This is a genomic window from Aliarcobacter vitoriensis (assembly GCF_048320235.1).
GTDB lineage: Bacteria > Campylobacterota > Campylobacteria > Campylobacterales > Arcobacteraceae > Aliarcobacter > Aliarcobacter vitoriensis.
Genome location: NZ_CP182882.1, coordinates 2,074,155 through 2,131,825 on the forward strand (window position 1 = coordinate 2,074,155; position 57,671 = coordinate 2,131,825).

A 57,671-nucleotide genomic window follows, 5' to 3' on the forward strand; every position below is an offset into this window, starting at 1 on the left:
TTAAATTTAAACAATATAAAAACTGAATGAATAACTATTATTAATTTTATATTATTTTAAGTTTAATTGATTAATATTCCGTTTACTTTTTAATAATTAGTATACTAATTATCAAAAATAAAGATAAATTCTCCTAAAGATTTATCAAAATTTTAATCAAAAAATATTAAGAAAGAAAGGAAAAAGATGAAAATCAAAATGGCAATTTCTGTTGCAGCAATGTTAGTTGCGGGGGGGGGTACTCTATTAAGTGCTGACCAAGTAAAATTAGATGAAATCACAGTAAGCGAAACAAATCAAACTACTACATATACAATTAAAGAAACTAGTTCTTCTGCAAAACTAGATTTATCTTTAAAAGAGACTCCTCAATCAATTACAGTAATGACTCAAAAGCAAATACAAGAACAAAATCTACAAGATTTAAATGATGTTATGACTCAAACTCCAGGAGTAACTTTAACTCAATATGGACAATTTGGAGCAGGATATACTTCTTATTATGCAAGAGGGACTTCTATTACTAATTTCCAAAGAGATGGTATGCCATCATCAGAGATAAATATTGGTAGATTCAATGGTTTTGTAGGATTAGAAGATACTGCTATTTATGATAGAATTGAAATTATAAGAGGTTCAACAGGACTTACAAATGGAGCTGGAAATCCAAGTGCAAGCATAAACTATGTTAGAAAAAAACCTACAAAAGAGTTCCAAGGAGATGCTAAAGTATCTTATGGAAGTTGGGATACTTATAAAGGAACTATAGATATCTCTGGTGGGTTAAATTCAAGTGATAGTATAAGAGGACGATTGGTTGCTTCTTATGGTGAGGGTGGAAGCCAACAAGATAGATATAATAAAGAAAATAGTTTAATATATGGTGCTTTAGATTTTAATTTATCTGATAATACTCTTTTAACAACATCTTTAACATATCAAAAAACAAATGTAGATAATGCTTCTCCTCATGGATTTAGTTCTACAACAAATGAAGGACATTCTAAAGCAACTTATTATTCTAAAAAACAGACAACTTTTGGAAGACATGATAATGCAGCAGCAGATTTTACATATACTGATGTGGAAAGATTAAACCTATCTTTAGGATTAGAACACTATTTTAGTAATGATTGGAAAGCAGTTGCTGGATATTCATATTCAAAAACAAAAACTGATAGACTTTATGCTATTGCTGGTTCTTCTGCTTTTTCATATGATGGGTACACAGCTTACAAAAATAATGGGAGCATTGATTATATTTTAAATCCAGGACAAATGATGGGACAGATGGGATATGTTGAGAGAAATCCTGATACTCACTCTATAGATTTATATGCAAATGGAGATTTTAACCTATTTGGAAGAACGCATAAACTATCTTTTGGTGTAAATGGTCATCAATCTAAATCAGATGATCCAGCAGAGGTTAGAACACCATTTATAGTAGATATAAATGGATGGAATGGACATATAGCAAATAGACCAACGATGCCAACAACAAAAAATAGATATGTTTTTGATGAAAAGCAAATTGGTGCTTTTGCTGCTTTAAATTTAGAATTATCTGATCCTTTACATCTAATTTTAGGAGGAAGATTATCTAATTTTGAAAGAGTAATTAATAAAGGAACAGCAACAGAACAAACACAAAAATATAATGCAGAATTTACTCCTTATTTAGGTTTAGTTTATGATATAAATGAAAATTTTGCTACTTATGCTAGTTATACATCTATTTTTAATCCAACTTCTACAGCAAAAGATACAAGTGGAAATTATCTTGATCCAGAAGAGGGTAATACAACGGAATTTGGAATTAATTCAGAATTTTATGATGGAAAATTAAATGCTAGTATTGCTTATTTTATTACAAAACAAGATAATTTAGCTGTTTCTGATACTCCAAACCTAACACCAGAAGGTACTACTGCTTTTAAAAGTGAAGATGGAGTAGAGATAAAAGGTTGGGATTTGACTGTTTCAGGGGAACTATTACCAAATTGGAATCTATCAGGAGGATATACATATACTGATGCAAAAGATAAAAATAAAGATAGATTAAGAACAGGAGAAGTACCAAAACAAACTCTTAAATTCTTTACTACTTATAAATATAATCAATTAACTCTTGGTGGAGGAATTAATTGGCAAAGTGAAGTTCATAATGCAAATTCTACTGGAATTGCAAAAGATATTAATAAACAAAAAGCTTATACGCTTGTAAATGCAATGGCAAAATATGATATTAAAAAAGATTTTAGTGTTATTTTAAATGCAAATAATTTATTTGATGAAGATTATTTATTAAATACAGGAGGTTCTCAAGCTTGGGGAGCTGAAAGAAATTATACTTTATCTTTAAACTATAAATTCTAAAAATTAAAATCGAAAATTGTATAATCCCATTTCCAAATTTGGTAATGGGATTTTTTGATTTATATAAAAGGATAAAAATATAAATATGACAGAACAATTAACAAAACAAGAAGAGAAAAGAGTTTTTAATCAAAGGCTCCAAAGAGTACATGTGGCAATAGGTATAAGCTTCTCATTTTTGATGTATATTGCACTATTCTTTGGGTTATTTGCAATATTACTTCCATATATACAAAACTGGGAAAAACCAATAAATCATATAAAAATGACAAATATTTCAACTATTGATTATGATAAGATGCTAAATCAAGTTTTGAATGATAGCAATTTTCCTAAAAATAACCCAATTACAATATCCCTTCCAGGATATCTGAAAGATCCAACTTTAAAAGTATCTACACAATTTGTATCACCAAAAATATTTGACCCAAATACAACTTTAGAATTAAAAAAAGATGAAAATATATTTGAACTTGCAAACTTTCTAAACTATATGCATTATGGAAGATTGTTTGGAGAGTTTGGTTGGTATGTTTTTGGATTTATGGCAGTAGCTGGAGTATTTTTAATAGTTGGTGGATTGATTCAAATACTTATAATAAAATATAGAGATAGCACATCTAGTCAAACAGGGACATTTTCAAAATGGCATAGAAAAATACTTATATGGACGATAGCACCATTTTTACTTATTGCAATAAGTGGTGTCTTTATGAATATAGGTAAAAAATCTGCTCCATTGATGACAACTGTTGCTACACAAGGAGAGATAAAAGAGGTTGGAAAATTTATCTTCCCAGCTATTCATCCACAAGACCCAAAAATAGATAAATCAGGTGAAACTGTAGAGATGCTTTCAATAAATGAGTTACTTAAAATTGCTCAAAATATAGCACCTGAATTAAATTTTTATAGAATTAAACTTACAAATTGGCAAGATTCAACTGCTATTGTAAAATTTGAAGGATATAATCCATATATGCCATTTTTGAATGGACTTTCAAACATACCAAATTTAGTTTTAAGTGGAGTTGATGGAAGTTTAATAAGTGAACAAAAAGTAATGGATAAAAGATGGGGTTCAATATTTTATGATGTAATAAACTATATTCATTTACTTTTTAGTGTTGATGATATCACTAGAATGGTAGTATTTTTTATAATGCTTTTTACAACTTTAGCTATTGGTTTTGGAAATTTACTTTATTTAGAGAAAAAGGCTAGAAAATTTCCTATAAATCTTCCAGTTTATCAAGGTTTAGGAAAGCTATCGCTTGCAGTTATGGTAGGTGTTATTCCTGCAACAGCTTTATTATTTGTTTTTCAATGGTTACTTCCTTTAGATATGGAGAATAAATTTTTAATAACAAAAGGAATATTTGCTACTTTTTGGTGTTTTACTTTTACATACTCTTTTTATAGATTGAACTCTTATCAAACAGCTAAAGAATTTTTATATTTGGGTGGAATTTTATTTATACTTAGTTCAATAATTCATTTTATAAATAGTGGATTTAGCCCTATTAGACTTTTAAATGAAGAAGTTTATGCAGTTTTAGTTATGGATATAGGTTTAATTTTATTTGGACTAATCTTGTTGATTATTGCTTGTAAATTGCCAACAAACAGAGATAAAATTCAAGAGTTTTGGACTTCAAAGGGTGTTAAATGAGAAATTATATTCGTAATTTAAAAATACCAGAAAAAAGTGGTAAAAAAATAGGATTGTTTAGAATCTTATGTTCAATTATTGGTGGATTAATTGTAACTTTGTTGGCAATGGCCTTACTTGTGACAATAGTTCCTATTGGAAAAGAGGATATTACACTTGCAACTATTATAATAGATGGTTCAATTTGGGCTTTGATTGCTTTTTGGATAAGTTTGAGTTCAAGTAAATATATAGCACTTCTAAGATGTCTTATTCCAAGTTTAATATTAGCAATTGCATTAATAATACTTTTTAATATATAAGGATATGAAATGATAAAAAAGATAATTTTATTTTTTGTTTTTAGTGTGAGTTTATTTTCTCATGAATTGATACTTATAGTAGAAGATAATAAAAACAATACTATTACCGTTGCGGGAGAGTTTGATACAGGAGATAGTGTCTCTGGAGCATTGATAAAACTTGAGAGTTTATCAAGTGGAGATATTCTTTTTCAACAAAGACTTCCAGAATCACAAGAAATAATAGTTGAAATACCAAAAGAACCATACAGAGTTGTACTTGATGGTGGAAGTGGACATACTTTGATAAAAGCTGGAATTGCTCCAATAGAAGGTTTTAAAGAAGAAGTAAAGCAAAATGTATCAAATCAGAATAAAAAATCATCACAAAAACAAACTATTTTAACAAAATGGGATAGCTTGACTATTACATTTTTTACTTTATGTTTAATAGCATTTTTATTGGCAATTTATTTTAGTAATAAAAATACAAATAGGATTTTAGCTCACTTAAAAGAGAGTTAAAATTCTCTTTTAAAAAGATATAGCAGCTCCACTAGCACCCATAATTTCTTTTGCATCCTCACTCATCATATGTGGTTCCCAAATTGGTTCAAATACTAGATTTACTTTTGCTTCATCAACTTCATCAACAGCAATTGCTACATATCTTACTTGCTCTATTAAACTATCAGCAACTGGACAAGATGGACTTGTAAGAGTCATATCTATTTCGCAAAACAGATAGCTTTCTCTCTCTTCTAATTCTATTTTATAAATAAGTCCTAGATTGTAAATATCAACTGGGATTTCAGGATCATAAACTTTTTTTAAATTTTCTATGATTTTATCTTTTATTTCATCTTTATTAAAAATTGACATAAATTTCCTTTAAGCGTTTAACGCATACTCTTTTATTTTTTTAATCATCCCAATAACTCCACTTTGTCTATTTGGAGTTATAACTTCACTTAATTCAAGCTCTCTTATGATATCCATATCAATTTCTTTTAACTCTTGGATTGTAGAATTTGAAAAAATATCTAAAATAATATATACCAACCCTTTTACAATAATTGCATCACTTGTACCATAAAAAAATAGTTTATCATCTTTTTTCTCGCATATTAACCAAACTTGAGAAGTACATCCATGAACTATATTTTCTGGAGTTTTATTTACTTCATCAAACACAGGAAGTTTTTTACCTAAATCAATAATATATTCATATTTTGCTAACTCATCATCAAAAAAATCTAAATCATCTTTTATATTTTCTACTCTTTGTTTTATACTCATCCTAATCCTTTAACATAGAAAGTGCTCTTTTAAGTGCAATTATCAACTTATCAATATCTTCAAAATCATTATAAAAAGCTAAACTTACTCTTATAGTACCTTTTATATTCAATTTATTCATAATTGGCATTGCACAATGATGACCAACCCTTACTGCAACTTTCATTTTATCAAGTAAAATAGATATATCATCGTGTACTATTCCAGCAAAATTGAAACTTCTTGTTCCACTACAATCTTTTATATCATTGTAAAAAATTATATCAGGAAGTTTTTTTAGTTCATCATCAAGATATTTTAAAAGTTCATTTTTTCTTGTTTGTATAGTTTCATAACCAATATTTTCTATATATTTTAAAGATTCTTTAAAAGCTATAACTCCCGCAATATTTTGAGTTCCTGCTTCAAATTTATAAGGAGAGTTTAAAAAAGTAGTTCCTTTTTCAAAATCAACTGTATGTATAGTTGCTCCACCTGTTTGATAAGGTTCTACAATATCTAAAAATTTATCTTTTATATATATTGCTCCAACTCCTGTTGGACCAAAAGTTTTATGCCCTGAAATAACAAAAAAATCACAATCAAGTTCTTGAACATCTATTTTAAAACTGCTTAAACTTTGTGCTCCATCTACCATAACTACACAATCATAAGAGTGTGCTAAAGATATAATTCTTTTTATATCGTGAACTTTTCCAAAAGCATTTGTAACATGAGCAATACTCACAAATGAATTAGGATTTTGTTTTAAAATTTCTTCAAAATGTTTAAAATCAAAATCCAAATTAGAGTTACAATTTACAACTTCAAGTCCTGAACCTTTTAATCTACCTTGCATATGCCAAGGCACAATATTTGCATGGTGTTCTAAACTTGAGATAATAACAGTTTTAAAATTTATTGCAAAAGATGAAGCTATAAAATTTATACTTTCAGTAACACCTTTTGTAAAAATTATCTCTTCTTTTTTATTTGCATTTATAAATTTTTGTAAAGTAATTCTCGTATTTTCAAACTCTGTTGTAGCCGTTGCAGCATCTCCAAATCCACTTCTATGAGTATTTGAACAGTATTTTGTATAATAATCAACTGTTGCATCAACAACACTTTGTGGTTTTTGAGTTGTTGCTCCATTGTCTAAATATACAGTTTGTGAGTGTTGAAAATATGGAAAATCTTTTTTATACATATTTTTCTCTTTTATAATTATCAATAAACTCTTTTATTTTTTCATTTTTCAAATTATTTCTAATAGAACTTTCAAAGGCAACTAAAAGCATATCATAAGCTTTATCTTTTGGAATACCTCGAGCAGTTAGATATAAAAGTTGTTCTTTATTTAGTGTACCAGTTGTTGTACCGTGGCTAGCTTCTAGTTCATCAATATATATTTCTAAATGTGGTTGAGCAAAAATTGTAGCATCATCACTTAATAAAATAGAGTTACAATTTTGAAAAGCTTTTGAATAAAGTCCTTCTTGATTTACTATAGATTTTATTTTTACAACCGCTCTTGAGTTGTCTTTTAGGCTATTTTTATAGTTTATATTACTTCTTGAACTTTTGTTATTGTGTACAGTTTTTACCAAAGTTGAAGAGTTTGCTTTGTCTTTTAGTTTTAGTAAGCCGTTCAATTCATAGTTTATATCTTGTGAATTTATATTGTTTTCAAAATTATTTACGACAAAACCATCTCCAAATTCAAAATTTGTGATCTCTAAATTTGACTTATCATCTTGTGAAGTTTTTAAAGAGAATATTATAGAGTTTTCTAAAACTATATCTTGAACTTTTACATACTCTAAGTTTGCTTTTTTTCCTAAATCTAAAAATCTATTTACAAAAAATGCAGAGTTTGTAGAGTTTGAGTTAAAAACTTCTATAATTTGTGCTTTAACTCCATCTTTAACTTCAATTTTTAAAGAGTTTGTAAATGCTATTTCACTCTCATTTAAAGTATGAATTAGAATAATTGGCTCTTTTGTATCTTCACTTATTGTTAAAATTTTTTGATTACTGTCCAAATTTTTTGTTATATCAAATAAAATACTATCATAAGAATTTTCATCTTTTTGTGATTTTAAATCAAGGCTAAAATTCGAAGTTTTAACACTTTTAAAATCATAAGAAAAAAGAGAAGAGAAATCTATTCTTAAAAACTCTTCATCTTTTTTTTGTGGTAGTTTTAAATCTTGAAAATTAATTACTTGCATTATTTATTCCTAATGCCTCAAAACCTTTCTCATCTAGTTCTAAAGCCAAACTATAATCTCCAGTTTTAGCAATCTTTCCATCACTCAAAATATGTACAAAATCAGGTTTTATAAGCTCTAAAAGTCTATCATAGTGAGTAATCATTAAAATAGATTTTTTACCATCAAGCATAGAGTTTATTACATTTGCTACGATTTTTATTGCATCTACATCTAGTCCACTATCTATTTCATCAAGCATTATTAAATCAGGTTGTAGCATTAAAAGTTGTATAAGCTCATTTCTTTTTTTCTCTCCACCACTAAACCCATCATTTAAATCTCTTTGTAAAAGTTTTCTATCTATATCAAATTTTGAAGTCTCTTCTTTTACTAGTTTTAAAAACTGCATTGCATCTAGTTCTTCTTTTCCTTCATAGGCTCTTTTTGCATTTATTGCTGTTCTTAAAAAGTAGCTATTATTTACTCCAGAAACTTCAACAGGACTTTGAAAACTCATAAAAATACCTTCATTTGCTCTTGTTGAAACATCCATTTGCAATAAATCTTTATTTTTAAATGTTATTTTCCCACCTGTTACTTCACAGTCATAATGAGCTGCTAAAGTTTTAACTAAAGTAGATTTACCTGCACCATTTACTCCCATTAAAGCATGAACTTCTCCTGGTTTTATATCTAAGTTTAAACCTTTTAAAATATTATTATCATTTATACTAACTTTTAAATCTTCAATTTTTAATAAACTATTACTCATAATTAACCTACACTTCCTTCTAATGAAATATTTAATAACTCTTTTGCTTCAGCTGCAAACTCCATTGGTAACTCTTTTAAAACTTCTTTACAAAAACCATTTACAATCATAGCTATTGCATCTTCTTCATCAATTCCTCTTTGATTTAAGTAAAATAGTTGTTCATCTGAAATTTTTGAAGTTGTTGCTTCATGCTCTATATTTGCACTACTATTTCTTATCTCGTGATATGGATAAGTATGTGCTTGACATTTATGTCCTATTAAAAGTGAATCACATTCAGAAATATTTCTTGCATTATGAGCATTTTTACCAACTCTTACCAATCCTCTATATGCATTTACACCTTTCATAGCTGAAATACCTTTTGAAATAATTGTTGATTTTGTATTTTTACCTAGATGTATCATTTTTGTACCAGTATCAGCTTGTTGGGCTTTTGAAGTAATAGCAACAGAGTAAAATTCTCCTACACTATTATCTCCTTGAAGTACACAAGATGGATATTTCCAAGTTATACTTGAACCAGTTTCTACTTGTGTCCAAGATATTTTAGAGTTATCACCTTTACATAAACCTCTTTTTGTTACAAAGTTTAAAATTCCACCTTTACCATCTTCATCTCCTGGAAACCAGTTTTGAATAGTAGAGTATTTTATATGACCATCTTTTAATGCACACAATTCAACAACAGCTGCATGAAGTTGTCTTTCATCACGGCTTGGTGCAGAACAACCCTCATTATATGAAACGTAACTTCCTTCATCACAGATTATTAATGTTCTTTCAAATTGACCTGTATTTAAAGCGTTTATTCTAAAATAAGTTGAAAGTTCCATTGGACATCTAGTATGTGGTGGAATATATACAAAACTTCCATCTGTAAAAACAGCACTATTTAAACAGGTAAAATAGTTATCTGAAACTGGAACAACACTTGATAAATAAGTCTTTACTAAATCTGGAAATCTATGTGCAGCTTCACTTATAGAGCAAAATATAATTCCTAATTTTTCAAGCTCTTCTTGATAAGTTGTTTTTACTGAAACTGAATCAAATACTGCATCTACTGCAACACCAGCTAACATTTTTTGTTCTTCTAGCGGAATTCCTAATTTTTCATAAGTTTTTAATATTTCTGGATCAACTTCCTCTAAAGAGTTTAAAGCTTTTTTAGGTGCTGAAAAATATGCATAATCTTGGTAATCTATTTTAGGAAACTTAAGATTTGTCCAAGTCGGTTCTTCCATAGTTAGCCATTTCTTATATGCTTTTAATCTAAATTCTAAAAGCCATTGCGGTTCTTCTTTTTTTGCACTTATTGCTCTTATAACATCTTCATTTAAACCTTTTTCAAAAGTATCACTTTGAACTAAAGTTTCAAATCCAAGTTTGTAATCTTTGTTTAAAATGTCATGTATTTGCTGATTATCACTCATGACTTCTCCGTAAAATTTATTTGATTTTAAATAGGACAGAATTTATCCTGTTTGAATAATATCAAAATAAGTATATAATGTAAAGGCATAAATACAACTAAAGCGATTTTATTGCTATGCAAATATAGAAATAACTCCTATTTAAAGGGAGTTTGTAATTAAGATAAATTTTATCCTATATTGAATAAAATACAAAAAATATATATTATATAATGGAAGATTAATGAAAGAAAATGATAAAAAAGAGTATTCAAGTAAAATTTTAGAAAGAATTGATGAACCAAAAAATTTAGGTTTAATTACAAAAGAGAAAGCAAAAGAGTTTAATTTAAAATTATTAAGTTCAGATTATGAGTCAAATGCTGGAGATAGCATAAGGCTTTATTGGGCTGTTGATAAACAAAGTAATATTATTATGGATGCTAAATTTCAATCTTTTGGGAGTGGAATTATCATTGCTTTAAATGATATGATGACTGAATTGTGTATTGGAAAAACAGTTGAAAAAGCTTCAAAGATTACAAAAACAGATGTAGAGTTTGCTCTAAGAGATAGACCAGAAATTCCTGCAATGAATATTCAAGAGTTATATGATAAAACTTTAAATTTTGTAGTTATTAAAAAAGTTGCATTGTCTTATACAGAAGTTGATGTTAGTTCTTTTGATGATGATTATTTGGTTTGTGAGTGTGCTAGAGTTAATCTAGGAGATATTAAAAGTGCTATAAAACAATTTGATTTAAAAACTATTGAAGATATAGGACAAATAACAAAAGCAGGAATCTTTTGTAAATCCTGTCAAAAAGAGGGTGGATTAGAGGAGAAAGAGATATATTTAACTGATATATTGGAATATACTAGAAAAGAGATAGATGAACAAAGACAAAAAGAACAAGAGAGAAGCCAAATTGATTTTGAAAGCTTATCAAAAGAAGAAAAGTTAAAACTTATTGATGAAGTTTTAGATGAAGATGTACGACCTATGCTTGTTATGGATGGTGGAAATATGGAAATTTTAGATTTAGTTGAATCAAAACCACATTATGATCTGTATATTAGGTATTTAGGTGCATGTAGTGGCTGTAGTTCAGGAAGTATGGGAACACTTTATGCTATCGAGTCAATTTTACAGGATAAAGTATTTGTAGATTTAAGAGTTTTACCTATATAAAGAGGCTTTTTGAAATTATTTTGGTACAATAAATAAAAAGAGGTTATTTTTATGTTTGCTATTTATAATAATGGAACAGTAGGCTTTAGAAGTACAACAGATAATTTATATGAATTAAAGAATATTGATGAAGCTGAAAGTGTTAGATTTGAGCCCAAAGAGGGCTTAATACAAGATTTTTCTAGTGAATTAAATAAAGATCAAAAAAATGAATTTTTAAATTCTTACAAAAAAATAGCTTCTCTTGATAATTTAGAACCAGTTTATAAAATCAAAGATATTATGACAAAAGATGTTATTTATGCAACTACAAACTTTACTATTGAAGAGTTATATTATTTTATAAAAGATAAAGGTGTTTCTCAAATTCCAATTACAGCTTTTGGAAAAAAAATTATAGGTATTGTAAATAAAAAGATTATATTATCTCTAATTATGAATAATATTGATGAAATAGATGATATATTAAAAAGAAAAATAGAAGATGTTTATCTACCTGAAGTTTTAACAGCAGATCCAGAATCTGATGTAAGACATGTTGTGAAAATAATGCTGGATTTAAAAATAGATGCTATTCCAATTGTTGATGAAAATGATATTTTAGTTGGAATTGTGTCAAAAACAGATATTTTAAAAGCAGTTGCAAACTTACCAAAACTTCAACTTTGGAGTTAGATAGTTTTAAACTATCTCTCCTGAATCAAATATAGTTTTATCTCTACCAGCTTTTTTTGCTTGATAAAGTAATTCATCAGCCTTATTATGAGCTTCTTCTATTGAATTATAGTTATTTCTAAATGTAACACCTGCAGAAAAAGTAATATTTATTTTGTAGTCTTTATATATAAAGGTACTATTTAAAAAAGTATTTTTAACCCTTTTTATGTATCTTTTAACTTCTATTTTATCTCTAAAATTAATAAGTGCAACAAACTCTTCTCCTCCATATCGTGCAACAACATCTTCTTTTCTTGTAAGATCCTTTAAAATAATTGCAAAAGATTTTAGTATTTCATCTCCACAAATATGTCCAAAATTATCGTTTATTTTTTTAAAGTGATCTATATCAAAAAAGACAACTGCAAAGTTTGTATCAAAAATAAAATACTGTTTTTCCATTTTTTTTGCTTCATTATCGTATGCTCTTCTATTTAAAATCCCAGTTAAAAAATCAAAATGATACTCTTCTTTTGCAACTTTAAGTTCTTTTTCTAATTCCTCTATTTGTTTATGTAAAAGTTTAAATTTGTCTATATTTGTAGATAAAATTCTATTATTTTCTTGAAGAGAGTTTTCTAGTCTATAAATAGTGTCTATTAGTTTTTTTTGAACAATTATAAGTTCTCTTTTTGAGTAATCAGATATTTCTAATTTTACTAAATCATCTTTTATCTTTTGAATCTCTTCATTAGAACTATCACTATCTGAAAGTGTTTTATCATAGTATCTACTCATTAAAGATGTTAGTTTTATTATATCATTTGTTTTTTCTTTTAAAACTCTTCTATCAGCATCAATTCTTTTTTGTGCAAATTCTTTAATTTTATTTATAGACTCTCTAGTTGTAATATTTTTTGGGTTTTTTAATAAAACTAAAATAAAGTCTTCTATATCTTCTTTAAGTTCAAAATTGATAGATGGTGCTAATAACTCGCTAAAAGTACTAATCAAAGACTTTAATTCATCATTTGTAGCTCTTTTTGATAAGATTTTTATAATTTGAAAAATAGATTCATTATTTAATATTTTTTTCTCATCATTCGTTAAGCTTTTTAAAGCATCATTTAATATTTTAATATCATCAAATTGGTTATTTAAAAGTTTAGCTTGAGCTACAAACTCTAAAAAGTAGTTTTCAGGGGTAGCAGGAAGTCTTTTGTCTTTTAAACTAGATAGAGTATTTTTTGTAATTTCTTTTATATCTTTCATATTACTCTCAATAATTTATATAATAACGTAGTATTATAGCACTTATGATATAATAAGAACTTAATAATTTTATAGGAAAGAATAAATGTCAAAAGAAAATAATCAAATTTTAAAAAATACAAATGCTAAGATATTAGATGAGTTTAATGCTTCGATAATGTTTGATAAAGAGCTATATTCACAAGATATAAAAGGTTCTATTGCACACTCTAAAATGTTAGCTTTTCAAGGAATTATAAGTTTTGATGAACAACAACAAATAGAAGAAGGTCTTTTAAAAGTAAAATTAGAGATTGAAAATGGAGAGTTTAAATTCTCTTTAAAGTATGAAGACATTCATATGGCAGTTGAAAATAGGCTAACTGAAATTATAGGAGAAGCAGGTAAAAAATTGCATACTGCAAGAAGTAGAAATGACCAAGTTTGCACAGATTTTAGTCTTTATGTACAAGAAAAAACAAAATCTATTCAAAATCAAATAAAAAATTTAATATCAACTTTTTTAGATATTTCTTCAAAACATACAACAACTTTAATGCCAGGAATGACGCATTTACAACATGCTCAACCTATAAATTTTGGATATCATATGATGGCTTATGCAAATATGTTTAAAAGAGATTTTGAGAGATTTTCTTCTTCTTATGAAAGAAACAATTATTCTCCTTTGGGAAGTGCAGCTCTTGCAGGAACTCCACATAATATTGATAGATTTAAAACAGCTGAGTTGTTAGGTTTTACTGCTCCAACTCAAAATGCTATGGATAGTGTTTCAAATAGAGATTTTGCTTTGGAGTTATTGTTCAATATATCTACAACAATGATGCATATAAGTAGAATTTCAGAAGAGCTTATTTTATGGTCGTCTTATGAGTTTCAATTTGTAAGAATGAGTGATGAATATGCAACTACAAGTTCAATTATGCCACAAAAGAAAAATCCTGATGTTCCTGAACTTTTACGTGGAAAAACTGGAAGAGTTTATGGAAATTTAATATCACTTTTAACGGTTATGAAAGGCTTACCATTAGCTTATAATAAAGATACACAAGAAGATAAAGAAGGGGTTTTTGATTCAGTTAAAACTATTGAAATTTCAATTTCGATTTTAAATGAAGTTATAAAAACTATGATAGTTAATGTGGATAAAATGGAAAAAGCTTGTAAAATAGGGCATTTAACAGCAACTGATTTAGCTGATTATTTAGTACAAAAACAAAATATGCCATTTCGTACAGCTTATTATCTTACAAAAGATGTTGTATCAAAAGCAAATAGCTTAAATAAAGATATTAGTGAATTAAATATAGATGAAATTAGAAGTTCAAATGATGAATTAAAGAATATAAATGAAGAAATAGTTTCATATTTAAATTTAAAAAATTCTATGAATAGTAGAAACTCTTTTGGTGGAACATCAACATATCAAACACAAATACAAATTGAGAATATAAAAAATTGGTTAGGAACTATTTAATAAAAAGCTAATTTCTTAGCTTTTTATTATTTAAGAAGAAGTCTTCGTGTAATATCGTATAAAGAGTGAATATCAGTTTTCCCTACAAAACCATCTATTCCTATTTTATCCATTTTTCCTTTTACAGCATCAGTCGTCATTGATGAGTTTACAACTACAGGAATGTGAGAATATTTTGTACTATTTTTTATAAAAGAAGCAACTTGATATCCATCTGTTCCAGGCATTTCAATATCTGTTAAAACAAGTCCTACATCGCTTGGTTCTAACTCTTCTAATCTATTAAGAAGTAATCCACCATTTTGATATATTTCAAAATTTGCTCCAGCTTGTTGGAAAAATTTTGTTAAAACTTCTCTTGCAACTGCTGAATCTTCAGCTGCTAAAATTTTTTTAGAAGATGATATTTTTTCTTCAACATATTTTTTAACATCATCATCTCCATCATTTGTCCATTTAATATCTCTTAAAAGCTGTTCAGCATTGAATACTGTACATAATTCATCTTTATTATTAACTTTTACATAAGTTGTATAAGTTATTTTTGAATTTGTCTCTTCAGTGTTTCTTAATTCTTGAGTAGTTTTTTCAACAATATCAAGCATATCTTTTACTAAAAAGCCTATTTTTTTGTGGTTGAATTCACAAAATATTATTAGTTTATACTCATTCGTTTCAAGAGGTTTAAGACCAAGCCAAGCATCAAGATTTACTAATGTTACAGGTTCTCCTCTAATTGTTGCAATACCAGATATTATATTTGTATCTTTAGGAGTATCATTTATAGCAACCTCTTCTGTTATTATGAAAGCTTTAACTTTTGCAATATTTATTGCGTAAATATTATTATGACCAGTGTAAAATACTGCTAACTGCTGAACATTTCTTAAATGTCCTTGTGTCATTTGCTCAACACTACCACCAATACCGCTCATGTAAATCCTTTTTTTGTGTAAAGTAAATTATTATATATCGTTTTAACTTTGACTATCTTTAACTAAATTTAATTTTTTTATTATTTTTTGAATAGTAATTGAAGCCATCATTAGCCCAAAAGAAGCAGTTACACCTTCAAAACTCCCTTTTTCTACACACAAAGGAACTTCAGATGAAAAAATTACTTTAAATTTCTTTTTAAAACCTTGTTTTTTAAGTTCTTCTCTCACTTTTTTTATAAATTTATCGTTATATGTTTCCCAAATTGATTTATATTCTAATTTCGTAGCATCAATTCTTTTTGCTCCTCCACTTGTACTTATAATTTTTGTAAAATGCTTTTTTATTAAATGTACCTTTGGAGTTACATCATCTATTGCATCTAAAATATAATCATAAGATGAAAAATCAAAGTTATCAATCCATTCTGGAGTTACTTTTACACAAATAGGTGTTACATTTGGGTATTTTTCTTTTAGAACATCAACTTTGACTTTTCCTATATTTCCATGGCTTCCTAACTGTCTATTCATATTTGAAGGTTCATATTTATCGAAATCAACTATTGTGATATTTGTTATTCCAGTGTTATATAGTGCATCAAGTGCAAAACTTCCTATTCCACCTACACCAAAAAGTATTATCTTTGTGTTCTGAAATTTTTGAAATGCTTCTTCTCCAAAAAGCTTTAATGTTCTATCATATTGCATTTTAAATCTTCTTTTTTACTAAATTTTGGATATTATATCACAAAAATATTTATTGGAGAGGTTATGGATAAAGAGCCAATGACACTTAAGGGGTACAATAAAGTTACTCAAGATTTAGATTTTTTAAAAAGTACCGAAAGACCAGAAACTGTAATTGCTTTAGATGAAGCTAGACAGTTAGGTGATTTAAAAGAGAATGCAGAGTATCATTCAGCAAAAGAAAAATTAAAATTAATAGATGTTCAAATAGCTGAATTAAGTGATACTATTTCAAAAGCAGTTATTGTTGATCCATCTAATTTACCACATGATAGAGTAAGTTTTGGTTCAACTATAAATCTTGTTGATGTTGATAGTGATGAAGAATTTACATATACTATTGTTGGTGGAGTTGAATCGAATGTAGAAAAAGGTTTTATATCTTTTAATTCTCCTTTAGCAAAACAACTTATGGGAAAAGTTGAAGGAGATGAATTCAATGCAAATTTACCAGGTGGAACAAAAACTTTTGAAGTTTTAAAAGTATATTATAAAGAGTTAGAGCTATAGTTTGAACATAAGTTTAAAAGATGAGGCTATTTTTATAGCCGATTCACACTTCAATCAAAAAAATCAAGAACTTTTACATCTATTAAAAAGAGTTGAAAAGAAAGAGTTAAATATTTCTCAGCTTTTTTTAATGGGTGATATTTTTGATTTTTTATCTTTTGAATGTAAATATTTTATAAAACAAAATGAGGAAGTTATAAATCTTTTAAATAAACTATCAGATAATTTAGAAATAGTTTATTTAGAGGGAAATCATGATTTTAATTTACAAAAGCTTTTTCCAAATATAAAAGTAATAAATAGAGATAATCAACCTTATTTTATAAAAATGCAAGAAGAAAAGGTTGGATTATCTCATGGGGATAATTTTATAAATTGGCAATATGAACTTTTTTGTAAAATAATAAGAAACAGCATATTTTTAAAATTTATGAATTTTATTGATATAAACTTTTTTATTTCAAAACAGTTAGAAAAAGCTTTATTAAATAAAAATATTTGCCATAATATTTCAGATTTTGAGAAACTTGTAGAAAAACGAGTGAAAAATTATGATAGCGATGTTATTATAGAAGGACATTATCATCAAGGTAAAACTTTTGTTTTTGGAAATCAAAAATATATTAATGTTTCATCTTTATGTTGTCAAAAAGAGTATTTGAAATTTAAAGAAAATAAATTTTTTATTGAAAAATTAAAGGATTAGATTTTGTCAGAGTTTAAAGTAGTAAGTGATTATAGCCCAAGTGGAGATCAACCAAAAGCTATTGAAGCTTTGAGTAATTCAATAAAAGCTGGAAATCAATATAACACTCTATTAGGAGTTACAGGAAGCGGAAAAACTTATACTATTGCAAAAGTGATAGAAAAGGTACAAAAACCAACTCTTATTATGACACATAACAAAACCTTAGCAGCTCAACTTTACAGTGAGTTTAAGCAATTTTTTCCAAATAATCACGTTGAATATTTTATCTCTTATTATGACTATTATCAACCTGAAGCATATATTCCAAGAAGTGATTTATTTATTGAAAAAGATAGTTCAATAAATGATGAATTAGAGCGTCTTAGACTTAGTGCAACTGCTTCACTTTTATCTTTTGATGATGTTATTGTTATTGCCTCAGTTTCAGCAAACTATGGATTAGGAAATCCAAGCGAATATAAAGCAATGGTGCAAAGAGTTGAAATTGGATTTAACTACTCTCAAAAAACATTTTTACTAAAACTAATAGAAATGGGTTATAAAAGAAATGATAAATTCTTTGATAGAGCGGATTTTAGAGTAAATGGAGATGTTATAGATATTTTTCCAGCTTATTTTGAAGATGAGTTTATAAGAGTTGAGTTTTTTGGTGATGAGGTTGAAAGTATCACAAAACATGAATATCTTACAAATACAAAAACAAAAGATTTAAATGAGGTGATTATATATTCTGTAAATCCTTTCGTTGTAACGCAAGACAAATTAGCAACTGCTGTAAAACAAATAGAAGAAGAGCTTGAAGATAGACTTGAATTTTTCCAAAAAGAGCAAAAATTAGTCGAGCATCAAAGACTAAAACAAAGAGTTGAATTTGATTTGGAGATGATTGAAGGTACTGGAATGTGTAAAGGAATAGAAAACTATGCAAGACATTTGACAGGACAAAAACCTGGAGAAACTCCATATTCATTGCTTGATTATTTTGAACAAATGGGTGAAGATTTTTTACTTGTAGTTGATGAATCTCATGTTTCACTACCACAATTTAGAGGAATGCATGCCGCTGATAGAAGTAGAAAAGAGGTTTTAGTTGAGTATGGATTTAGGCTTCCGAGTGCCTTAGATAATAGACCTTTAATGTTTGATGAGTTTATAAAAAAAGCACCAAATTATGTATTTGTAAGTGCAACACCAAATGAGTTAGAACTAGAACTAAGTTCAGTTGTTGCAGAACAAATAATAAGACCAACAGGACTTCTTGACCCTGTTATAGAAATAATAGATAGCCAGTTTCAAGTTGAAAGACTTCATGATGAGATTAAAAAAACAATAGCAAAAAATGAAAGAGTTTTAGTTACAGTTTTGACAAAAAAAATGGCAGAAGAGTTAGCTAGTTATTATGCAGATTTAGGAATAAAAGTAAAATATATGCATTCTGAAATAGATGCAATTGAGCGAAATCAAATCATTCGAGAATTACGACTTGGAACTTTTGATGTACTAATAGGAATAAATCTTTTAAGAGAAGGTTTGGATATTCCTGAAACTTCGCTTGTCGCAATACTTGATGCAGATAAAGAAGGGTTTTTAAGAAGCAAAACTTCTCTTATTCAAACAATAGGAAGAGCTGCAAGAAATGAAAATGGAAGAGTTATCCTATTTGCCCAAAGAATAACAGCTTCTATGCAATTTGCTATTGATGAAACTTCTAGAAGAAGAGAACTTCAAGAAGAGTTTAATAAAGTTCATAATATTACTCCAAAATCAACAAAAAGAAAACTTGATGAAAATCTAAAACTTGAAGAATATGATACAGTTGCTTGGAAAAAACAAAAACTAGAAAAAATGCCTGCAAATGAGCGAAAAAAGATTTTAATAGAACTAAATAAACAGATGAAAAAAGCTGCATCAGATTTAAACTTTGAAGAAGCAATAAGATTAAGAGATGAGATAGCTAAGATTAAAGAGATATAAGATGAAAAAAGCAACAAAACAAGATATAGAAACAATCAAACAAGCATTTTTAGAAAATTATAGTGATGCTGTAACAGAGTTAAATTATAAAAATGATTATGAACTACTCATAGCCATTATTTTATCAGCGCAATGTACAGATAAAAGAGTAAATATAATAACTCCAGCATTATTTGAAAAATATCCAAGTGTAAAAGAGTTATCTGTTGCAAATTTGGATGATGTTAAAAAAATCATTAATTCTTGCTCTTTTTTCAATAATAAAGCACAAAATATTGTAAAAATGGCACAAAGTGTGATTATGAATTATGATGGAAATATTCCACATAATCAAAAAGAACTGATGAAACTTGCAGGTGTTGGAAACAAAACAGCAAATGTTTTTATGATAGAGTTTGAAGGTGCAAATGTTATGGCTGTTGATACTCATGTATTTAGAGTTTCTCATAGATTGGGATTAAGTGATGCTAAAAATGTAACTCTAACTGAAGCTGATTTGGTAAAAAAATTAAAAGGTGATTTACATATTTTTCATCAAGCGATGGTTTTATTTGGAAGATATATTTGTAAAGCAGTTAAACCTGAATGTGATAAGTGTTATTTTCCGCAAGTTTGCAAAACAAAAATCAGTTTTAAACCTGCGTAAAAACTCAAAAAAGAGTTATTTTTCAATACACTCTTCTTTTAAATTTGCAAAATCTTTAAATACAAAAAGATTTTGTACTTTATTTATTTCAACATTATCCATTGTGCATAAAAACTCTGTATTTTCTTTTTTTACAAGATATGTAAATTTATAAATAAATTTATCTTTTGAACTTACAACTTTATTGTTTAAAAGTTCGTAATTAAGACTTTCTATTTTAATATTTTTATCTTTCTCATATTTCTCTTTAAATATGTTTTGTAAATAATTATCTTTTGATTTCTCATACCAAATTGTTCCAATTGTTACTAAAAATATTATTATTAATAAAATTATAAACTCTCTTTTTTCAAATCTATCGTTTACTTTAAAAAGTATTACTGTAATTATGACTATAAAAATTGCAATACCGATGATAATTTGCATATATTATTCCTTTTTCTTATATTAGAACATATTATATCAAACTACTTATAAGTTTTTATTTAGTGGTTTTTTTGTAATATCTATCCGCTAAAATCTTTAAAATCGTTATCAGAAATATAAATTAAGATTAAGGTATTTATTATGAGTTACATAATAATTAAAATATAAAAGGACGCAAATTATGTTAAACAAATTGGACACAAGGAAAAAATTGTTTTTATTCCCTATATTATTTATAATAATAGTTGGAGTAATGGTAACTGTATATAGATACTATGTTAGCATATATGAAGCTAGAAATTCAGCTTCAATAGCCTCTGAAAAATTTATTTCAGATATGGTTAAGACTAGATTCTCTGTTCTACAATTTATGAGAACATCGACACAAGAAACAGAAAAAGTTGTGATTGGTGATATAAAATATCTTGAAAATAATATGAAACAAGCAGCTGCTAGTTACGCTGATACAAGTAATATAAAATTAGCAAATGAAATTTTATCATTATTGAGTGATTATGAAAAAGGATTTTTATCATATTCAAAAGAAAAAATTAGTGATTATAAAAATGGTATTTTAAAAGAAGAACCAGCTGTTGCACTTAAAATAACACAAATGGCAGAAATGGGTGTGTTAATACAAAATAAAGCATCACAAATATCTTTAAGGGCAATAGAATTAAGAGACGAAGCTGATGAAACTATGAATAGTATGTTAATAACTGTTATTGTACTTTCTGTTATATTATTTATAATAATCTCTGTGATTATTTCAAATGTTGTAGTGAACTCTATAGAAAAATTTAAAGATGGTTTATTAGGATTTTTTGCATATTTAAATAGAGAAAAATCAACAGCTGAATTACTTGATGATAGTGCAAAAGATGAATTTGGAGCTATGAGCAAAGTTGTAAATGAAAATATAGTTAAAACAAGAAAAGGTATAGAAGAAGATAGAAAATTAATAGATGAAACAATTTCTGTTTTAGGTGAATTTGAACAAGGAGATTTATGTCAAAGATTAAATACTGAAGTATCAAATCCTGCTTTAACTCAACTTAAAAATGTTATAAATAATATGGGTAATGTTTTAGAAACAAATATTGAAAATATTTTAGATGTTTTAGAGAAATATTCGAAGTATGATTATATGAAAAGAGTTCCAACAAATGGTATTAAAGAACAGCTTTTATCATTGGCAAATGGTATTAACTCTTTAGGAGATTCTGTAACTTCTATGCTTCAAGAAAGTAAGTCTAATGGTTTAACTTTAGATAAAAGTTCTATGATACTTTTGGCAAATGTAGATAAATTGAATTTAAGTTCAAATGAAGCAGCCGCTTCTTTGGAAGAAACAGCAGCCGCACTAGAAGAGATTACTTCAAATATTAGAAATAATACGGAAAGTATTGCAAAAATGTCAAATCTTTCAAGTGGAGTTACAAAATCAGCAAGTTTAGGTGAAGAGTTAGCAAATAAAACAACAATTGCAATGGATGAGATAAATACACAAGTAACGCTTGTTCACGAAGCAATTGGAGTAATAGATAATATAGCATTCCAAACAAATATTCTTTCATTAAATGCAGCTGTAGAAGCAGCAACAGCAGGTGAAGCTGGAAAAGGATTTGCAGTTGTAGCTCAAGAAGTAAGAAATCTAGCTTCAAGAAGTGCAGAAGCTGCAAAAGAGATAAAAGATATTGTTGAACTTGCGACTTCAAAAGCAAATGAAGGTAAAGGTATAGCTACAAATATGATAGAAGGATATAAACAATTAAATGAAAATATATCTCAAACTATGAATTTGATTTCTGATATTCAAAATGCTTCAAAAGAACAACTACTTGGAATTGAACAGATAAATGATGCAGTAAATCAGCTAGACCAACAAACACAACAAAATGCAATGGTAGCATCTCAAGCTCATGATATTGCTTTATCAAATGATAATATAGCAAAATTAATAGTAGAAGATGCAAATTCTAAAGAGTTTATAGGAAAAAATGAGGTTAAAGAAAAAGATATAGGAACTAAAAGAGAAGATACAAAAAATATTAAAATTGTAAATAATACAAAAAAAATATCAACTCCACAAGTTTCAAAAAAAGCAACACCTATAAAAGATAGTAGTAAAGATGATGAATGGGAGAGCTTTTAAAAGCTCTCTTTGATATATTAATCAAAATCTAAAGTAGTTTGAACTTGTCCATTGCTTCCAAATTCTTTATCTATTTCTGAAGCAATTTGCTTAAAATCAACTCCATTTATTTCTTTTAAACTTTTTAAAATCTCTTTTTTACCGTTGATTAACTCTTTTGATTTTATTCCATGAGAGATAGATAAACTAGCTTCCACAAAAGCAGATAGCTTATCGCATTGTTTTAAAGCAAGTCCATCAATAGCTTCATATTTATCTATATTATATTTTGAAATATCATCAACTATTTCAATTTTATTATCTATTTTTATTTTATTTGCAAATTCTTCTTTTATTCCGTCATATATACCTAAAATATAAGAAAATTCATCTCTTATATTCTCTGGAATATTTGGCAAAATATCATCTTTGATTTTTTCAACTTCATACTCTGCAATAATTTCAGAAAGTTCATCTACACTATATTTTACTGGACTTATAATATCTCTTGTTAAAGCTTCAGGTAAATCATGAAAAAGTGCTGTAAAAAAGTTATTTTGAAGTCTTTTATCACAAGCTTTTACTTCAATACTAAAAAAATATGAGAATATTGCAACTGTAAGCATATGTCCCAAAACTGATGTTTCAGGAATTCTTGGTGTTTGAGCCCATCGTTTTTGAAATCTTAATCTTCCACTTAAATCAACAATTTTTGCTAATTTTTTATTTAAAGCTATTTTCCTAACAGCAATTAATTCATAATAATCTTCAAGTTCTTCATCCACACTTTTTTTTACATTTTCAATATCACTTAAAAACTGACTTGTTTGATAAACAATTGAAAATTCCCATTTTGTAGCAAGATAAGAAGCTGCTTTAAGTATAAATCTCTCTTTTTTATAAATATCTGGATTATTTAAAAATTCTTCAAATTTTTGTAAAAATACGCCATTATCAATAGTTTCAAGAGATGGTTTTAGTTTTGAAATAACCCAAGAATTAATCTCTTGAGATTTTTTTTGTAAAGCTTTTCTAAATACATCTGGTCTTATATCCGTTACTACTACTCGTCTTAAAAATTCGAAAATACCAGCTTCTATTAAATGTGTAAAGTTTATATCATTTTCTAGTTTTGCTATAAAATAAGCAATTATAAATTTATGAGCTTGTTTATCAAGTTCAACTAAATCAACCATTCTTGGATAATCATTCCATCTTTGAATAGATGCACTTGAAAAAATATAGTCGATAATTTTTGGATTTATCACTTTTTATCCTTGTCTTTTTTATCAAAAAACATTAGTTTATGAGCAAAAAGCATAGCTCCTACAATCACAGCCATCATTAAATAAACTTGCCAATCACTCATAATAAATCCTTTTTTATACTCTACAACTTCCAATTTTACTTAAAGCATTTATTTTTTCAACTCTTTGAGTATGTCTTCCAGCTTCAAATTTTGCTTTATCCCAAGCATTTATAATAGCTTCTATCATGCCTTCACCACTAACTCGCTCACCAAGACAAATCACATTTGCATCATTGTGTTGTCTAGCCATTGTTGCACTATACTCATTGTGACAAAGTGCTGCACGAATACCATCAAATTTATTTGCAGCCATACTCATGCCAATTCCACTTCCACAAATCAAAATTCCAAATGAACCATCATTTTCTAAAACTTTTTTACAAACAAGAGCAGCAAAATCAGGATAATCAACTCTATCTTTTGAAAAAGGTCCTAAATCTTCAACTATATGACCTTTTTTTTCAAACAAATCTTTTACGAAAGCTTTTATCTCTATTCCTGCATGATCAGCAGCTATAAAATATTTCATTAGTAGATTCCTTTGCTATCTTCTTTAAAATTCATATCAAAAATTGTTTCATATTGAAGAGTTTGAATAGTTTTAAACATTCTATCCCATCTTATTTTGTAATCTTTGTCCCAAGAAAAATATATAAACCAAGGTTTTCCAACTACATTTTTATATGGAACTGTTCCCCAAAATCTTGAATCATTTGAATAGTCACGATTATCTCCCATCATAAAAAATTCATCATCAGGAATAGTAGTGATTTGCATATCAAATAACTCTTGATGAAAAAATCCTTTTATAATATCGGGATTTTTTCTTATACCTTGAAACTCTTTTTCATATGGATTTACTACAAAAAGTTTTTCACCTATTTGTATTGTTTCATAGTTGCTAAAATGCTCTTTTACAAAGTCATTTCCTTCATTTGGATGAAGGTATAAATTTTTATCTTTTAAAAATATTGTATCTCCACCAACAGCAACAGCTCTTTTTACAAAGTGAGTTCCTTCTGGTAATCTTCCATCGTTTAAGGCTTTTTGAGGAGCAAAAAATACTACAATATCACCTCTTTGTGGTCTATCTCCTTCTATTAAGTGACCATTATCATTGAAATCTGGAAGAATTTTTACATTTACCCAAGGGATAGTAGGAGTTGGTACTCCATAAGAAAATTTTTTAACAAAAAGCATATCACCCACTAAAAGTGTAGTTCTCATACTTCCACTTGGAATTACAAATGCTTGAGCAATAAAAAATATAATTGCTAAAACAATTATGATAGTTCCAGTCCAAGAAGATGACCAGTTATAAATTTTTTTTAACATCTATTTTGCTTCTCTTTTTTCTCTTAAGTTTGCAGCTTTTATTGTATTTTTAAGCAACATAGCAATAGTCATAGGTCCAACTCCTCCTGGAACTGGTGTAAGATGAGAGCATTTTTCTTTTAATCCTTCAAAATCAGCATCACCAACAAGTTTTCCATTATCAAGTCTATTTATACCAACATCAATAACAACGGCTCCATCTTTAACCATATCAGCTTTCAATAAATATGGAACTCCAACAGCAATAATTACAATATCAGCATTTTTTGTGTGAGATTTTAAATCTTTCGTTCGGCTATTACAAACTGTTACTGTTGCTTTTGCATTAATTAAAAGAGAAGCCATAGGTTTTCCAACTATATCACTACTTCCAATTACAACAATGTTTTTACCACTTAAATCAATTTTATGTTCTTCAAACATTCTCATAACACCAAATGGAGTTGCACTTAAAAAAGAATCTAAATTTGATACCATTCTTCCAACATTATAAGGATGAAAACCATCAACATCTTTTAGTGGATTAATACTTTCTAAAACAGTTGTTGTATCTATATGTTTTGGAAGAGGAAGTTGTACTAAAATACCATCAAGTTTTGGATTGTTGTTCATCATATTTATAGTTTCAAGTAACTCTTGTTCTGTTATAGATGAAGGCATTTTATGGACAACAGAGTAAATACCAGCATCTTTACAAGCCTTCTCTTTACTCGCAACATAAGTTGCACTTGCAGCATCATCTCCAACTAAAATAACAGCAAGTCCTGGAGTTATTTTTTTATCTTTAACAATTTGTTCAACTTCAAATTTTACTTCTTCTTTTATTTTTGCAGATAGGGCTTTTCCATCAAGTAATACCATAATTTTTCACCTTATTGATTTTAAAATTTAGTAAATATTCTATCTAAAAGAGTATTAATAAACTATAAATAAACCTTTTAATCAAAGATTTAGTAAAGCTTTTATATAATCCCGACTCAATTTAAAATCAAAATAAAGGATGACTATGTTAGAGGGTATCGTAAGAGATAGTATAACAAAACCAGCTGTTAAGGCTTTAAGAAAAGATGGATATTTAATCGCAAATATCTATGGTAAAGGTTTAGAGAATATTTCTGCTGCATTTAAAAGAAATGAGTTTATTAAATATTTGAAAAACAAAACTACTGTTGCTTTTGATGTAAAAGTAGGTGGAAACACTTTAAAAGTAGTTGTTCAAGAGTACCAAAAATGTCCTATTACTTCAGATTTATTACATGTTGATTTAATGGTTGCTCAAGCTGGTGTTAGAACTTCGTATAAAATTCCAGTTTTTACAACAGGAAGTGCAAAAGGACTTAAAAATAAAGGTCTTTTAATGCTTCATACAAGAAGAATTCCAGTTAAATGTAAAATTGAAGATCTTCCAAATGGTATAACATTAGATGTAACAAACTTAGATACAGGTGATAATATTTTAATTAGAGATATTACTTTACCAGAAACAGTAGATTGTTATTTAGATCCTAGAGTACCAGTTGTTGGTGTTATCAAAGCTAAATAATTAAATATGTATTTAATTGTTGGTCTTGGAAATATTGGTGATAAATATCAGTTAACAAGACACAATATTGGGTTTTTAGTTATTGATGAAATAACTAAAAATCTGAATACTTCAAATATAAACAATCAAAATTTTCAATCAAACTTACAAAAATCAGCTTATAATCTATTTTCTAAACCAATTACATATATGAATAACTCTGGCGTTGCAGTCCATAGTATAAAAGAGTATTATAAAATTGATTTAGAAAATATTATTATTATCCATGATGACTTAGATTTACCATTTGGGGCCGTTAAATTTAAAATTGGTGGCGGACATGGTGGACATAATGGACTTAAATCACTTGATAGCCATATAGGTAAAGATTATATAAGAGTTAGAGTTGGGATTGGAAAACCACAAGAGAAAGAAGATGTTGCAAATTATGTTTTGAGTAATTTTTCTAAAGAAGAGTTAGAAGAACTTTATAGTAAAATTATTCCACATATTATTACATCAATTGAAGCTTTAAAAGAGTTTGATATTGATGAAGTAAAATCTAAGTATACATTGAAGTAAAATATGAGTACATTAACAAAATATCTTCTTACAAAATATATAAGAAATTTTCTTATAGTTCTAATATCATTAGAAGTCTTTTTTGTAGGAATTGATTTTTTACAAAATTTTAAATCTGTACCAACTTCTGCAAATTTACAACTTTTATATATATTTTATAATGGTTTTTTTACCCTCACTTTAGCCTTGCCATTATCAATTATTTTTGCTTGGATTGTAACTTTAATAACATTTATAAAAAATAATGAGTTTGTAGCTTTTTATGCATTGGGAGCTAAAAGAAAAGATATTTTCTCTCCTATTGTAACTTTATCTTTTATATTACTTATTTTATTGATTATTTTACAAATGACTCCTTTAGCATACTCTTATGAACAAAAAAGAAAAATTTTGGATAATGAGTATTTTTCTAGTACTAAAAGTGATATTTTTCTAAAATATAATGAACATTTTGTATATTTCCAAAAACTATTTCCTTTGGAAAAAAAAGCTGAAAATATACATATTTATAAAATTGAAGATGAAGATATTATAGAAACTATAATTGCTCAAAAAGCTTATTTTCAGAATAATAGATGGTATGTAATAGATGCAAAAATTATATCTAAACCTAAAAATATAGATGAAAACTCTCAGCTAACAGTTAGAAATGAGAAGTTTTTACATACATTAGAAGGCTTTCAACCAAAAATTTTAAATAATGTTTATGAAACAAAAAGTGATTACTCTTTACTTGATGCTTTAAGTGCTTGGATACTCCTTGAACAACAAGGTGTAAATACCCAAAAGATAAGAACAAATATTTATAATCAAATATTTATTCCATTTTTTGTTATTCCATTACTATTTTTAATATTTGCTTATGCTTCTTTAAATAGTAGATTTTTTAATTTAGGAAAATTTGTGTCATTTGGAGTATTTGGAACTTTAGTAATTTGGGGAGTATTCTTTTTTCTATTTAAAATTACAAGTTCAGGAGTTTTGATTCCTGAGTTCTCAATAATAGTTCCTTTGATAGTTTGGTTTATTATTTCGTCTTATTTATATGTAAAAAAAATTCAAGATATTTAGGTTTTTTAAAAATGAGTAATGTTAAAACTTATGGTATTGTTCCATATTTAGTGGATAAAAAGGATATAAAGATTCTTTTGTGTTTGGGTGTTGCAAGTCAAGCAAGATGGGGTTGTTTAAAAGGTAGTAAAAATAGAAATGAAAGTGCTTTTGAATGTGCAAAAAGAGAAGTCTTTGAAGAGAGTTCTATAAGTGTTGATATTGCACTTTTTGAAGAGTACTTTGAACAAATAAATGAAGACAAAGATATTGGTATTTGGCTAGTAAATAGTTCTAATATAGAAGGAATTAATAAATATTTTGAGAAAGATATTCTTAAAAAAGAGTATCTTTCTTGGGAAAATTCTAAAGTAAAATTTTTCTCTTTAAAAAAACTCCCAAAAATAAAGAAAAAACAAGAAAACCTAATAAAAAATATTAAGGGTTTTTTAGAAAGTAAGAGTCTATACCATTAGCAATACCATTAGCTAGTAGTTGTTGATACTCTTTTTCATATAATCTTCTACTTTCCTCAGGATGTGAAATATAACCAAGTTCCACTAGAATTGATGGCATTTGTGCTCCAACAAGAACCCAAAATGGTCCTTCTCTAACACCTGAATCTTTTACATCTTTATATTTTGTTCTAGCAGCTTGTAAAAGCCCAGCTTGTACGTCTATTGCAAATTTATGTGATGCAGTTATTCTTGGACGATTAAGACTCTCTAAGAAAACATTTTTTGAACTTTCATTCATTTCTCTAATATCTGATTTATTTTCAAGAGCTGCTACTCTTTTTGCTCTTTCACTTCTTGCTGGGCTTAAAAAGAATGTTTCTATTCCACTTGTTGTATTTGCTTTTTCTTTAGTAATAGAGTTTGTATGAACTGATATAAATAGATCAGCATTTTTTTCATTTGCTAAAACTGTTCTATCCATAACTTTTATAAATTTATCAGTTGTTCTTGTAAGATAAACTTTGTAACCACGTTGTTTTAAAATGTTTTCAAGGTATTTTGTAACTTCAAGATTTACAATTTTTTCATATCTTTTATTTGGACCAACTGCTCCAACATCATCTCCTCCATGCCCTGCATCGATAACTATAACTTTGTTTTTTACATTTTTTGGTGTTATATTTTGTACTTGATTTATAGTTTGTTGTGTAGGAGCTGAAGTTGATTTTGTAGATATTGTTTCAATTATTAACTCATTATTTATTAAATTATATTTTATTTGAGCAGAATTTTTATTTATAAATCTTATTCTTACACTATTTTTATTTTGTGTTGTTATAACTTTATCAATATTATCCAAAGATAATTTTATAGGATTAGCGAACTTATATTGTCCTGTTATGTCAAAAATATATTCAAAATTTCCACTTTGCTTAATATTTGTATATTTTATATCTTTTTGAGTTATTTTTTTATTGAATTTTACATTAATTGTATTATTGTTTGATTCTATTAAACGAATAGCATTTGTTGTATCAATAAAATTATTATCTTCTTTAATTGCTACTTGTTGAGTAACAACTTGATTTGATTGTTGAACTTTTGTATCTTCTTTTTTAACTGTTTGACTTTTTACATCAATAATAAGTTGTCTTTTTGATAGAGTGTAAGATGTATCTGGGTTATTTTGTCCTGAAATAACTATTCTTAAAACATCTGGTTGAAATTGCCCAATAGTTATCTGTTCTTCTCCTTGAATTGATAATTTTGTTGCAAGAGCATCTTTAAAATAGCCTTTTATATCAAATACATCTCTGTATAATGGAGAAGGTTTCAACTCAAAAAATTTAATATCACTTTTTGATATATCAACATTAAAATCGATTATAATAGAATTTTGTGAAGTATTCACAGATTTTATAGAGTGCATAATATTAGCTTGTTTATTTTGATTTGTTTGTTGAACCTGAGTTTTAGTATTCTGATTTATTTTATTATTTTGCTGAGTTGTTGTTTTAGAGTCTACTTTTTTTGATAAGTTCACATTTCTTTTATTTAAAAGCTTTAGTTTTTCTTCATCAGGTCTTGTGTCTTTTTTTAGTTTCTTACCTAAATTTATAATTCTTTCTAAATCCTTTATTTTTTGACCTTCATCTTTTTTAAGAGAAGACTTTAAAAACTCTATCCTTGCTTCTTTGTATTGCTCTTCTAAGCTTGAAGCAAGAGATATATTAAAAAATAAAATTAAACAAATAAAGAATCTAATTAAAATAACTACTCTCCCTTAGTCAATTTTTCCATTAACTCTTTTACAGATATTATTTTATCAATTTTATAACCATTTGAACCAGAAAAGAATAGACCAGTTTCAGTATCACCTTTATATGCAGCCCCTAATCTATCAGCAATACAGTATCCTACTAATTTTGCTTCATGACCTCTATTACAGGGTGCAACACAGTTTGAAATACATTGAACTTTTGGTGCAGTATGATTCTCTATTGAAAATTGAAGATTTGTTTTTACTCCACGAGCTGGAAGTCCAACAGGAGATTTCATCAAAACTATATCATCTTTATTAGCATCTACAAGAACATTTTTAAATTTTTCATCAGCATCACACTCATGTGTTCCTATAAATCTAGTTGCCATTTGAACACCAGCACACCCCATTTCTAAAAATTTATCAATATCTTTTTTGTCCCAAACTCCACCTGCAGCAATTATTGGAATATTTCCCCAATTTTTTGCTTCTTCAATTACTGGTGGAACAATATTCTCAAGTTGATACTCTTCTTTAAAACAGTCTTCATATTTAAATCCTTGATGCCCACCACTTAAAGGTCCTTCAACTATTACTGCATCAGGAATTTTATTGTATCTTTGCCATTTTTTACAGATAAGCTTTAATGCTCTTGCACTTGATACAATAGGAACTAGTGCTACATTTGGAAAATCTTTTGTGAATTCTGGCATATTTGTAGGAATTCCAGCTCCTGTAATAATAATATTTGCCCCAGCTTCACAAGCATCACGAACTACTCTTCCATAATCATTTATAGCATATAAAATATTTGCTGCAAGAGGAAGTTTTCCACAAATTTTTCTAGCATTTTCAAAAATTTCTTTTAAAGCATCTTTACTATAAAAATTTATAACATCTTTTGGTTTATCTTTTCTTGTTATTATTTCAACTTTTGGACTTAATTTTTTGTAATATCCTGTTCCAACAGCAGAAATTACACCTAATCCACCTTCTAAACTAACATGTCCAGCAAGTTGATCCCAGCTTATTCCTACCCCCATTCCACCTTGAATTATTGGATACTTTATATCATATTTTCCTATTTTCACAAAGGCCCTTTTTATTTTATTACTATCTTAGCGAAACTTTTTTTACCTTTTTGTAAAATATACTCGCCTTTAGTTAAATTTAGTTTATCATCATTTATTTTTTGTTGATTAACTGAAACAGCATTTGATTTTATATCTCTTCTTGCTTGAGAAGTAGAATCTACTAATTTACTATCAACTAAAGCTTGACAAACCCATATTTCATCTTCAAATATGAACTCTTCTAAATCTGTTGGAATGTCTTTTTTCGCAAAAACTTTTTCAAATTCTTGCTTTGCTAATTCTCCTGCTCCAATTCCATGAAATCTATCAACTAATTCCGAAGCTAGTTCTTCTTTGATTTTTTTAGGGTGTAAAGTTCCATTTTCAACACCTTTTTTAATATCTTCAATTTCATTTATAGATTTTGATGATAGTAGTTCAAAATATCTCCACATAAGCTCATCACTAATAGATAAAACTTTTCCAAACATATCAAAAGGTTCATCTGTAACACCAATATAATTACCCAAAGATTTTGACATTTTTTGAACACCATCAAGTCCTTCTAAAATTGGCATCATTAAGACAGCTTGTTGTTTTTTCATATCATAAGCTTTTTGAAGAGTTCTTCCCATTAAAAGATTGAATTTTTGGTCTGTTCCCCCTAGTTCAATATCACTTTTTAGTGCTATTGAATCATATCCTTGAAGTAGTGGATATAAAAATTCGCTAACTGCTATTGGAGTGTTTGAACTATATCTTTTTGAAAAATCATCACGTTCGAGCATTCTAGCAACAGTTAAATTTGAAGCAAGTGCTATTATTCCTGCACTTCCAAGTTCATTTAACCATTGGCTATTAAATACAACTTGAGTTTTATTTGGATCTAATATCTTAAAAACTTGTTCTTTATATGTTTCAGCATTCTCTAAAACTTGTTTTGTGTTTAATATTTTTCTTGTTTCACTTTTCCCTGTTGGGTCTCCAATAGTTGCTGTAAAATCTCCAATTAAAAATTGTACAATCCCACCAAATTTTTGAAAAGTTGCTAATTTTTGTATTAATACTGTATGTCCAATGTGAATATCAGGAGCTGTTGGATCAAATCCAGCTTTTACATAAAAATTTTCTCCTGTTTCAAAATATCTTTTTATTAATTTTTCAATAGCTTCAATATCTATTATTTCAGCTGTTCCTCTTTTTATTTCATTTATTGCTTCTATAATCTTATTTTCCATAATTTTTAAACCTTTATTTATTATATGCATCTTTTGAAGAGAAGAATTCTATAACTTTAATATTTTTCTCAACTATTCTTTTTACTTCATCGATATTTGATATATTTGTTTCAAATTCTATTTCGCAATATTGGTTGTATGTATGTTTTTGTCTTCCAAATGATACAAATAAAATATAAAATTCATTTGTAGATAAATAGTTAAAGACCTTTGCTAATTGACCTCTTGTATTTGGAATACTAATTAACATTTTATATTTAAATACGCTATTTTTTGTCCATGTACAAAATAACATTTGATGATTTGATTTGATTTTTGAATATGCTTTATCACACATTTTATGATGAATTATTGCTTCATTTCCATTTCTAAAAGCAACAATGTCATCTCCAAATTTAGGATGACAACAGTGTTCAAAAGATATTGAATTTATACTAAAATTTGAGTAGATTAGCATATTATCAAATTTATACTCTTTTATTTTACTAGTTAATATTTTAAATCTAGCCATTAAACCTTTATCTTTTGCTACTTTTTTTTCTAAAAGTAACTTTGAGTGTTTAAAATAGCTAAGAACTTGAGGAACTTTATATAAGTTTTCAATTGGGTAAACTTCAACTATATTTTCATAATATCTTGAAAAAACTGTATTAATAATGTTTCTTCCAGATAGTTTATCTATCTCTTTTTGTCTTTGCGTACAAAGAATTTTAAGTTGTTTTTTTGCTCTTGGCGTTTTTAACATATCTACCCAAGAACATCTTGCAATTGTTTCCTCTCCAGTTTCAATAGATACAATATCAGTACTTTTCAAAACTGTTAAAAGAGGCTTTTTTATCTTATTGATATAACATGAAATAGCTTTTTCTCCTACATCCGTATGAATAGCAAAAGCATAATCATATGCAGTTGAACCAATAGGAAGTATAAATACTTCTCCTTTTGGAGAATATACTATAATTTCATCATTAAATAAGTTTTCTTTTGCATCTGAATAAAACTCTTCAATATTATCATTTGAAAATTCTAAGGATTTAAGCCAATTTAAGTTTGTAGAATTTTTGGCACCACTTTTATATACCCAGTGAGCTGCAATTCCATATTCTGCAACTTTATTCATTTCAAATGAACGAATTTGAATTTCATAAATTTTAGAGTTATAAAAAACTGTTGTATGAATTGTTTGATAACCATTTTCTTTAGGAGTTGCAACATAATCTTTAAATCTTGAGACTAAAGGTTTAAACTCTAAATGAATGTGACCTAATGCTTTGTAACAGTCAATGTCATTTTCAACAAGAATTCTAATAGCAAATAAATCAAGCACTTCATCAATAGTAATACCTTTTCTTTGCATTTTTAGATATATCGAATAGTGATGTTTTATTCTTGAATAGATTTTAATTTTATTTATATCAAATCCATTTTTTTCTAAAAGAGTTTTTGTTACAGCTATAAAGTTATTAAAACTTAATTGCATAGACTGTTCATGCTCTTTTAAGAAATCATTTATTTTTTTATATTCTTCTGGATAAATATAGAAAAATGACAAATCTTCAAGTTCATTTTTAAGTGTAGAAATACCCAATCTATTTGCTATTGGAACATAAACAACCAAAGTTTCTTCAGCTATTCTTCTTTGTTTGTGTGGTTGAAGAACACCTAAAGTAAGCATATTGTGAAGTCTATCACAAAGTTTTACTATTAAAACTCTTGGATCATCAACAGAAGCAATAAGCATTTTTCTAAAAGTCAGTGCAGCTGAAATTATTTTTGAATCAGTTGAATCTTTTGAAGTTACAAAGTTTTCTTCTCTAATATCAGCAACTTTTGTAAGCCCCTTAACCATATTTGCTACATTGCTACCCCATTTACTTTCAACATACTCTAAAGTAAAAGCAGTATCTTCTACTACATCATGAAGTAGGGCAGTTGCAATGACATCTTCATCTTTTGAGAAGCTTGAAGTAACAGTTGCAACTAATATTGGATGGACACTATAGGGTTCACCGCTTTTTCTAAATTGACCTTCATGCGCTTCAATAATAAAATTAATAATTTCATAAAGTTTATCTGAAATATCAATTTGACTTTTTAATTTATTTATAGCACCGTCAATAGTATTGATGGTTTGTACTTCTTTAAAAAATTGATTCATATAATTTACTTGAAATAAGATTTAACTTATTTGTTAGGTATTAAACCTTCAATTTTTAAAAGTCCACTTGCTATTTCATCTATTGCAATATCTGTATATTTCATTTTTTGAGTATTTTGCTCTAAAAGTGGTTTTGCACCTTTACTTAACTCATCTGCTCTTTGTCCAACAGCAATAGCCAAAATATATCTGTCATTATCAACTTGCTTTAAAGCTCTTGAAATTCTTTCTTCTAATCTTTCCATAAAATTTTCCTTTTAAACTTATTTAACAATAGAACATCTACTATAATCACCCTTTACGATTCTTAGTAAATTTCCTTCTTCATTCATATTTGTAACAGCTATTGGGAGTTTATTATCTTTTGCAAGTGCAATTGCTGTATCATCCATAACTTTAATGTGATCTTCTAAAGCTCTATCATAGCTTAAATTATTTAATTTTACCGCATCAGTAAATTTCATAGGGTCTTTATCATAAACCCCATTTACTTTTGTTGCTTTTATTAGTAAATCAGCACCAATTTCTGTAGCTCTTAATGTTGCACCTGTATCAGTAGTAAAGTAAGGATTACCAGTGCCTGCTCCAAATATTACAACTCTTCCTTTTTCGAAGTGTCTCATAGCTTTTCTTACGATGAATGGTTCAGCTATTTCTTCCATTTTAATTGCTGTTTGTAGCCTTGCACTTAATCCTTTATATTCTAAAGCTTCTTGCATTGCAACACCATTTATTACCGTTCCAAGCATTCCCATATAATCAGCACTTGTTCTTTTAATAACACCATCAGCAGCAGCTGTAACTCCACGAATTATATTTCCACCACCAATAACAATAGCAACTTCAATACCATATTCAACTAAACTTTTAATTTCATTTGCTATGTAATCTAATATTTTTGTGTCTATTCCATAACCTTCAGAGCCAGCTAATGCTTCTCCTGAAAATTTAACAAGAACTCTTTTATTCATCTAATTTTTCCTTCAATAATTTTTGGATTCTATCTAAAAAATAATTAACAAGAACTTAGATTATTTTGTAGGTGTTTTTGATAAAATATTCGGTAATTTTTCTTTAGTTTTATTTGATTTTTTTGGTTGATAAAGCATATGATGCCATAATGCAAAACCACAAAAAGCGACTCCTGCAACAACATGAGTTTTTTTTGCAACAGAATTTTTCATAAACATTGATGTCACAACAGTTGCACCTAAAGTAGCAGTCATACCTATTTTTGCAACTTCTCTTTGAACTTCTAAATCAAATTTTATCTCTTTCATCTCTTTTTTTTCTTCTTTCATAAGTTTTAATACTTTTTTTCACTGTTTTCACTGTTAAAATAGCTGTTAAAGCTGTTGCTATTGGTAATAAAATTGGCATTTGGTAAAATCCTTTAATAATAATTCTTAGAATTTTACCAATATAACCTTAAATACAACTAATAACAATTATTGTTTTTTAGCTTCTTTAACCTTTACACCTTTAATAGAATTTAATAATAAACCTATTGTTGTTCCATTATGTAACACAGCTGTTACTATAGGAGAAAATAATCCAAATGTTGCCCCAGCTAAAATACAAGAATTTATACCTACTGTTGCATTGAAATTTGTATTTATCAATCCCATTGTTTTATTTGCATATTCTTTTGCTTCAACTACTGCTGAAATATCATCTTTTAATAGACTAATATCTGCAGTTGCTTTTGCAATATCAGCACCTCTAAACATAGATATTCCTACATGTGCAGAGATTAATGCTGGTGCATCGTTTATTCCATCGCCAATGAAAGCTACTTTTTTACCTTCATTCATTAAATCTTTTACAATTTTAGCTTTATCTGTTGGTAAAAGTTCAGCTCTTACATCTTCTATTCCCAGTTCTTTGGCTATTTTTAGTGCTTTTGATTTTATATCACCAGTTAGCATAATTATATTTTTTACACCTAGATCTTTTAATTTTTTTATAGATTCTTTTGAATTTTCTCTTAATTCATCAGAAAGACCAATTGTTCCTAATAATTTTCCGTTATAACCAATATAGAGTAAAGTATCACTTTTTTTTAAAGATTTTTCTATTTTTTCTTTACACTTTGAAAAATCTATTTTTTCATCATCTTCTAAAAAATGACGACTACCTATAATTACAGATTTCCCATCAACTTCAGTTTTTACTCCATGAGCAACTATAAACTCTACTTCTTCGTGATGCATATGTACAAAACCACGCTCTTTTGCTGCTTTTACAACTGCTTCTGCAACTGGATGAAAGTAGTGTTCTTCTGTTGAAGCAGTAAGGTTCAATAGTTCTTCATTACTCCAATTATCATCATATGAATCAACACTTACAACTTCTAATTGACCAGCTGTTAAAGTTCCTGTTTTGTCAAAAACAAAAGTATCAGCACTACTTAATGCTTCTACAGATTTTGCTCCTTTTATCATTATTCCACTATGACCAGCTTTCGATATAGTAGATTTAAAAGCAACAGGAGTTGCTAATTTTAATGCACATGAGTAATCAGCTTGAAGCACAGACGCTACTCTTTCAAAATCTCTTGTAAAAATATATGCAGCGGTTGCTAAACCTAAAGTTACAGGAACTAGTTTATTTGCTAATTTATTTGCTTTTAATTGAACTGATGATTTTTCGTTTAAAGAGTTTTCAATATAGTGCCTAATTCTTTGCGTAGCAGTATTTGCTCCTACATGTTCAGCCCAAATTCTAAATCTTCCTTCTTCAACTATCGTCCCAGATAAAACTTTATCTCCTCTAACTCTTACAATAGGTTCAGCTTCTCCTGTCATAGATACTTGATTTACAGTTCCTGTGCCTTCTAATATATGTCCATCAATAGGAATAGTATTTCCAGTTCCTACAACAACAATATCTCCAACTTGAATATCTTCTGTTTTTACTAAAACTTCACTAACTTTTCCATCTATCTTTTTTTCAAGCCAAGCTTCTTCTACATTTGGACGAGCTAGTTCTTTTAATAAATCATCACTTTTATGAACGGTTGTTTCTTCTATATATTCACCAAGTTCTAACATAGCATTTGTAGAGTTTGCTGCTAAATAATCTTTTCTATAAATAGAAATAGCAACAGCTCCTGCTTCAAGAACATGAGAAGTTAAACCTTCATTAAACAACTCTTTTGTTCCATCAATCAAAAGAGGAATAGAAGCAGCAGTTGTTAAACCAGCTTTTATAGTATTATTTGTAGTTAATCTTTCAGCTATTAAAGCACTTGTGGCAAGAAGTGTTCCTTTTATTGAAGGTTCTTCACTACTTACACAAGATACACAAACACTAGCTGGGTTTTTGTCACAAGACTTTAGAAGTAAATCTCTATTTAGATTTTCAATTATTTTTTCAAGTTCTAAAAATCTATCTTCTTTAAGCTCAAATATTACAGAGTAAGCTTTTTTGTTTACTCTTACATCTTCTATAAAATCAATATCTAAAAAATAGTTTTTTAAAATATTTTCATCAATAAAACTATCTTTTAAAATTGATAATTTATATCTAGCTCTTAAGTTTATTTGATGAACTTTAAGAAAATCGCTCATTAGAACTCTTTTGTTGCATTCATTGAAGCTTTTGCATCTTCAATTCTCTCTTTAAGTTCTTCAACTCCAGCACTTAAAAATTCTTTTCCTTTTTCAAATGCTTTAAAAATATTTTCTTGAGCATTTTTATTTGTTAATACATAAGTCAATGCTGCTCCAATCAAAGCACCTTTTACAAAATCTCCATTTAAGATTGAATTATTTTGTTGAACAGGATTATTAACATTTTGAGTATTTTGATTTACATTTTGGTTAATGTATGGATTTTGGTTTATATTTAATCCACTTTGATTGTTATTTACTCTTGTATTATTTATATTTGTATCATAAGGATTAACATTGATTTGATTGTTATTTATTTGGTTATTTTGATTTGTTGCCATATTATTCTCCTTCAATTTCTATATTTTGATTTGTCAAATATTTTTGTTCTAATTTTTCTTCTACTAATTCTAAAGCATAAATTCCAGCAATTCCTATACTTGCTGATGTTAAAGCTTTTAACCAACTTCCTTCACCAATATAGTTTGTAGTTGCTATTGCACTTCCAGTTGCTATTGCTCCTTGTGAAGTTCTTTTTGTAGTATCTTTTATTGCTTCACAGCTTTTTATTTCACCATTTTTATATTTTTTGTAGTTTATTGCACCACTTATAACTGCACTAGCTAATGCACCACTTATTACATGACCTAAAACATTCCTAGGAGTTCCAGTATTTATTTCAAAATTTTTCATTATTTAACTTCCTTTTGTTTTCTAGTATATTTTCGTTTTGGTTTTACTTCTTCTTTTTTAATCTCTTTTTTTTCAGGTTTTTGCTGTAATTTTTCTTCTAGTTTTTCTTTTACAGTAATTACTTTTTCTTGAAGTTCTTTAGAACTATCTTTTGCATACCCAAAAAGCTTTTTACTATTTGCTTTTAATTTATCAGAATTTTTATAAGCTATTATAGCTCCTGCACCAACTGCTAAGCCTAAGATAAAAGGTAATGCCATTTTTTACTCCTCTTCTTTTGAATTTTGTGCTAAAAAATTATTCAATAGTGCAATTATTGCACCACCACTTACTGCTCCACCAATCATTGATATATTTAATTTTGAAAATAGTGAGGAAATAAGGCTTTCATCTATATTTCCATTCATTACATTATTTAAAATATCTTGATACTCTTGCATCTTTTGCATAATATCATCTTGATTTCCAGTAGTTGCTCCACTATTATAGTGATTAAACACACAATTTCTAAAAGCTGGAAGATGATTATTATATGAAGCTGCTTGAAGTTTAAATAATACATCAACAATATCATCATCGATTGCAAAATTTAAAAGATTGTTGTACATTGCAATATTGTCAATCTCTCCTGCAACACCTAGCTCACAACACTCAATTATTGTATTTGGAATATTGATGATTTGTGTTGAAAAATCATTCATTGGAACTTCAACATTGTACTTTTGCATAAGCTGGATTAGAACACTATAATGAATAGCTTCTGCCTCTTTTATATTTATAAATGGATTAATATTTCCAAATTTCTCAATAATTCTTGTGTATGTTTCGTAAGCTTTGAACTCATCATAAATTGCAATTTGCAAAATTTGATCACGAACTGGTACATTTGAGTTTGTATCAACTTTTTTGTTTATTAAAATATTATAATCAATTGCCATTAAATTACCTCCTTTGCCAAATTGTTTATAAGAACTGTAAGTTCATCTAAATTCTCAGATTTTATCAAATCTTCCCATAGTTTTGGACTAAAAATATCTGGATTATATAAAATCGTCACAGAAGCTATTATTTTATTAATTTTTATCTCTTTTATTCCATCTATTTTATTTGGAAGATTTTGAATATCATCCAAAGTGATATTTGAAGCCTCTTTTGTAATTTTTGGATTTACCCGTACACGAAGTCTTCCTGGTGAATGAGCTATAATTGTAAAATAACTTGCCATTTTTATGATATCTTCTGTTTTAATCACAATAATCTCCTTTTTCAAAATGTATTTTTTCGTTTTTAAAATTAAATGTAACTTATTATAAATTAAGAATTGCTATCAGAGTTTTGACACTCTTCGCAAATACCATAAATAATCATTATATGGTTGCTAAGAATAAATTTATGTTTTTTTGCTACTTCTTGTTGTTGTTCTTCTATAAAATCATCTGTAAACTCTTTTATTAGATTACAATTTGTACATACAAGATGGTCATGATGAGTTTTATGGTTGAATTCATATCTAAATGTTCCATCGCCAATATCTAGTAAATTTACTAGGTTTAATTGATGAAAGAATTTTATAGTATTGTAAATAGTAACTATGCCTATATTAATATTGTAAGTTTTTTTTATCTCTTCTAAAATATCTTCAGCTGTTAGATGCTCTTTTGATAGAAATAGAGTTTTTAAAATATAATCTTTTTGAATTGTATTTTTTAAACCCACTTTAGAAGATTGTTTTTTAAAATTATTTAAAAAGAGGTCAAACTCTTTTTCTTGATTCTTATCCAATTTATAACACCTTTAATCTCATAAAAAACTAAATTATTTAAGAGATTCTATCATTATAAATCTTAATAATTTAGTAATTTTAATTATCAGTTGTATTTGTTTGGTTTATTGTTTAATAAAATAAGGATAACACCTATTATTGCAGCAGTTATAGAACTAGCAAAAATTCCTAGTTTTACAGCACTTACAATACTTTCATCACTAAATGCCAAATGTGATATGAAAATAGACATTGTAAAACCAATACCACCTAAGAATCCAGCTGCAATAATCTCACTCCAAGATACACTTGCAGGTTTTACAGATATTTTTAGTTTTGTTGCTAAATATGTAAAAGTGAATATTCCAATAGGTTTTCCTAAAATTAGACCTAAAGCAACTCCTAAAACAATATACTTATGAGTTAAAACACTTGAAAAATCTATGATAACCCCAGCATTTGCAAAAGCAAAAAGTGGCATTATTACAAAAGCACTAAAATTATGTAAAGCTAAAGATAGTTTATCAAGTGGAGAGTTTTCAAATTCGTAATTTTTATCAAAGTTTTTTGTTTTTAAAGGAATTGTAAATGCTAATAAAACTCCAGCAATAGTTGAGTGAATTCCAGAGCTATGAACACAAAACCATAAAATAATTCCTAAGACAATATAAGGTAATATTTTTCTAACACCAATGTAGTTTAAAAAGATTAAACAAGCATAAACTAAAGCACTATATAAAAAGAATATATAATTAAGTTCACTTGTATAAAATATAGCCACAACAATAATAGCACCCAAATCATCAACAACTGCAAGAGTTACTAAAAATAGTTTTAAAGATATATTTACTCTTTTTCCTAAAAGCATCAAAATCCCTAAAGCAAATGCTATATCTGTTGCCATAGGAACACCAAATCCTGTTGGATGTTCTTTATTTAAACTAAGATAAATAAGTGCTGGTATTATCATACCACCAATCGCAGCAATAATTGGAAAAGAAGCTTGTTTGAAACTAGATAGTTCTCCAACAAGCATATCTTTTTTTATTTCCATACCAACAACTAAAAAGAATATTGCCATTAAAACATCATTTACCCAATGAAGCAAACTCATAGAAAAACTATAATTTGCAAAACTTATAGAAAGATAAGATGAAAAGAATTCAAAATAGTTATTTGAATAGCTAGAATTTGCAATATATACTGCAAGAACTGTAACTAAAAATAATATTATTCCACTTAGAGTTTCAATAGATACAAAGTTTTTTATAAAATCATATCTACTTTTTAATTTTGCTATTTGTTGTTTTTGTATTTCTGTAAATATTTTAGCCATTTGTGTTGCAATCCTTACATTTACCTTTTAATATTATATTTTCAATTTTATAATCTTGTAGTTTTAGATTTAGATTTTCATGAATACACTCAATCTTTGAACAAGAATTACAAATAAAATGTGAATGAGGTGATTTTTTTATCTCAAAATACCTTTTTTTATCGTTTGATTCAAATGAATCTACTATTCCTTCATCTTCAAAGATGGTAATATTTCTATAAAAAGTTGCTTTATCCATAGAAATTTGAACTTTTATATCTTCGTAAGATAAAGGTTTATTTGAGTTTATTAAAATCTCTAAAATAGATTTTCTAGCAGTTGTTAATTTTATATTGGTAAAATCCGAAATATTTTTTAAATTATTCATTTGAGAATCTTATCAAAATTATAGTTAAAGTAATTGTACAACTAAGTTGCATTAAAGAAAAAAGAGTTTAATATTTTGGTTGCAACTAAGTTGCATTAAAATAAAAAGGAAAAATATGAAAAAAATTTTAGTTTTATTTATGTTTTTTGCATCAATTTTGTATGCAAATAAACCACAGCTAACGGTGAATATTTTACCACAAAAATATTTTGTAGAGCAGATTGTAAAAGATAAGTTTGATATAAATGTTATGGTGAAACCTGGTAGTTCACCACATAATTTTGAGCCAAAACCATCTCAAATGAAAGCATTAAATGCTTCAAAGGCATATTTTTTAGTTGGTGATCCAAGCGAATTAGCATGGCTTGATAGATTTAAGCAAAATGCTAAAAATACACTTTTTGTTGATACAACTGTTGGAATAGAAAAAATTGCTATGGTTGAACACTCACATCATGATCACGACCATGATGAAGATGATCCACATCACGAACATCATGACCATGGAGAAGATGGACTAGATCCTCATACTTGGCTTGATCCAATTTCTGTAAAAGTTCAAGCAAAAAATATCTATGAAGGAATGCTAAAAATTGATGCTAAAAATGGTGATTTTTATGAAGCAAATTATGAAAATTTTATAAAAGAACTTGATGACTTGGATAAGGAAATAAAAAATATTTTATCACCATATAAAGCTAAACCTTTTATGGTGTTTCACCCATCTTGGGGATATTTTGCAAAACAATATGAATTAAGTCAAATTTCTATTGAAATAGAAGGTAAAGAACCAAAACCAAATGAACTTGTAAAACTTGTAGAAGAAGCAAAAACACATAATATCAAAATTATTTTTGTTGCTCCACAGTTTTCTCAAAAAAGTGCAAAAACAATTTCACAAAATATTAAAGGAAATGTTGTTTCGATTGACCCATTGAGTGAAGATTGGAAAAATAATATGCTTAAAACAGCAAAAGAGATAGCAAAAAGTTACAAATGATTAGATATTTTATACTATTTTTAGTGCTAAAGAGTATCCTTTTAGGATGCTCTTTATGTTCTACTTTTACACCACGAACACATATATTTACATCTATAAAAGCTGATAATGAAAATATAAAATCTGTAAATATAAGATGGGAATTTGCAAAAGAGTTTGGCGAAGAACTTTTAAACATTTATGATTTGAATTTGAATAAAACTTTTGATAAAAATGAGTTAGAAATTATCGAAAATAGTTTGCTTGATTATTTAGTTCCTAGAGATTTTATAACAACTATTTATTATGATAAAACCGAAAATGCTTCTGAAATAGCTTTTGAAGTAAAAGATTATAAAATGTATTATAAAGATAAATTATTGATGTTTGAATACAACATTGAATTAGAAGAAAAAATATATGATAAAAATATTTTTAAAATAAGAATATTCGATAAAGAAGGTTTCTTTTTTATCGTATTTGAAAATAAAAACCAAAAATTTGATATTCCATATAGTGTGAAAAAAAATTCAAATATAAGTGAAGTTTCTTATGATATTGATGCACCAAATTTAAGTGAACAAAAATTTAGCAAAAGCTTAGTTCAATCAAGTAGTCAAAATGAAGATTTAGTTGAAAAATGGACAAGCAATAGTGAAAATGTATATGTTGAAAATAAAGAAGAAACAATAGAAGAGATAAAGGTAGAAAAACCTAAAAATATTTTAGATGATTTTACAGATAAAGTAAAAAAATATTTGGTAGACATTGAAAATGGTGATAGGTTAGCCTTACTATTTTTACTTTTGGCTTCTTTTTTATATGGAGTGGTTCACTCTATTGGACCAGGACATGGAAAATCTTTAGCATTTTCGTACTTTTCGTCACAAAAAAGTACATATTTTGAAGCTTTTATGATTTCTCTTTTTACGGCATTTATTCATATTGTTGGTGCTTTGGTAATTGTATTAATATCTATATTTGCTCTTAAAACTGTTTTGAGTGGCTTTATAGCTGATTCGGTTTTATATATTACAGCTTTAAGTGCAGTGATTATTATGGTTTTGGCAATATTTATTTTGTATAGAAAATTAAAGAAAAAATCTTGCTGTTGTGCAGTTTGTAATACTAGTTTTGAAGCTACAAAATTTTCTACAAATTCACAAAATATTAATTTTGTAAAACAAAACTCTAATAGACCAATAATTTTAGAAAAAAGAAGTAAAAAACAAGATTTAATATTTGTTTTAACAGCAGGAATAGTTCCTTGTCCTGGTACTGTTTTACTTTTTGTCTATGCATTTTTATTGCAAACTTATTTTGCAGTATTTTTAGCTAGTTTAAGTATCAGTTTAGGTATGGCAGTAGTTATTTTTGCTTCATCGTTTTTAGGAGTAAGTTTACATAAAATATCTTCAAACTCTAAAAAGTTTGTAAATATTGTAGAAATTATTGCTCCTATTTTTATGTTTATTTTAGCATTTTTAATGCTTGTTGGTTCTGGGATTTTTGCTTAAAGTGTTTTTATCATATGATGAAATTGGCTTCCAGATACTTTTAAAACGACATTGTCTTGGAAACCTAATTTTTCATATAAAACTTTTGCTTTTGGATTTTCAAAATCAACCAAAAGTGAAAGTTTTTTAAAGCCTTGTTCTTTTGCTTTTTGTGTAGCAAAACTAAATAACTCTTTTGCTATTCCACGACCTTGAAAGTCTGAATTTACACTAACAGTATCTATATAAAACTCATCTTCAAAACACTCTTTTTCAAATGAATCCAAAAAAATATCTTTTGATTTTATATGTTCAAGCATAGGCTTATCTAGTTTTTCTACATCATTTGAATTGTAAGCTAGTAAAATACCAACAGTTTTATTATCTATTTCATAAGTATAAATATTGTTATAGCTAAGACGGCAAATATCCATATTTACATAATAATCTAAAGTTTCTAATATTTTTTTATCTTCATTTTCACCAGTTAATGTATTTGCTACATTGTGAATTGCATCGTATATAAGAGTTGAAATATTTTCTATATTATTTTTATTTGCTTGTTTTATCATATTTCTCTTTCATAAAAATTTTTGAATTCTACATACTCAAAACTAACAGATAATTAATAGATGTATTATAAAATCGTATCCCAATTATATGTAAGAGGAAAATTTTTTTGAGTAGAATTAGGATTTTAGTTTTAGAAAGTAATGATTTATCAATTTCAAGTATTATTAAAAATTTAGAAAATAATAATTTTATAGTTGATATTTGTATAAATAATGATAAATTTCTAGAAAGGATATATAAGAATCTATATGATTTATATATATTTAATATAGATGAAACATTAAATAATAGATTTCAACTAATAAAAATGTTAAATTCTTATCAAGATCTTACTATGAAGATGGTAATAACTTCTATTCAAAGTATTGTAAAACTATCTTATTTATCTGGATGTGATGAATGTGTTATTAAAACTATAAATGAAACAGAAATTATACTAAGAATAAAAACACTCATAAGAAGGCAATTTAGAGTATATACTGATACTATCTATTTGACAAAAAATATTGAATATGAGATTTTTAATAAAAGAGTACTAATTAATAAAAAAGATATATTCTTAGGTAAGAAAGCTACTTTAATTCTTGAATATTTACTAAAATTCAGGGGTTCTTTTGTATCAACTGATAGCTTAGAAAAAGGTGTTTATCCTGCAAATAGTGATAGTAAAAATGGAGTAATCCGTTTTTATATACATCAACTTAGACAAGTCATTGGAGATAATTTAATAGTATCACATAGAACTTATGGATATAAAATAGATATTTGATTAAAAAGAGGAGACAGAAATCTCCTCTTTTTATAAACTATTTTTAAATAGTGTAAAAAATCCCCAAGCAAAATATACAATACACCAAATTGATAAAATCCATAATAATATATTTGCCATAGTAGTAACCATTTTATCTTTTGATGCATCAAAATAACCATTATTCTTTCCAACTTTCCATGCCATTGAAGCAATAAAAGTCACACCAACACCACCTAAAGATAAGAAAGTTAATAAAAACATAATAATAGAAGCCCATTCAATATTTAGAGGGTATTGATAAATATCATAACCTAAATTATTCATAATGTTATATCTTATGTATTCTCTAAAAGCTGATATTAAAAGTAAAACTACAATAAAAATAATAGTTGTAATATAACTATTATTTAGTTTTTTTGATAATAAAATCATAGAAACAAAAGATAAATAAATAACAATAGAAAAAATATCATATAATCTATCTATTGAATAAGTCCAAAAAATAAAAATAATTAAACTTAAAATAAATCCAAAAGTAGAAATTTTTGTACCTACATTTCTTGAAAAAGATATAAATTTTTCATCAAAATTTTTATTTGATTTTAAAAAGTCACTATAATTTTGTAGAAATAATCCAACAATAGGAATACTTAAAATCATAAAGAAAATATATCTAATTGTTTCTGGATGAAAGTTTGTTCCAGAAGTATCAACTATTCCATTGGGAGCGTACCATTGCATCCATTTTTCAGGTTGAATAGCTTGAACTGAAAATACATGCATTATTAATCCACAAAACACTAATAACAAAAATGCAACTGTTCCTACTAATTTACTAACTGAACTTTGTTTTTTATTTGCATAATAGTACCAGTAATACATACTATATCCAACTAATAAACAATATATAAATATTACAATCCAAAGACCTGATAAAGTATTTATTGTGTACCAGTTTGGGTCATAAATTACTTGTGTAAAAAGTAAAGGTGCAACACCTAAAACTATCAGTAAAGAAACACTAATTTTACCAGTTTGTAGTAAGTGAGCTGTTAAAATTTCCCAATTTTTATCTGTTTTTTGTTTAAAACCTCCATATAAAGACAATCCCATACTTCCTAAAGATAAAAATACAAATAGAGCATGTAATGCCCAAGTTAAAACATATAAACTTTGAAAAACAACAGGGTAAAAAGGAACTCCTGCTGGATCTCTAAGTAGATTTAAAATTCCTGCATCCATTATTTCTCCTTATTAAATTGTGATTCTATCCAAGTTGCCATTGCATCAAATTCCTCTTCAGGTAGTGAAATTTTTGGCATATATGGAACTACTCCAGTTGCTAATGAAAATTGCATATATGATTTTATGGTATCTTTATCCCAGCCATTCATTTTTTCAAATAAAGGTCTATATTTACCAGTAATTTCTAGTGAGTGACAATTTGAACATGCAATTTTTGTAAGAAGTTCTCCAACTTCTAGTCTATTTTCATCTGTAATTATTTTTAATCTATCAGGAATCCAAGGATTTACTTTTAATAAGCCATTTTTTTCTATAATATCAACTTCATTTTTTATGTTTTTACCTGGAACTTCTCTTCCCATAATTTGATTACTATAAACATATTGACCAACAACATAAGGTTTTCTAATACTTTCTCTTAGTTTTTCTCCTGGCCACAATCCAAAAATAGCAACTACAAATAACATAACAACTGCAATTGGTCTATTTATGAAATTTGGTTTAAGTAAAGCAATTCCAAAATATAAAGAAAAAATCACAACTAAAATAAGCTTTGTAGTCATAATATCTGGCATATACATTTCTAAAAGAAGTTTTGCATTGTCTGGAAGAGTTGTCATATACCACATAAAGCAAATAACTGTAATAAATCCTCCAATAAAGCTTGTAATACCCATTTTTCTAATAAGTTCATTTTTTAATTCTTTATCACTTAAAGAAGTTGCAATAATAAGTCCTATAACTCCAGACATCATAATCATAAAACCAATTCTTAGAAATAAATGAGGAAAAGTTGTAAGACCAAAGAAAGCATCACTAACAGAACCTGTTTGATAGAAAGCATCATTTCCAGGCCACATCATAAAACTAATAATTCCTATGATTAAAAATAGTGTTCCAACAGAAGCCAAAGCAAATGCATAAGTAAGTTTTAGATGAGTTTTTCTATCTATTTTATTAATAAAATATACAAGTGCAAAAACTCCAACTACTTCAAATACAAAAAATACCCATTCTGTTGCCCAAACCCAAACAAAGTTATGAATTAAAGCACTAATTCCTCTAGGACTTGCAGCAGTTGCTGTATACCAAATCCCTGGACCAGTGATCGAACCTACCACATAAGAAAAAATAAGTAAAAACATACCATATTTTTTCATATATTCATAAAGTTCAGGTCTATCTTCTTTATAAGATTTATGTGCTAAAAAAGCAAAAAGTAAAGCAGCACCAACTGATGTGTGAGATGCTAAAATATGAATAGTCCCTGTTATTCCCATAATCCAAGCAGAGCCAATTTCTGGGAAATAAAAAAGTGGAAACATTCCAATTTGTTCCATTTTTTCTCCTTTTATAAAGTTATTTTACTAGTAAATAGTAAAACTTAATTGCTATATTAATGCTAGATTGTTAATTTTATGTTGTTTAATAGTTTAAAATGGCTAATCTGAAGTTGTGGTTTTTAATTTTATCAGAAATTTGTAGGAGGCCGATTATATTACCGAGATTAACCATTTCAAAGAATTTTATAATTTAGATGTTAATTTTGTGTTTGATCTTAAAATTATTGTTTTGTAATTTCTTCTTCTGAACCTTTTTCGTTAATACCAGCTTCAGCTTGAATCATCATAAATATAAATTGTGCTAGATTTTCAGCCAAATGGCTATCTTTGTGTTTTTTCTTAATTTTCCCAATATTATAAGAATTCTCTAAATTAATTTGTAAACCTTTTCCCTCATCATATTTTAGATGGTTTTTAGCTCTTATATCTTGCCAATTATCACTATTTATTCTCTCTTTTTTCTCCATGCTATCCAAAGCATAATTTAGTGCTTCCTGAAAGTAGTTATATACAAGTGATTCTACAATATTTGAAGGAAGTAATTTTTGAAAATATTTTGAAGTAATCCATTGTGCTTTTATTTCATCTACAATTTTTTCATTTTTAGAAGAACTCATATTGTAGTATTCTTCCAAATTTATCTCTCCATCAAAATTACTATCCATATTTAAAGTATGATTTAATTCATCATCTATTGATATTATAGAATCTTCATATCTATACATATTATTTTGTGAATTAGATTTTATATAGCTGTCAAACACTTCATTTATAACTTCTAAACTATTTTTTTTAAAATTTAGAGATTGTAATATACTAAAACCATTTTTCGTGTTACTATACTCAAAGTGGCTTAATTTACCATCTTGATTTATATCTGCTTTCAAAAATTCTCTTATATAGGCAATATCTGTAAACCAAGCAGACACAAAATTTTGAGCTTCTCCACTTAGATGTATATTTCCAGATTCATCTTTTGTTATATTATCTACTCCAAAATTATTTTCTAACTTTAAAATAGTTCTATTTTCTAAGTTTACCGATACTTTTCTACCATTTATAGGGTCTGTAAAAACTGTTTTAGATCTATTTTCTGAAAAGTTTATACTTGTTTGATAAGCTTTTTGAGTTTCATTTTGTAAATTTTCTTCAAAAAATTTTTGAGTTTCTGAATGATTTTTATTTTTTATATTATAAGATTTAAAAACTGTGCCGTTTAACAATATTTCCATAATTTCCCCTAAAATTATTTAATAGAGCAAATCATATATAAAAAAGAGTAAAAAACTCTTAAATATTGTTTATTTTCTCAAACTCTCCTATAATATCTTCTATATTTTCAGTACCAACAGATATTCTTAAAAGCTCTATTGGAAGTTTAATTTTTTCTAAAAATTTTTTTCCATTTTGGCTTGTGATTAAATCATAGTGAGCAAGATAAGTGTAAGGCATAAGAAGTGTAAATTCTGTTCCAAGACTTGGACCTTTTGCAAAATTTAAACTATCATAAACTTTTTGAAAATCTTTTTTAAATGTTACAGATATTATCCCACATAGGCTATCTTCATCAATCATTAATTTTTCATAATTATCTTTAAAATCAGGACTTAAACAGTAAAAAACTTTATCTATAAAAGGAGCATTTTCCAAATATCTTGCTAGTTTTAAACTATTTTGGCTTATTTTTTTTACTCTTATTTTATAATCTTTTATTTCTAAAGCCATTCTTTGAATATCTTTTATATATGGTTCATCAGCATACTTAAAAAATTCATTTGAAATATGAGATATTTTTGAATCTTTATTTAAAATAATTGCACCCATCAAAACATCAGCATTTCCACAAGCAAATTTTGTCAAACTCTCAACATAAATATCAGCAAAAGGATTTAAATCTAAATTATAAGGTGTTGCAAAAGTTGAATCTACAATGATAGGAATATTGTAAGAGTTACAAAGTTTTTTTAGTCTTTCTAAATCCACAGTTTGCAAAAGTGGATTTGTAGGAATCTCTGTAACTATTGCTGAAACTTTTAGCCCATCTTTTTTTAAGAACTCTTCAAATTCATCAATATTTGTAACATCATGAAAAACTTTACTCTCTTCAAAATAGTGTTCTACGATATTTGTTGTATCAAGATATAACCAACCTAGTTGTACTAAAATAGTTCTTCCATTTCTTGCTTGAATATTTTTTATTCCTTTTAAAGCACAATACATTGAGTTCATTCCAGATGGATTTAAGCAAATATTTTCAACTGGTTGTTTATATGCACTAGCTAAAGTTTCAATAACTATATTTTTTGCCTTATTTTTATCTTCTAAATTTTCAATATGAAGCTTATTTATAATTCCAACTTTATATAAATAATCTTCAGCTAGTCTTGAAGATAGGTTATATCCTACATGTTGAATAAATTTTAAAACTTTTTGATATTGTCTTCCTTTTACTACTTTTATAACTCCAAAAGGTTCATTAAATTCAAATTTATTGTGTATAAAATATCTATTGCTTACAACTTTAATTGCTTTTTTGCTACTTAAAAGTATAAGTTCATATTCATTTCCTACACTATATTTTTGTTTTAAATAATTAGCTAACTTTTTTAAATATGGATGAACTATAAATCTTGGATAAGCAACAGTTATCTTTTCTAAAATTTCGGGTGTTTGCTCTTCATAATCAATCACATCTTGTAGATTTGGCATACTTGTAGATACTGCGTGAATATTATTTTGTGGAAGAGTTTGTCCACATGGTATTGGATAAAATTGCTTATTGTTCATCTATTTTACTGCTTGTTTTATATCTTCTATTAAATCTTCAACTTCTTCCAATCCAATAGAAAACCGAACTGTACTATCACTTATTCCAATAGCTTTTAACTCCTCTTTTGAAAAACTTGCATGAGATATTTTTGCAGGAATTTCAACTCTACTATCTGGACTCCCAAATGAACATTTTTCACCAAATATTTTACTATTTTCTATAAATCTTTCTGCTAATTCAACACTTGTAAAATCAGCACAAAAAACTCCAGTCATATATTTCATTTGACTTTTTGCAAGGGCGTGTTGAGGATGATTTTCCAATGCTGGATGAGTTACTTTTACTATATAGTCTTGATTTTGTAAGAACTTTGCAATTTCTATAGAATTTGCTTCGTGTTCTTTCATTCTTATTTTTAAAGTTGGAATTCCCAAAGAGATTAAATATACATCAAATGGATTTTGACTTCTTCCATGTGCATTTGCATAATAATGGATTTGATTTGCTAACTCTTTTGTTTTTGCAACAATTGCTCCAGCTATTACTCCACCATGTCCACTTATATATTTTGTAGTTGAAAATAGACTAAAATCAGCTCCTAAGTCTAAAGGTTTTTGACTTATAAAAGTTGCAAGTGAATTATCAACAGCAAATAAAGCATTATATTTATGTGATATTGAAGCAATAAGTTTTAAATCTATGATTTTTAAGCCTGGATTTGTAGGACTTTCACATAAAACTAAATCTATATTGTTTGTTTTTAAAATATGTTCAACCATATCTGTATCATTAAAATCAGCAAAATTAACTTGAATATTATATTTTTCTTTGAATACTTTTAATAGCCTAAATGTTCCACCATAACAATCAGCTTCTACTAAAATAGATGAATTTGCTTTTAAAACAGTTTCAAAAAGTAAGCTCACAGCTGCTATTCCTGTATGAGTACATACTGCTCCTGCTCCATTTTCAACAAAGCTGAAAAGATTTTCCAATGTTTCTCTTGTTGGATTGTCACTTCTTGTATAATCGTATATTTTTTCACCTTTTTGTTTTTTTAAATCAAATGTCGCAGTGTTATATATAGGAAAATGAGAAGCTCCTGCAACATCTTCAAAAGGAGCAAATTGTGTTTGATGGCATATTTTTGTTTGTATATTTTCTTTCATAAGTTTTTTAAATCCCTTAATTTTTTGGCAAATTGTACCAAAACTTATTTAATATAATTTGATAGAAAATTTGGTATAAATATAGATAAAATATTGACTAAGATTAAAGGATAAGATATGTTTAAAAGTATATTATTAGTTATATTGATAATTTTATTTCAAGGTTGTGCTACTTGGAGTGGAGTAAAACAAGATAGTAAAACAGCATGGAAAGCTACAAAAGATACATCAAGTGAAGCTTATCAAGGAGTTAAAAAATCAATTCACGAAGCGACAGCTGATTGATTATTCTTTTTGTCTAACTCTTAAAAAAGAAGTAAATTTTGGTTTTCCATTTTTTGTTAAATCATAATATTTAAAAGTTACAAAACTTCCAATTTTGGGTGGATTTTCTCTATCTTTATTTGAAAATCCATTTCCCAGATTGAATTCAACACCATTTTTTAGTCTAACTTTTAAACTTTTTAAACTTCCATCTTTTCTAAGATTTTGAAAAATTACTTCAGCTTCATCATCAAAAAACTTTTTTACTTTTAAAACATTTTCACTTCTTCCACTAAAATAGTTCAAAGTATAGTTTTTGAGCATTACTCCTTCTCCATTTTTTGCTAAAACTTCATCTAAAAATATATTTAATTCATGTTTACTATTTATCTTTTTTTGTGGGATTATTTTTATAAATTTATTTGGATTATCTTTCAGCCAATTTTCTAAAAAATCAAGTCGTTCTTTAAAATCACCTTTTGCATTTGGTATTTCAAAAATATTATATGTTATATTTTCCCATTCAATAGGTTCTTTTTGACTTAAAACTATACTTTGGATATTTTCAAAATCATTTTGCTTCGTAAAAAGTTCACCATCTAATTCAAATGGAGGAAAATTTTGAGTAAACCAATTTGGAGCAAAAATTTTATTGCCATTTTTAGTTTGTAACTCTTTTCCACTCCAATATGCTCTAATTCCATCTAATTTTTCACTCATATAGTAGTTGTTAATATTGTGTTTTCTTTCATCATATATAGTTGCTTTTTGTAAGTCTATTGCAAATGTGTAGATAGATAATATAAAAATAAGAATAAGTTTCATAGTAGCTCTTTATCTGAAATATAGGATTATATTTGCTTTATTCTTAAAAATTATCATAAAAACATAATAATTATTTGGTTAAAATGAAACGACTTTATATTATACAAAGGATAAAATTTGGGGCAAGATGTAGTTTTAAATGAGAAAGATAAGAAAATTTTATTAGATAGTATAAGAAGTGTACCAGATTTTCCCAAAGCTGGGATAATTTTTAAAGATATTACAACTTTGTTAAACGATAAAGATGCTTTTGAACTTTTAATGAACCATTTAGAAAATAGATATAAATCTTACAATTTAGATTTTATTGCAGGAATTGAATCAAGAGGATTTATTTTTGCAGCAGCGTTAGCTACACGACTTAAAATAGGTTTTGTTCCAGTGCGAAAAAAAGGTAAATTACCTAGTACAACAGTTTGTGAAAAATATGAATTAGAGTATGGATTTGATGAAGTAGAGATTCATTTAGATGCTTTTAATGATAAAAAAAATGCAAGGGTTCTATTGTTAGATGATTTAATCGTAAGTGGTGGTACTGCATATGCGAGTGCTAATTTAATACAAAAATTAAATGTTTCTTTAGTTGAAAGTTGTTTTTTGATGAATTTTACAGTTTTAGATGGAAAAGAAAAGTTGAGTAAATTAGTACCAGTTTATTCAGTTTTAGAGATTTAAGGAAAGTTTTTATGAGTGATTATATTCCAAAAAAAAGTATTTTTGATCCAAACGAAAAAGGTGAATTTGGTGGTGTTTTTGGTGGGCAATATGTTCCAGAAACTTTGATGCCAGTTTTAAAAGATTTAGAAAGAGCATATAAAAAATATAGATTTGATAAAGATTTTTGGGCAGAAGTAAATAATTTATTAAAAGATTATGTAGGACGAGAGAATCCTTTGTATTTTGCCAAAAATATAAGCGAAGAACTAGAAGCAAAAATTTATTTAAAAAGAGAAGATTTAAATCACACTGGAGCTCATAAAGTAAATAATGTAATAGCCCAAGGTTTATTAGCAAAAAAAATGGGGAAAACAAAAGTTATTGCTGAAACTGGAGCTGGACAGCATGGAGTTGCAACAGCAACTATTGCTGCACTTATGGGACTTGAATGTACAGTTTTTATGGGTGCAAAAGATGTTCAAAGGCAAGAATTAAATGTTTTTAGAATGAAACTTTTAGGTGCAAAAGTAGTAGCAGTTGAAAGTGGAAGTAAAACTTTAAAAGATGCTATGAATGATGCTATTAGATATTGGGTTACAAATGCAAGAGATACTTTTTATATAATTGGAACTATTGCAGGTCCGCATCCATATCCTATGATGGTTCGAGATTTTCAAGCAATTATTGGATATGAAGCAAGAAAACAGATATTAGAAAAAGAACAAAAACTACCTGATTATGTAGTTGCATGTATTGGTGGTGGTTCAAATGCTATTGGTATGTTTTCACATTTTTTAGAAGATAAAAGTGTTACTTGTGTTGGTATTGAAGCAGGTGGTTTAGGACTTGATACACCAAAACATGGTAGTTGTTTAGCCCTTGGAAGTCCTGGAATACTTCATGGTCAATGCTCATATTTATTGCAAGATGAAGATGGACAAGTTTTAGAAGCTCACAGTATAAGTGCTGGACTTGATTATCCTGGTGTTGGACCAGAACATTCATTTCATAAAGATAACAAAAGTGTAATTTATGACAATATAACTGATAAAGAAGCTTTAGAAGCTTTTGTATGGTTAAGTCAAAAAGAAGGAATAATACCAGCTTTTGAGTCTTCTCATGCTATTGCATATTTGAAAAAAGCTCAAGAGAAAATAAAAGGAAAAACAATAATTGTATGTTTATCTGGACGAGGTGATAAAGATATGATTCAAGCAAAAAGCTTACTAAATTTTGATTAAGGATTAAGATGAGAGAACTATTTTTAAAAATTCAGCCTTATACAGGAAAAATTTTTGCCGTAGGATTGGTACTTTTTATATCATTTCTTACTTACAATCTGTATCATGCACCAGGTGATGGGATTGAAGAAAAATTTATAAATTTATTAAGACAATATGGATATATAATACTTTTTGTTTGGAGTATGCTTGAAGGTGAAATGGGTCTTATTATGGCTGGTCTTTTAAGTCACGATGGTTCTATGAATGTTCTCTTGGCTATTTTTGTAGCTGGACTTGGTGGATTTGCTGGAGATCAAGTATATTTTTATATTGGAAGATTTAATAAAACATCTGTTTTAAAAAGATTAAGAGGGCAAAGAAGAAAGTTTGCATTTGCACATCTTTTATTGAAAAAACACGGTTGGCCAATAATTTTTACTCAAAGGTATATGTATGGTATGAGAACAATTATTCCAATTTCAATAGGTTTGACAAGATATGATGCAAGAAAATTTGCTTTTATAAACCTTATTTCTGCATGGTGTTGGGCAGCAATTACTATAGTTCCTGTTTGGTATTTTGGAGATCAGATTATGGTGGTTCTTCATTGGGCAAAAGAACATTGGTATATGGCTATTCCATTGGCTATTATTTTGGGTGGAGGAATAATTTATTATTTTAATAGAGCAACAAAAAAAATTGAAAAGAGGGTAAGAGATGAAGATTAATATTGTAGAACTTAATAAAAATAAAGATTTTGATTTAGAGATAATTTTTATAAATAGTTTAGACGAAATTATTGATAGCAAAGATAAAAATACTTTAGAACAATTAGAATTTAAAGCAAAAGATGAAGTATCAACTATTTTGGTTGAAAGTAAAAAAATATATGTTGGATTTGAAGAGTATAGTTATGATTCTTTAGCTATTTCAATAGCAACAGCAGTTAAAAAATTTAAATCTACAAAATTTAAAAGTGCAAAAGTTGTTTTAAATAGTAAATTAGAAGAAAATTTTAAAGCTTTAGTTGAAGGTGCAGTTTTAGGAAATTATAGTTTTGATACTTATAAAAGTGAGAAAAATATAAAAAAACAAGAGTTATATTTTGTTGTTGAAGAAAAAAACTCTAATTTAAATGCTATTTTAAAAGAATCATTGACTATATCAAAAGCCGTAAATATAGCAAGAGATATGGTGAATACTTCACCAGCTGATTTTTATCCAGAAATTTTTGTAAAAGAAGCACAAAAAATAGCAAAAGATTTAGAACTTGATTGTGAAGTTTATGGAGAAAAATATCTTGAAAAAAATAATATGATGGCAATGCATAGTGTTGGTCGTGCTTCTGTTCATGAATCACACTTGATCCACTTAAAATATAAGCCAAAAAAAGCACTAAAAAAAGTTGTCTTAGTTGGT

The 57,671-nt window shown here is 27.2% G+C and carries 61 protein-coding genes (1 of these 61 only partly in view); 24 read left to right on the forward strand and 37 right to left on the reverse strand.

Annotated elements, in window-relative coordinates; all coding sequences use genetic code 11:
• The first annotated feature begins 186 nt into the window (after positions 1 to 186).
• From ACNSOS_RS10300 to ACNSOS_RS10315, 4 genes are all read left to right on the forward strand, one after another.
• Positions 187 to 2,379: a TonB-dependent siderophore receptor gene (locus tag ACNSOS_RS10300; protein WP_235826933.1), complete on the forward strand. Its 2,193-nt coding sequence runs from the start codon at positions 187 to 189 to the stop codon at positions 2,377 to 2,379.
• Positions 2,380 to 2,464: 85 nt separating this feature from the next.
• Entirely contained in the window at positions 2,465 to 4,051 is a 1,587-nt protein-coding gene (locus ACNSOS_RS10305) for a PepSY-associated TM helix domain-containing protein (RefSeq protein ID WP_418185222.1), read from the forward strand.
• Complete coding sequence (locus ACNSOS_RS10310; RefSeq protein WP_113893258.1) at positions 4,048 to 4,353, forward strand: hypothetical protein; 306 nt, start codon at positions 4,048 to 4,050, stop codon at positions 4,351 to 4,353. Before ACNSOS_RS10305 ends, ACNSOS_RS10310 begins: the two co-directional genes overlap by 4 nt.
• A gap of 9 nt (positions 4,354 to 4,362) precedes the next feature.
• Entirely contained in the window at positions 4,363 to 4,857 is a 495-nt protein-coding gene (locus tag ACNSOS_RS10315; RefSeq protein WP_418185223.1) for a hypothetical protein, read from the forward strand.
• 9 nt (positions 4,858 to 4,866) lie between these two features.
• On the opposite strand, the gene ACNSOS_RS10320 is transcribed toward ACNSOS_RS10315, so the two are convergent.
• The 6 genes from ACNSOS_RS10320 to sufB are packed head-to-tail and all read right to left on the reverse strand — an operon-like array spanning position 4,867 to position 10,037.
• Positions 4,867 to 5,214: a metal-sulfur cluster assembly factor gene (locus ACNSOS_RS10320; protein WP_418185224.1), complete on the reverse strand. Its 348-nt coding sequence runs from the start codon at positions 5,212 to 5,214 to the stop codon at positions 4,867 to 4,869.
• A gap of 9 nt (positions 5,215 to 5,223) precedes the next feature.
• A complete protein-coding gene (locus tag ACNSOS_RS10325; protein WP_418185225.1) occupies positions 5,224 to 5,631 on the reverse strand; it encodes a SufE family protein in 408 nt (135 codons plus the stop codon).
• 1 nt (position 5,632) lies between these two features.
• On the reverse strand, positions 5,633 to 6,820 hold the full coding sequence (locus tag ACNSOS_RS10330) for an aminotransferase class V-fold PLP-dependent enzyme (protein ID WP_418185226.1): 1,188 nt from the start codon (positions 6,818 to 6,820) through the stop codon (positions 5,633 to 5,635).
• Entirely contained in the window at positions 6,813 to 7,844 is a 1,032-nt protein-coding gene (locus tag ACNSOS_RS10335) for a SufD family Fe-S cluster assembly protein (RefSeq protein ID WP_418185227.1), read from the reverse strand. Before ACNSOS_RS10335 ends, ACNSOS_RS10330 begins: the two co-directional genes overlap by 8 nt.
• Complete coding sequence (gene sufC / locus ACNSOS_RS10340) at positions 7,831 to 8,598, reverse strand: Fe-S cluster assembly ATPase SufC (RefSeq protein WP_418185228.1); 768 nt, start codon at positions 8,596 to 8,598, stop codon at positions 7,831 to 7,833. Before sufC ends, ACNSOS_RS10335 begins: the two co-directional genes overlap by 14 nt.
• 2 nt (positions 8,599 to 8,600) lie before the next feature.
• A complete protein-coding gene (gene sufB, locus ACNSOS_RS10345; protein WP_418185229.1) occupies positions 8,601 to 10,037 on the reverse strand; it encodes a Fe-S cluster assembly protein SufB in 1,437 nt (478 codons plus the stop codon).
• Positions 10,038 to 10,260: 223 nt separating this feature from the next.
• Between sufB and ACNSOS_RS10350 the strand changes: the two genes are divergently transcribed.
• Positions 10,261 to 11,208, forward strand: coding sequence for an iron-sulfur cluster assembly scaffold protein (locus ACNSOS_RS10350; RefSeq protein ID WP_418185230.1), 948 nt, complete (start codon positions 10,261 to 10,263; stop codon positions 11,206 to 11,208).
• 51 nt (positions 11,209 to 11,259) lie between these two features.
• The gene (locus ACNSOS_RS10355; RefSeq protein ID WP_113893272.1) at positions 11,260 to 11,883 is read left to right on the forward strand and encodes an HPP family protein; all 624 of its coding nucleotides are present in this window, start codon (positions 11,260 to 11,262) and stop codon (positions 11,881 to 11,883) included.
• A 6-nt stretch (positions 11,884 to 11,889) separates the two neighbouring features.
• On the opposite strand, the gene ACNSOS_RS10360 is transcribed toward ACNSOS_RS10355, so the two are convergent.
• Positions 11,890 to 13,137 (reverse strand): GGDEF domain-containing protein, encoded by a 1,248-nt coding sequence (locus ACNSOS_RS10360; RefSeq protein ID WP_113893274.1) that lies wholly within the window; start codon positions 13,135 to 13,137, stop codon positions 11,890 to 11,892.
• An 85-nt stretch (positions 13,138 to 13,222) separates the two neighbouring features.
• Between ACNSOS_RS10360 and argH the strand changes: the two genes are divergently transcribed.
• The gene (gene argH / locus ACNSOS_RS10365) at positions 13,223 to 14,614 is read left to right on the forward strand and encodes an argininosuccinate lyase (RefSeq protein ID WP_418185231.1); all 1,392 of its coding nucleotides are present in this window, start codon (positions 13,223 to 13,225) and stop codon (positions 14,612 to 14,614) included.
• A gap of 26 nt (positions 14,615 to 14,640) precedes the next feature.
• On the opposite strand, the gene ACNSOS_RS10370 is transcribed toward argH, so the two are convergent.
• Positions 14,641 to 15,549 carry a chemotaxis protein CheV gene (locus ACNSOS_RS10370; protein ID WP_113893277.1) on the reverse strand — a complete coding sequence of 303 codons (909 nt, stop codon included), beginning with the start codon at positions 15,547 to 15,549 and terminating at the stop codon, positions 14,641 to 14,643.
• A gap of 42 nt (positions 15,550 to 15,591) precedes the next feature.
• Positions 15,592 to 16,260, reverse strand: coding sequence for a ThiF family adenylyltransferase (locus tag ACNSOS_RS10375; protein WP_418185232.1), 669 nt, complete (start codon positions 16,258 to 16,260; stop codon positions 15,592 to 15,594).
• Positions 16,261 to 16,323: 63 nt separating this feature from the next.
• On the opposite strand from ACNSOS_RS10375, the gene greA reads away from it, so the two are divergent.
• From greA to nth, 4 genes are read left to right on the forward strand one after another with little or no spacing between them, the layout of a single operon-like run.
• The gene (gene greA, locus ACNSOS_RS10380; protein WP_113893471.1) at positions 16,324 to 16,809 is read left to right on the forward strand and encodes a transcription elongation factor GreA; all 486 of its coding nucleotides are present in this window, start codon (positions 16,324 to 16,326) and stop codon (positions 16,807 to 16,809) included.
• 1 nt (position 16,810) lies between these two features.
• Positions 16,811 to 17,515 (forward strand): UDP-2,3-diacylglucosamine diphosphatase, encoded by a 705-nt coding sequence (locus ACNSOS_RS10385; protein ID WP_418185233.1) that lies wholly within the window; start codon positions 16,811 to 16,813, stop codon positions 17,513 to 17,515.
• A 3-nt stretch (positions 17,516 to 17,518) separates the two neighbouring features.
• Positions 17,519 to 19,492 (forward strand): excinuclease ABC subunit UvrB, encoded by a 1,974-nt coding sequence (gene uvrB, locus ACNSOS_RS10390; protein ID WP_418185234.1) that lies wholly within the window; start codon positions 17,519 to 17,521, stop codon positions 19,490 to 19,492.
• Between the two features lies 1 nt (position 19,493).
• On the forward strand, positions 19,494 to 20,138 hold the full coding sequence (gene nth / locus ACNSOS_RS10395) for an endonuclease III (protein WP_418185235.1): 645 nt from the start codon (positions 19,494 to 19,496) through the stop codon (positions 20,136 to 20,138).
• A 15-nt stretch (positions 20,139 to 20,153) separates the two neighbouring features.
• Here the strand turns inward: nth and ACNSOS_RS10400 are convergent, their stop codons facing one another.
• Positions 20,154 to 20,564, reverse strand: coding sequence for a hypothetical protein (locus ACNSOS_RS10400; RefSeq protein WP_418185236.1), 411 nt, complete (start codon positions 20,562 to 20,564; stop codon positions 20,154 to 20,156).
• A gap of 181 nt (positions 20,565 to 20,745) precedes the next feature.
• Here ACNSOS_RS10400 and ACNSOS_RS10405 point away from each other — a divergent pair, with 181 nt between their 5' ends.
• Complete coding sequence (locus tag ACNSOS_RS10405) at positions 20,746 to 22,719, forward strand: methyl-accepting chemotaxis protein (protein WP_418185237.1); 1,974 nt, start codon at positions 20,746 to 20,748, stop codon at positions 22,717 to 22,719.
• 17 nt (positions 22,720 to 22,736) lie between these two features.
• On the opposite strand, the gene ACNSOS_RS10410 is transcribed toward ACNSOS_RS10405, so the two are convergent.
• The 4 genes from ACNSOS_RS10410 to folD all read right to left on the reverse strand — a co-directional run bounded on the left by ACNSOS_RS10410 (position 22,737) and on the right by folD (position 26,203).
• The gene (locus ACNSOS_RS10410; RefSeq protein ID WP_418185238.1) at positions 22,737 to 23,966 is read right to left on the reverse strand and encodes an HD domain-containing protein; all 1,230 of its coding nucleotides are present in this window, start codon (positions 23,964 to 23,966) and stop codon (positions 22,737 to 22,739) included.
• 114 nt (positions 23,967 to 24,080) lie between these two features.
• Positions 24,081 to 24,536: a ribose 5-phosphate isomerase B gene (rpiB, locus tag ACNSOS_RS10415; RefSeq protein ID WP_418185239.1), complete on the reverse strand. Its 456-nt coding sequence runs from the start codon at positions 24,534 to 24,536 to the stop codon at positions 24,081 to 24,083.
• Positions 24,536 to 25,342, reverse strand: a complete 807-nt coding sequence (gene lepB, locus ACNSOS_RS10420) for a signal peptidase I (protein WP_418185240.1) — start codon at positions 25,340 to 25,342, stop codon at positions 24,536 to 24,538. The genes rpiB and lepB overlap by 1 nt, the downstream gene beginning before the upstream one ends.
• Positions 25,343 to 26,203 carry a bifunctional methylenetetrahydrofolate dehydrogenase/methenyltetrahydrofolate cyclohydrolase FolD gene (gene folD / locus ACNSOS_RS10425; RefSeq protein WP_418185241.1) on the reverse strand — a complete coding sequence of 287 codons (861 nt, stop codon included), beginning with the start codon at positions 26,201 to 26,203 and terminating at the stop codon, positions 25,343 to 25,345.
• 145 nt (positions 26,204 to 26,348) lie between these two features.
• On the opposite strand from folD, the gene ACNSOS_RS10430 reads away from it, so the two are divergent.
• Genes ACNSOS_RS10430 through ACNSOS_RS10445 form a run of 4 tightly spaced genes read left to right on the forward strand, consistent with a single transcriptional unit; the run spans position 26,349 to position 28,972 of the window.
• A complete protein-coding gene (locus ACNSOS_RS10430) occupies positions 26,349 to 26,885 on the forward strand; it encodes a 50S ribosomal protein L25/general stress protein Ctc (protein WP_418185242.1) in 537 nt (178 codons plus the stop codon).
• Positions 26,886 to 26,891: 6 nt separating this feature from the next.
• Positions 26,892 to 27,446, forward strand: coding sequence for an aminoacyl-tRNA hydrolase (gene pth / locus ACNSOS_RS10435; protein WP_418185243.1), 555 nt, complete (start codon positions 26,892 to 26,894; stop codon positions 27,444 to 27,446).
• A 3-nt stretch (positions 27,447 to 27,449) separates the two neighbouring features.
• Positions 27,450 to 28,517 (forward strand): LptF/LptG family permease, encoded by a 1,068-nt coding sequence (locus tag ACNSOS_RS10440; protein WP_418185244.1) that lies wholly within the window; start codon positions 27,450 to 27,452, stop codon positions 28,515 to 28,517.
• A gap of 11 nt (positions 28,518 to 28,528) precedes the next feature.
• Positions 28,529 to 28,972 (forward strand): NUDIX domain-containing protein, encoded by a 444-nt coding sequence (locus ACNSOS_RS10445; protein ID WP_113893304.1) that lies wholly within the window; start codon positions 28,529 to 28,531, stop codon positions 28,970 to 28,972.
• On the opposite strand, the gene ACNSOS_RS10450 is transcribed toward ACNSOS_RS10445, so the two are convergent.
• From ACNSOS_RS10450 to ACNSOS_RS10525, 16 genes are all read right to left on the reverse strand, one after another.
• Positions 28,935 to 30,497, reverse strand: coding sequence for an N-acetylmuramoyl-L-alanine amidase family protein (locus ACNSOS_RS10450; protein ID WP_418185245.1), 1,563 nt, complete (start codon positions 30,495 to 30,497; stop codon positions 28,935 to 28,937). The genes ACNSOS_RS10445 and ACNSOS_RS10450 overlap by 38 nt on opposite strands.
• A gap of 230 nt (positions 30,498 to 30,727) precedes the next feature.
• The gene (locus ACNSOS_RS10455; RefSeq protein ID WP_418185246.1) at positions 30,728 to 31,807 is read right to left on the reverse strand and encodes a nitronate monooxygenase; all 1,080 of its coding nucleotides are present in this window, start codon (positions 31,805 to 31,807) and stop codon (positions 30,728 to 30,730) included.
• A gap of 11 nt (positions 31,808 to 31,818) precedes the next feature.
• On the reverse strand, positions 31,819 to 33,027 hold the full coding sequence (gene tyrS, locus ACNSOS_RS10460) for a tyrosine--tRNA ligase (protein ID WP_418185247.1): 1,209 nt from the start codon (positions 33,025 to 33,027) through the stop codon (positions 31,819 to 31,821).
• A 13-nt stretch (positions 33,028 to 33,040) separates the two neighbouring features.
• Positions 33,041 to 35,185, reverse strand: coding sequence for a RelA/SpoT family protein (locus ACNSOS_RS10465; protein WP_113893309.1), 2,145 nt, complete (start codon positions 35,183 to 35,185; stop codon positions 33,041 to 33,043).
• A 26-nt stretch (positions 35,186 to 35,211) separates the two neighbouring features.
• Entirely contained in the window at positions 35,212 to 35,430 is a 219-nt protein-coding gene (locus ACNSOS_RS10470; protein WP_113893311.1) for a DNA-directed RNA polymerase subunit omega, read from the reverse strand.
• A gap of 18 nt (positions 35,431 to 35,448) precedes the next feature.
• On the reverse strand, positions 35,449 to 36,156 hold the full coding sequence (pyrH, locus tag ACNSOS_RS10475; protein ID WP_113908397.1) for a UMP kinase: 708 nt from the start codon (positions 36,154 to 36,156) through the stop codon (positions 35,449 to 35,451).
• Between the two features lie 60 nt (positions 36,157 to 36,216).
• Entirely contained in the window at positions 36,217 to 36,456 is a 240-nt protein-coding gene (locus tag ACNSOS_RS10480) for a hypothetical protein (RefSeq protein ID WP_113908910.1), read from the reverse strand.
• Between the two features lie 177 nt (positions 36,457 to 36,633).
• The gene (locus tag ACNSOS_RS10485; protein WP_418185248.1) at positions 36,634 to 38,757 is read right to left on the reverse strand and encodes a heavy metal translocating P-type ATPase; all 2,124 of its coding nucleotides are present in this window, start codon (positions 38,755 to 38,757) and stop codon (positions 36,634 to 36,636) included.
• A complete protein-coding gene (locus ACNSOS_RS10490) occupies positions 38,757 to 39,140 on the reverse strand; it encodes a YtxH domain-containing protein (protein ID WP_235826936.1) in 384 nt (127 codons plus the stop codon). The genes ACNSOS_RS10485 and ACNSOS_RS10490 overlap by 1 nt, the downstream gene beginning before the upstream one ends.
• Position 39,141: 1 nt before the next feature.
• Positions 39,142 to 39,492 (reverse strand): hypothetical protein, encoded by a 351-nt coding sequence (locus ACNSOS_RS10495; RefSeq protein WP_418185249.1) that lies wholly within the window; start codon positions 39,490 to 39,492, stop codon positions 39,142 to 39,144.
• Complete coding sequence (locus tag ACNSOS_RS10500; protein WP_418185250.1) at positions 39,492 to 39,752, reverse strand: hypothetical protein; 261 nt, start codon at positions 39,750 to 39,752, stop codon at positions 39,492 to 39,494. Before ACNSOS_RS10500 ends, ACNSOS_RS10495 begins: the two co-directional genes overlap by 1 nt.
• A gap of 3 nt (positions 39,753 to 39,755) precedes the next feature.
• Complete coding sequence (locus ACNSOS_RS10505; RefSeq protein WP_113893321.1) at positions 39,756 to 40,430, reverse strand: ferritin-like domain-containing protein; 675 nt, start codon at positions 40,428 to 40,430, stop codon at positions 39,756 to 39,758.
• Positions 40,430 to 40,744 (reverse strand): hypothetical protein, encoded by a 315-nt coding sequence (locus ACNSOS_RS10510; protein ID WP_418185251.1) that lies wholly within the window; start codon positions 40,742 to 40,744, stop codon positions 40,430 to 40,432. Before ACNSOS_RS10510 ends, ACNSOS_RS10505 begins: the two co-directional genes overlap by 1 nt.
• Before the next feature lie 62 nt (positions 40,745 to 40,806).
• Positions 40,807 to 41,274: a Fur family transcriptional regulator gene (locus ACNSOS_RS10515; RefSeq protein ID WP_418185252.1), complete on the reverse strand. Its 468-nt coding sequence runs from the start codon at positions 41,272 to 41,274 to the stop codon at positions 40,807 to 40,809.
• Positions 41,275 to 41,360: 86 nt separating this feature from the next.
• Positions 41,361 to 42,590: a Na+/H+ antiporter NhaA gene (gene nhaA / locus ACNSOS_RS10520; RefSeq protein WP_418185253.1), complete on the reverse strand. Its 1,230-nt coding sequence runs from the start codon at positions 42,588 to 42,590 to the stop codon at positions 41,361 to 41,363.
• Entirely contained in the window at positions 42,583 to 42,957 is a 375-nt protein-coding gene (locus ACNSOS_RS10525) for a Fur family transcriptional regulator (protein WP_418185254.1), read from the reverse strand. Before ACNSOS_RS10525 ends, nhaA begins: the two co-directional genes overlap by 8 nt.
• 115 nt (positions 42,958 to 43,072) lie before the next feature.
• Here ACNSOS_RS10525 and ACNSOS_RS10530 point away from each other — a divergent pair, with 115 nt between their 5' ends.
• Together ACNSOS_RS10530 and ACNSOS_RS10535 are read left to right on the forward strand one after the other, a co-directional pair.
• Complete coding sequence (locus ACNSOS_RS10530) at positions 43,073 to 43,957, forward strand: metal ABC transporter solute-binding protein, Zn/Mn family (protein WP_418185255.1); 885 nt, start codon at positions 43,073 to 43,075, stop codon at positions 43,955 to 43,957.
• A complete protein-coding gene (locus ACNSOS_RS10535; RefSeq protein ID WP_418185256.1) occupies positions 43,954 to 45,453 on the forward strand; it encodes a nickel/cobalt transporter in 1,500 nt (499 codons plus the stop codon). Before ACNSOS_RS10530 ends, ACNSOS_RS10535 begins: the two co-directional genes overlap by 4 nt.
• Here the strand turns inward: ACNSOS_RS10535 and ACNSOS_RS10540 are convergent.
• Positions 45,450 to 46,004 carry a GNAT family N-acetyltransferase gene (locus ACNSOS_RS10540; RefSeq protein ID WP_418185257.1) on the reverse strand — a complete coding sequence of 185 codons (555 nt, stop codon included), beginning with the start codon at positions 46,002 to 46,004 and terminating at the stop codon, positions 45,450 to 45,452. The two genes, ACNSOS_RS10535 and ACNSOS_RS10540, sit on opposite strands and share 4 nt — an antisense overlap.
• 107 nt (positions 46,005 to 46,111) lie before the next feature.
• On the opposite strand from ACNSOS_RS10540, the gene ACNSOS_RS10545 reads away from it, so the two are divergent.
• Complete coding sequence (locus ACNSOS_RS10545; RefSeq protein ID WP_113908386.1) at positions 46,112 to 46,774, forward strand: response regulator transcription factor; 663 nt, start codon at positions 46,112 to 46,114, stop codon at positions 46,772 to 46,774.
• A gap of 30 nt (positions 46,775 to 46,804) precedes the next feature.
• Here ACNSOS_RS10545 and ACNSOS_RS10550 read toward each other — a convergent pair whose 3' ends face one another.
• From ACNSOS_RS10550 to ACNSOS_RS10570, 5 genes are all read right to left on the reverse strand, one after another.
• Positions 46,805 to 47,998 carry a hypothetical protein gene (locus ACNSOS_RS10550; RefSeq protein ID WP_418185258.1) on the reverse strand — a complete coding sequence of 398 codons (1,194 nt, stop codon included), beginning with the start codon at positions 47,996 to 47,998 and terminating at the stop codon, positions 46,805 to 46,807.
• Positions 47,998 to 49,341 carry a c-type cytochrome gene (locus ACNSOS_RS10555; RefSeq protein ID WP_418185259.1) on the reverse strand — a complete coding sequence of 448 codons (1,344 nt, stop codon included), beginning with the start codon at positions 49,339 to 49,341 and terminating at the stop codon, positions 47,998 to 48,000. The genes ACNSOS_RS10550 and ACNSOS_RS10555 overlap by 1 nt, the downstream gene beginning before the upstream one ends.
• Positions 49,342 to 49,565: 224 nt before the next feature.
• A complete protein-coding gene (locus tag ACNSOS_RS10560; RefSeq protein WP_418185260.1) occupies positions 49,566 to 50,576 on the reverse strand; it encodes a hypothetical protein in 1,011 nt (336 codons plus the stop codon).
• Positions 50,577 to 50,634: 58 nt separating this feature from the next.
• Positions 50,635 to 52,131, reverse strand: a complete 1,497-nt coding sequence (locus tag ACNSOS_RS10565) for a PLP-dependent transferase (RefSeq protein ID WP_418185261.1) — start codon at positions 52,129 to 52,131, stop codon at positions 50,635 to 50,637.
• Positions 52,132 to 53,283: a trans-sulfuration enzyme family protein gene (locus tag ACNSOS_RS10570; RefSeq protein WP_418185262.1), complete on the reverse strand. Its 1,152-nt coding sequence runs from the start codon at positions 53,281 to 53,283 to the stop codon at positions 52,132 to 52,134. It lies immediately after the preceding gene.
• Positions 53,284 to 53,400: 117 nt separating this feature from the next.
• On the opposite strand from ACNSOS_RS10570, the gene ACNSOS_RS10575 reads away from it, so the two are divergent.
• Complete coding sequence (locus tag ACNSOS_RS10575; protein WP_222718378.1) at positions 53,401 to 53,568, forward strand: hypothetical protein; 168 nt, start codon at positions 53,401 to 53,403, stop codon at positions 53,566 to 53,568.
• Here the strand turns inward: ACNSOS_RS10575 and ACNSOS_RS10580 are convergent, their stop codons facing one another.
• A complete protein-coding gene (locus ACNSOS_RS10580; protein ID WP_418185263.1) occupies positions 53,569 to 54,372 on the reverse strand; it encodes a DNA ligase in 804 nt (267 codons plus the stop codon). It abuts the gene before it with no gap.
• A gap of 117 nt (positions 54,373 to 54,489) precedes the next feature.
• Here ACNSOS_RS10580 and ACNSOS_RS10585 point away from each other — a divergent pair, with 117 nt between their 5' ends.
• The 4 genes in view from ACNSOS_RS10585 to ACNSOS_RS10600 are tightly spaced (at most 11 nt apart) and all read left to right on the forward strand, a layout consistent with a single transcriptional unit that may run on beyond the window.
• Positions 54,490 to 55,047 (forward strand): adenine phosphoribosyltransferase, encoded by a 558-nt coding sequence (locus tag ACNSOS_RS10585; RefSeq protein ID WP_113893345.1) that lies wholly within the window; start codon positions 54,490 to 54,492, stop codon positions 55,045 to 55,047.
• A gap of 11 nt (positions 55,048 to 55,058) precedes the next feature.
• Entirely contained in the window at positions 55,059 to 56,270 is a 1,212-nt protein-coding gene (gene trpB / locus ACNSOS_RS10590) for a tryptophan synthase subunit beta (RefSeq protein ID WP_418185264.1), read from the forward strand.
• Positions 56,271 to 56,278: 8 nt separating this feature from the next.
• Positions 56,279 to 56,980 (forward strand): DedA family protein, encoded by a 702-nt coding sequence (locus tag ACNSOS_RS10595; RefSeq protein WP_418185265.1) that lies wholly within the window; start codon positions 56,279 to 56,281, stop codon positions 56,978 to 56,980.
• Positions 56,970 to 57,671, forward strand: the 5' portion of a protein-coding gene (locus ACNSOS_RS10600; protein WP_418185266.1) for a leucyl aminopeptidase. Its footprint extends 726 nt past the window's final position; only the first 702 of its 1,428 coding nucleotides appear in the window; its start codon is at positions 56,970 to 56,972; the stop codon falls past the right edge of the window. Before ACNSOS_RS10595 ends, ACNSOS_RS10600 begins: the two co-directional genes overlap by 11 nt.

What these genes read in the sequence shown, in the direction of transcription:
- ACNSOS_RS10300 (WP_235826933.1), top strand. Translation starts at nt 187, where the DNA reads ATGAAAATCAAAATGGCAATTTCTGTTGCAGCAATGTTAGTTGCGGGG.
- ACNSOS_RS10305 (WP_418185222.1), top strand. Translation starts at nt 2,465, where the DNA reads ATGACAGAACAATTAACAAAACAAGAAGAGAAAAGAGTTTTTAATCAA.
- ACNSOS_RS10310 (WP_113893258.1), top strand. Translation starts at nt 4,048, where the DNA reads ATGAGAAATTATATTCGTAATTTAAAAATACCAGAAAAAAGTGGTAAA.
- ACNSOS_RS10315 (WP_418185223.1), top strand. Translation starts at nt 4,363, where the DNA reads ATGATAAAAAAGATAATTTTATTTTTTGTTTTTAGTGTGAGTTTATTT.
- ACNSOS_RS10320 (WP_418185224.1), bottom strand. Translation starts at nt 5,214, where the DNA reads ATGTCAATTTTTAATAAAGATGAAATAAAAGATAAAATCATAGAAAAT.
- ACNSOS_RS10325 (WP_418185225.1), bottom strand. Translation starts at nt 5,631, where the DNA reads ATGAGTATAAAACAAAGAGTAGAAAATATAAAAGATGATTTAGATTTT.
- ACNSOS_RS10330 (WP_418185226.1), bottom strand. Translation starts at nt 6,820, where the DNA reads ATGTATAAAAAAGATTTTCCATATTTTCAACACTCACAAACTGTATAT.
- ACNSOS_RS10335 (WP_418185227.1), bottom strand. Translation starts at nt 7,844, where the DNA reads ATGCAAGTAATTAATTTTCAAGATTTAAAACTACCACAAAAAAAAGAT.
- sufC (WP_418185228.1), bottom strand. Translation starts at nt 8,598, where the DNA reads ATGAGTAATAGTTTATTAAAAATTGAAGATTTAAAAGTTAGTATAAAT.
- sufB (WP_418185229.1), bottom strand. Translation starts at nt 10,037, where the DNA reads ATGAGTGATAATCAGCAAATACATGACATTTTAAACAAAGATTACAAA.
- ACNSOS_RS10350 (WP_418185230.1), top strand. Translation starts at nt 10,261, where the DNA reads ATGAAAGAAAATGATAAAAAAGAGTATTCAAGTAAAATTTTAGAAAGA.
- ACNSOS_RS10355 (WP_113893272.1), top strand. Translation starts at nt 11,260, where the DNA reads ATGTTTGCTATTTATAATAATGGAACAGTAGGCTTTAGAAGTACAACA.
- ACNSOS_RS10360 (WP_113893274.1), bottom strand. Translation starts at nt 13,137, where the DNA reads ATGAAAGATATAAAAGAAATTACAAAAAATACTCTATCTAGTTTAAAA.
- argH (WP_418185231.1), top strand. Translation starts at nt 13,223, where the DNA reads ATGTCAAAAGAAAATAATCAAATTTTAAAAAATACAAATGCTAAGATA.
- ACNSOS_RS10370 (WP_113893277.1), bottom strand. Translation starts at nt 15,549, where the DNA reads ATGAGCGGTATTGGTGGTAGTGTTGAGCAAATGACACAAGGACATTTA.
- ACNSOS_RS10375 (WP_418185232.1), bottom strand. Translation starts at nt 16,260, where the DNA reads ATGCAATATGATAGAACATTAAAGCTTTTTGGAGAAGAAGCATTTCAA.
- greA (WP_113893471.1), top strand. Translation starts at nt 16,324, where the DNA reads ATGGATAAAGAGCCAATGACACTTAAGGGGTACAATAAAGTTACTCAA.
- nth (WP_418185235.1), top strand. Translation starts at nt 19,494, where the DNA reads ATGAAAAAAGCAACAAAACAAGATATAGAAACAATCAAACAAGCATTT.
- ACNSOS_RS10400 (WP_418185236.1), bottom strand. Translation starts at nt 20,564, where the DNA reads ATGCAAATTATCATCGGTATTGCAATTTTTATAGTCATAATTACAGTA.
- ACNSOS_RS10405 (WP_418185237.1), top strand. Translation starts at nt 20,746, where the DNA reads ATGTTAAACAAATTGGACACAAGGAAAAAATTGTTTTTATTCCCTATA.
- rpiB (WP_418185239.1), bottom strand. Translation starts at nt 24,536, where the DNA reads ATGAAATATTTTATAGCTGCTGATCATGCAGGAATAGAGATAAAAGCT.
- lepB (WP_418185240.1), bottom strand. Translation starts at nt 25,342, where the DNA reads ATGTTAAAAAAAATTTATAACTGGTCATCTTCTTGGACTGGAACTATC.
- folD (WP_418185241.1), bottom strand. Translation starts at nt 26,203, where the DNA reads ATGGTATTACTTGATGGAAAAGCCCTATCTGCAAAAATAAAAGAAGAA.
- ACNSOS_RS10430 (WP_418185242.1), top strand. Translation starts at nt 26,349, where the DNA reads ATGTTAGAGGGTATCGTAAGAGATAGTATAACAAAACCAGCTGTTAAG.
- pth (WP_418185243.1), top strand. Translation starts at nt 26,892, where the DNA reads ATGTATTTAATTGTTGGTCTTGGAAATATTGGTGATAAATATCAGTTA.
- ACNSOS_RS10440 (WP_418185244.1), top strand. Translation starts at nt 27,450, where the DNA reads ATGAGTACATTAACAAAATATCTTCTTACAAAATATATAAGAAATTTT.
- ACNSOS_RS10445 (WP_113893304.1), top strand. Translation starts at nt 28,529, where the DNA reads ATGAGTAATGTTAAAACTTATGGTATTGTTCCATATTTAGTGGATAAA.
- tyrS (WP_418185247.1), bottom strand. Translation starts at nt 33,027, where the DNA reads ATGGAAAATAAGATTATAGAAGCAATAAATGAAATAAAAAGAGGAACA.
- ACNSOS_RS10465 (WP_113893309.1), bottom strand. Translation starts at nt 35,185, where the DNA reads ATGAATCAATTTTTTAAAGAAGTACAAACCATCAATACTATTGACGGT.
- ACNSOS_RS10470 (WP_113893311.1), bottom strand. Translation starts at nt 35,430, where the DNA reads ATGGAAAGATTAGAAGAAAGAATTTCAAGAGCTTTAAAGCAAGTTGAT.
- pyrH (WP_113908397.1), bottom strand. Translation starts at nt 36,156, where the DNA reads ATGAATAAAAGAGTTCTTGTTAAATTTTCAGGAGAAGCATTAGCTGGC.
- ACNSOS_RS10485 (WP_418185248.1), bottom strand. Translation starts at nt 38,757, where the DNA reads ATGAGCGATTTTCTTAAAGTTCATCAAATAAACTTAAGAGCTAGATAT.
- ACNSOS_RS10490 (WP_235826936.1), bottom strand. Translation starts at nt 39,140, where the DNA reads ATGGCAACAAATCAAAATAACCAAATAAATAACAATCAAATCAATGTT.
- ACNSOS_RS10495 (WP_418185249.1), bottom strand. Translation starts at nt 39,492, where the DNA reads ATGAAAAATTTTGAAATAAATACTGGAACTCCTAGGAATGTTTTAGGT.
- ACNSOS_RS10500 (WP_418185250.1), bottom strand. Translation starts at nt 39,752, where the DNA reads ATGGCATTACCTTTTATCTTAGGCTTAGCAGTTGGTGCAGGAGCTATA.
- ACNSOS_RS10505 (WP_113893321.1), bottom strand. Translation starts at nt 40,430, where the DNA reads ATGGCAATTGATTATAATATTTTAATAAACAAAAAAGTTGATACAAAC.
- nhaA (WP_418185253.1), bottom strand. Translation starts at nt 42,590, where the DNA reads ATGGCTAAAATATTTACAGAAATACAAAAACAACAAATAGCAAAATTA.
- ACNSOS_RS10525 (WP_418185254.1), bottom strand. Translation starts at nt 42,957, where the DNA reads ATGAATAATTTAAAAAATATTTCGGATTTTACCAATATAAAATTAACA.
- ACNSOS_RS10530 (WP_418185255.1), top strand. Translation starts at nt 43,073, where the DNA reads ATGAAAAAAATTTTAGTTTTATTTATGTTTTTTGCATCAATTTTGTAT.
- ACNSOS_RS10535 (WP_418185256.1), top strand. Translation starts at nt 43,954, where the DNA reads ATGATTAGATATTTTATACTATTTTTAGTGCTAAAGAGTATCCTTTTA.
- ACNSOS_RS10540 (WP_418185257.1), bottom strand. Translation starts at nt 46,004, where the DNA reads ATGATAAAACAAGCAAATAAAAATAATATAGAAAATATTTCAACTCTT.
- ACNSOS_RS10550 (WP_418185258.1), bottom strand. Translation starts at nt 47,998, where the DNA reads ATGGATGCAGGAATTTTAAATCTACTTAGAGATCCAGCAGGAGTTCCT.
- ACNSOS_RS10555 (WP_418185259.1), bottom strand. Translation starts at nt 49,341, where the DNA reads ATGGAACAAATTGGAATGTTTCCACTTTTTTATTTCCCAGAAATTGGC.
- ACNSOS_RS10560 (WP_418185260.1), bottom strand. Translation starts at nt 50,576, where the DNA reads ATGGAAATATTGTTAAACGGCACAGTTTTTAAATCTTATAATATAAAA.
- ACNSOS_RS10565 (WP_418185261.1), bottom strand. Translation starts at nt 52,131, where the DNA reads ATGAACAATAAGCAATTTTATCCAATACCATGTGGACAAACTCTTCCA.
- ACNSOS_RS10570 (WP_418185262.1), bottom strand. Translation starts at nt 53,283, where the DNA reads ATGAAAGAAAATATACAAACAAAAATATGCCATCAAACACAATTTGCT.
- ACNSOS_RS10575 (WP_222718378.1), top strand. Translation starts at nt 53,401, where the DNA reads ATGTTTAAAAGTATATTATTAGTTATATTGATAATTTTATTTCAAGGT.
- ACNSOS_RS10580 (WP_418185263.1), bottom strand. Translation starts at nt 54,372, where the DNA reads ATGAAACTTATTCTTATTTTTATATTATCTATCTACACATTTGCAATA.
- trpB (WP_418185264.1), top strand. Translation starts at nt 55,059, where the DNA reads ATGAGTGATTATATTCCAAAAAAAAGTATTTTTGATCCAAACGAAAAA.
- ACNSOS_RS10595 (WP_418185265.1), top strand. Translation starts at nt 56,279, where the DNA reads ATGAGAGAACTATTTTTAAAAATTCAGCCTTATACAGGAAAAATTTTT.